At 67.0% G+C, this 50528-nt stretch carries 25 protein-coding genes and 1 pseudogene; 17 read left to right on the forward strand and 9 right to left on the reverse strand.

The features are described 5' to 3' along the window. Positions 1 to 142: 142 nt before the first annotated feature. A complete protein-coding gene (locus AB0N81_RS34345; RefSeq protein WP_365365399.1) occupies positions 143 to 1981 on the forward strand; it encodes a GIY-YIG nuclease family protein in 1839 nt (612 codons plus the stop codon). 745 nt (positions 1982 to 2726) lie between these two features. On the opposite strand, the gene AB0N81_RS34350 is transcribed toward AB0N81_RS34345, so the two are convergent. Further along, positions 2727 to 3215: a hypothetical protein gene (locus tag AB0N81_RS34350; protein ID WP_365365401.1), complete on the reverse strand. Its 489-nt coding sequence runs from the start codon at positions 3213 to 3215 to the stop codon at positions 2727 to 2729. 366 nt (positions 3216 to 3581) lie between these two features. Here AB0N81_RS34350 and AB0N81_RS34355 point away from each other — a divergent pair, with 366 nt between their 5' ends. The 11 genes and pseudogenes from AB0N81_RS34355 (at position 3582) to AB0N81_RS34405 (ending at position 31658) form a co-directional block, all read left to right on the forward strand. After that, the gene (locus tag AB0N81_RS34355) at positions 3582 to 4697 is read left to right on the forward strand and encodes a serine/threonine-protein kinase (RefSeq protein WP_365365403.1); all 1116 of its coding nucleotides are present in this window, start codon (positions 3582 to 3584) and stop codon (positions 4695 to 4697) included. A 63-nt stretch (positions 4698 to 4760) separates the two neighbouring features. After that, positions 4761 to 7700, forward strand: a complete 2940-nt coding sequence (locus AB0N81_RS34360) for a DEAD/DEAH box helicase (protein ID WP_365365405.1) — start codon at positions 4761 to 4763, stop codon at positions 7698 to 7700. A gap of 5 nt (positions 7701 to 7705) precedes the next feature. Further along, positions 7706 to 12610, forward strand: coding sequence for a type II restriction endonuclease subunit M (locus AB0N81_RS34365; protein WP_365365407.1), 4905 nt, complete (start codon positions 7706 to 7708; stop codon positions 12608 to 12610). A 9-nt stretch (positions 12611 to 12619) separates the two neighbouring features. Continuing rightward, positions 12620 to 19219, forward strand: coding sequence for a DEAD/DEAH box helicase (locus tag AB0N81_RS34370; protein ID WP_365365409.1), 6600 nt, complete (start codon positions 12620 to 12622; stop codon positions 19217 to 19219). Next, the gene (locus tag AB0N81_RS34375) at positions 19219 to 21387 is read left to right on the forward strand and encodes a UvrD-helicase domain-containing protein (RefSeq protein ID WP_365365411.1); all 2169 of its coding nucleotides are present in this window, start codon (positions 19219 to 19221) and stop codon (positions 21385 to 21387) included. Before AB0N81_RS34370 ends, AB0N81_RS34375 begins: the two co-directional genes overlap by 1 nt. Positions 21388 to 22502: 1115 nt before the next feature. Further along, a complete protein-coding gene (locus tag AB0N81_RS34380) occupies positions 22503 to 23282 on the forward strand; it encodes an endonuclease NucS domain-containing protein (RefSeq protein WP_365365413.1) in 780 nt (259 codons plus the stop codon). A 219-nt stretch (positions 23283 to 23501) separates the two neighbouring features. After that, positions 23502 to 24311: pseudogene (locus AB0N81_RS34385) on the forward strand (IS5 family transposase). A gap of 186 nt (positions 24312 to 24497) precedes the next feature. Continuing rightward, the gene (locus AB0N81_RS34390) at positions 24498 to 25052 is read left to right on the forward strand and encodes a Pycsar system effector family protein (protein ID WP_365365415.1); all 555 of its coding nucleotides are present in this window, start codon (positions 24498 to 24500) and stop codon (positions 25050 to 25052) included. Between the two features lie 203 nt (positions 25053 to 25255). Further along, positions 25256 to 29428, forward strand: coding sequence for a CHAT domain-containing tetratricopeptide repeat protein (locus AB0N81_RS34395; RefSeq protein WP_365365417.1), 4173 nt, complete (start codon positions 25256 to 25258; stop codon positions 29426 to 29428). Positions 29429 to 29563: 135 nt separating this feature from the next. Beyond that, on the forward strand, positions 29564 to 29947 hold the full coding sequence (locus AB0N81_RS34400; RefSeq protein ID WP_365365419.1) for a CATRA system-associated protein: 384 nt from the start codon (positions 29564 to 29566) through the stop codon (positions 29945 to 29947). Then, positions 29919 to 31658, forward strand: coding sequence for a CATRA conflict system CASPASE/TPR repeat-associated protein (locus AB0N81_RS34405; RefSeq protein WP_365365421.1), 1740 nt, complete (start codon positions 29919 to 29921; stop codon positions 31656 to 31658). The genes AB0N81_RS34400 and AB0N81_RS34405 overlap by 29 nt, the downstream gene beginning before the upstream one ends. A 21-nt stretch (positions 31659 to 31679) precedes the next feature. Here AB0N81_RS34405 and AB0N81_RS34410 read toward each other — a convergent pair whose 3' ends face one another. The 3 genes from AB0N81_RS34410 to AB0N81_RS34420 form a co-directional block, all read right to left on the reverse strand. Then, positions 31680 to 34646 (reverse strand): CHAT domain-containing protein, encoded by a 2967-nt coding sequence (locus tag AB0N81_RS34410; RefSeq protein ID WP_365365423.1) that lies wholly within the window; start codon positions 34644 to 34646, stop codon positions 31680 to 31682. A gap of 145 nt (positions 34647 to 34791) precedes the next feature. Then, on the reverse strand, positions 34792 to 38550 hold the full coding sequence (locus AB0N81_RS34415) for a CHAT domain-containing protein (RefSeq protein ID WP_365365425.1): 3759 nt from the start codon (positions 38548 to 38550) through the stop codon (positions 34792 to 34794). Positions 38551 to 38716: 166 nt separating this feature from the next. Continuing rightward, positions 38717 to 39169, reverse strand: coding sequence for an RDD family protein (locus AB0N81_RS34420; protein ID WP_365365427.1), 453 nt, complete (start codon positions 39167 to 39169; stop codon positions 38717 to 38719). A gap of 781 nt (positions 39170 to 39950) precedes the next feature. On the opposite strand from AB0N81_RS34420, the gene AB0N81_RS34425 reads away from it, so the two are divergent. Beyond that, a complete protein-coding gene (locus AB0N81_RS34425) occupies positions 39951 to 40721 on the forward strand; it encodes a transposase family protein (protein WP_365365429.1) in 771 nt (256 codons plus the stop codon). 162 nt (positions 40722 to 40883) lie between these two features. Continuing rightward, complete coding sequence (locus tag AB0N81_RS34430) at positions 40884 to 41327, forward strand: hypothetical protein (protein ID WP_365365431.1); 444 nt, start codon at positions 40884 to 40886, stop codon at positions 41325 to 41327. A 42-nt stretch (positions 41328 to 41369) separates the two neighbouring features. Here the strand turns inward: AB0N81_RS34430 and AB0N81_RS34435 are convergent, their stop codons facing one another. From AB0N81_RS34435 to AB0N81_RS34445, 3 genes are all read right to left on the reverse strand, one after another. Then, a complete protein-coding gene (locus AB0N81_RS34435; RefSeq protein ID WP_365365433.1) occupies positions 41370 to 42410 on the reverse strand; it encodes a hypothetical protein in 1041 nt (346 codons plus the stop codon). A gap of 1118 nt (positions 42411 to 43528) precedes the next feature. Beyond that, a complete protein-coding gene (locus tag AB0N81_RS34440) occupies positions 43529 to 43660 on the reverse strand; it encodes a hypothetical protein (RefSeq protein WP_365365435.1) in 132 nt (43 codons plus the stop codon). Between the two features lie 158 nt (positions 43661 to 43818). Further along, positions 43819 to 44283 (reverse strand): hypothetical protein, encoded by a 465-nt coding sequence (locus AB0N81_RS34445; RefSeq protein WP_365365437.1) that lies wholly within the window; start codon positions 44281 to 44283, stop codon positions 43819 to 43821. A 420-nt stretch (positions 44284 to 44703) separates the two neighbouring features. Here AB0N81_RS34445 and AB0N81_RS34450 point away from each other — a divergent pair, with 420 nt between their 5' ends. After that, positions 44704 to 45333 (forward strand): hypothetical protein, encoded by a 630-nt coding sequence (locus tag AB0N81_RS34450; RefSeq protein WP_365365439.1) that lies wholly within the window; start codon positions 44704 to 44706, stop codon positions 45331 to 45333. A gap of 987 nt (positions 45334 to 46320) precedes the next feature. Here AB0N81_RS34450 and AB0N81_RS34455 read toward each other — a convergent pair. Both AB0N81_RS34455 and AB0N81_RS34460 read right to left on the reverse strand, forming a co-directional pair. Next, a complete protein-coding gene (locus tag AB0N81_RS34455; RefSeq protein ID WP_365365441.1) occupies positions 46321 to 46854 on the reverse strand; it encodes a hypothetical protein in 534 nt (177 codons plus the stop codon). 81 nt (positions 46855 to 46935) lie between these two features. Continuing rightward, on the reverse strand, positions 46936 to 47739 hold the full coding sequence (locus tag AB0N81_RS34460; protein WP_365365577.1) for a transposase: 804 nt from the start codon (positions 47737 to 47739) through the stop codon (positions 46936 to 46938). 297 nt (positions 47740 to 48036) lie between these two features. Here AB0N81_RS34460 and AB0N81_RS34465 point away from each other — a divergent pair, with 297 nt between their 5' ends. Both AB0N81_RS34465 and AB0N81_RS34470 read left to right on the forward strand, forming a co-directional pair. After that, the gene (locus AB0N81_RS34465; RefSeq protein WP_365365443.1) at positions 48037 to 48489 is read left to right on the forward strand and encodes a hypothetical protein; all 453 of its coding nucleotides are present in this window, start codon (positions 48037 to 48039) and stop codon (positions 48487 to 48489) included. Further along, on the forward strand, positions 48476 to 50528 hold a 2053-nt coding region (locus AB0N81_RS34470; RefSeq protein ID WP_365365445.1), incomplete at its 3' end, for a tetratricopeptide repeat protein. The genes AB0N81_RS34465 and AB0N81_RS34470, both read left to right, overlap by 14 nt.

Here is a 50528-nt window from a genome sequence, read left to right on the forward strand (position 1 = left end):
CCTCAGGCGAGCGGCCCGCGACTACCGTCGGCCCCTAACCCTCCTCGGCCTCACCGGATGAAACCGGACAAAATCACTTCACGCAAAGACCCTGGGGGCAGATGCGGCCGACTACACCGCGGCCAAGGGGTGTCTTCGGGAGATGGGCCGGCAGCTCCGGAAGACTCACCCGCTGCGGCCGGCGGTCGCCCGCGCCTTGGAGCTGGTCAATGAGCAGGTCGAGACGCTCGAGAAGGCGGTTGGCTGCCTCAGTGGATCTGAGCGCGACATGCTGCGGGTGCGTACACGGCAAGAGCGTGTTGAGGCCGCCTGCGTACAGACCTTCCTGGGGCAGGCCCTTGACTTCCGTCGGTCTCACCCCGGCAGTTCCTTCGTCCCCGGTGCCGCGGCGGTGCACGGCACCTTCGGCCCTCTGCCCTGGTGGAACATCGTTGCCCGGACCGCAGCAGAGGCAGAGGCCGCCCACGCCGCATGCGCCGAGGGAGTGCTACCCCTCGGTTTCGAACGGGATCCCGAGCAGCAGAACCGGCTCCTGCTCATTTGCCGCAAGCCCCGAACAGAGATGCCCGGCCTGCAGGCCCACTTCGTCTTCGACCTGGACAACCCCGGCCATGCCTGCGAGCTGCTCCTCATCGCGAAGCGCTCTGGAGTGCCTATCGATCTCTACGCCCAATCAGACAACGAGCACGACGAAATCGAGTCCACCCACCTGGGCACGGTCTACGCACCCATCGGCCCGGAGCTCGCCAGGCTGATCACCGAAGCCGCCACCAAGGCACTGGCCCGATACGCGCCGCACTCCTGTGACCGCGACGGGTACGAGGGGATCGAACCACTCGAAGAGGCACTGCGTTGCCTGAGCCGTGCGCAGGCCGAGCACTTCGCACACGGACGCTGTATCACCGTCGCATCCCATCATCACGTCGATGGTGGGGTCGAAGTGTTGTCGACCGACCCGCCAGTCACGCTCTCCGGACTCTTCAGCGGCATCAAGAAGCACCAGAAATCTGGCAGCCTGCGACAGACCAGGAGCGGCACTCCCCGGACGACCGGATTTGTATATGTCCAACGGAACCCCGCCTTCCCGAGCATGCTCAAGATCGGCTACACGGACCTCCTCGCGGAGGACCGGGCCAAGGATCTGTCGGGAACATCGGTTCCCTTCCCTTTCGAGGTGCTCTTCAGGACCCACACCTCCCAGCCCAAAGACGTTGAGCAGGCGGTCCACCGACTCCTCACCGCCCAGCGGGTCAATGCAGGCCGAGAGTTCTTTCGAGTCTCCCTGGAGACTGCCGTCGAGGCGATCCGCCGTTGCCAGAATGAGGTCACCGGCATCGCTACCTGGAAGCCCATCCCCGAAATTCATCGACTGCGCGCGGATGATCGGGTCGTCCTGCCCCTGAGAGCGGGACAGCTGTTTGCACTCACCGCGTACCCTCACCTGCTCGATACGTCCGCTGAGGTCCTCGATATCTGGATGGCCCACGGGGACGGCGATCTCCTGGAGATCCACTCCACGCTCAGCCCTGGGCATGTGGCCGGAATCAGCGACCACGATACTGACGCATACGAGGACCCCGTGCCCTTCCTCGACAGAGACGGCACCGTGCGGAACGGCATGATCCATGGCAGGGAGCGCCTGGTGGCAGGTGACCGGCTGATTTGGTTCTCGGACGAGGAGGGGCCGGCCGATGCCCGCGGAGCCGTCTTCGAAGCGGACGCTTTCTGCCAGATCACCTACCGGACATCAGCCCCTCAGCGAGGCCCGCACAGCCTTCCGCTCCTGTTGAACGACCTCGATCGGGACCTTCCTGATGCGATGGGAGCACATGTCAGGGACGTCCTCGGGCTAGGACGGCCGAGGACCTGGGCTCCCCGAAACGTTCAAGAGGCGGACGGGTGGGCGGTAGCCGCCGCGAGCCCCCAGCCGCCCGAGTACTGGCTCCCCCAGCTCCAGCGACGTCGCAGGAGCAGCCCCTGAGCGCTGTGCGTTGGACGCCTCGAACCGGCCTTATCTGCGCCCGGTTCCTCACCCCTTCTAAGTCAAGGCGGATTAAAAAATGTGAGGGGCCGTAGGCGCTGCGTAGGCTCTTCGGTTGGCGCCGTGTTGCCCTGCGCTGTCGGGGCCTGGAGGGCGAAACGCTGCCTGCATGATGGAGCGGCAGCGGTCCCAGGAAGCGGGGACGAGGTGCCCGTAGATGTGCACGGTGGTCTTGATCGACCGATGTCCCAGCCAACGGGAGACCTCGTGAACGGGAACGCCGCTGCCAGGGCTGTGGAGGCAAAGAAGTGGCGTAGGCAGTGCGGCGTGTACAGCGGCGTACCGTCAGGGTGGACGAGTCCTGCGTCCCTGAGGGCCTTCCGGAAGTGGTAGGCGTACGTCGTGGCTGTAGGCATGATGCCCTTGCCGCGAAGGCGGGGCGCGAAGAGCACCTGATGGCCGGACACCGTCGATGTCTCCCACATACGCAGGTGCGCTTCGATCTCCTGGGCAAGAAAGGGCGCCAGCGGAACATCCCGGTACTCCTTGGCCGTGCGGTGCTTTAGCGGCACGAACCGCGTTGCGCAGTCCACTCGGTGCGCCTTGGAGCTGACCTGCCGACGTACCCGCAAGAACTCCGCGCGGCAGCAGTCGGCAGTGAACGCGAGGGTCTCGCTGATGCGTAGTCCCGCTCCTGCTTGCAGGTACACGGTCAGTCGGTAGTGCGGCGAGATATGCGCGGCGATCAGATCGACTTCCGGCAACGTAGGCAGCAGGTCCTCGTCGAGCGCAGGGGATGCACTGCGGGGGAGTCTGACGCCCTCGGTGGGTCATCGGGGCGCCGCTTGTCCCTGACGGCGCTTCCAAAGAGGCTCGAGACCATCTTCATGCGGTCGCGGACCGTGCTGGCGGCGAGGATTTGGCGCAGGGCAGCAACGAAGACTTCGGTGTCGCCACGCTGGATCCCTGCCAAGGGCCGCTCTCCAAGCTGCGGAAGCAGATAGATGCGGAGAAAACTCTCGTAGTTGCGGTAGGTGGACTCGCTCACCGCCTGGCGCTCCAGCCACTGCTCGGCGAAGGCGCGCAAGGGGATCTGCCCGCGTCGTGGATCGAGGAAGAGACCCTCGTATTTGTCCCGCTGGATACGAGCGGCGTAGGCATCTGCCTGCCACTTCTTCTCGAAACTCCACTCGCGTTGGCGCCCTCCGACACCGCTTGGCTCGCGATAGCGCACGGTCCACGAGTGCCCGCACCGGGTCTGCCGGCAGGGGTAGTGCAAGCTGCGCTTGTCACTCCTGCAGCGCTGGTAGACGGGCATTCAACCTCGCTGAACATCGGCCTGGCAGACGCCACTGAGATGGTTCAAGATCAGTATCGTCGGCCATGCGTGTCACGGCGCGGCGCGCGGCGCCTGATGGGGTGGTGGGGGATGCGGTAGGCGCCGAGTCATCGGAGGCCGATACCAAGTTCCCCGTCGCTCCTCTGAATGGTCTTCGAGGAGGGCGGGTGCAAGAGCCGAGCGGACCCCTAGCGTCACCGAAGATGATCTTGATGAGCGCCGGTTCTGCCGTGATCCCGCTGATAACCTCAAGTTGTCGGCATGTGGTTGTTCGTGGGCCGTGCGCTACTTGTGGCGCCCCCGCGCGGGACGGGGGCGAGGGTGGTCGATCCGCTGCGGGGCAGGGATCCCCGCGAGATCTCGGGATTCCGGCTAGTCGGGCGCCTCGGGCAGGGTTCCATGGGGGTCGTTTACCTCGGGTATCGCAGCCCCCGCCCGGTGGCAATCAAGGTCGTGCAACCTGCGCTGGCGGACGATCCGGCATTCCGTCGGCGCTTCGCTCAGGAGCTGGAGGCGATCCGCCGTGTCGGCGGGTTTCATACAGCCGCGCTCGTTGATGCCGATGCTGATGCTGAGCAGCCGTGGATCGCGACGGAGTACATCCCCGCGCCTTCGCTCGATCGCCTGCTCGACCGGCACGGCCCGGTGCGTGAGCTGGGGGGCTGGTGGCTGGCTGCGAGTATCGCTGACGCATTGATGCACATCCACTCGGTGCGTCTGCTCCATCGCGATCTCAAGCCCAGCAACGTGATGGTGACGAGGCTTGGTGTGCGCGTCATCGACTTCGGGGTTTCGCATGTCAGTGGCGCAACGGGACTGACTTCGGGGGAGTACCCCGTGGGCACGCTCGCTTATATGGCGCCCGAGCAGGCGAGGGATTCCCGCAGAGCTAGCGAGCCAGCTGATGTGTACAGCCTGGGTGCGACCATTGTGCATGCTGTGACTGGGCACCCACCGTTTTATGCTCAGCAGCATCTCCAGCGGACGCTGGACACGGCTCCTGACCTCTCCGGCCTTCCGGAGGGGTTGCGGGAGATGATTGTCGGTGCCTTGTCCTACGCTCCTGAAGACCGGCCCACGGCACAGATGGTGCTTGCCGCAGCCATGGACCGGTTGCTGGAAGATGCCGTGACGTTAAGCAGCCCGCCGTTGCCGGACGGGTTCCTCGCCGACGTGTTGCTGGCGGACAGCTCTCCGCCGGCGGAGGCAGCGCCGCCTGCGGCGCCGGAGGCGGACATGGCGGAGTCGGCGCCTCTCCCGCCCCCGGCGGGGTCTGCGGAACCCGCAGCCGCGGCAGCATCAGGTGGCGGTGCAGAGCCGTGGGCCGACCGGTGGCGGGGCAAGATCCGCGACCGGCGTTCCGACTTCGGCGGCTGATGCCGCCGACCGCGCGCGAGCGCACGACGAAGCAGTGTGAGCATGAGTGAAGGAGAGAGCCTGGTGACCAGCGTCACGGGCACGGCAAAGTTCGCCCCGGGCATGCAGGTGCGCGCCCGAGATGAGGACTGGCTGGTCGTCGAGGCCGCTGATACGGACGCGGACGGGACGCGGCTGGACGTGCGGGGCATTTCTCCGTTGGTGCGTGATCAGCGGGCTGTCTTCTTCGCACACGAGTCGTTGGATAAGGTCACTCCGCTGCGTCCCGAGGACACCGACTTGGTGGTCGACGGATCCCCGGAGTGCCGACGCTCACGCCTGTTCATCGATGCCCTGATCCGCAAGACTCCGCTGCCGCTGTCCGAGCAGCGGCTGGCGACTGTGGGCACCCACCTTGTCGACGACCTCGCCTACCAGCGAGAACCTGCCAGGGCAGCGCTGCGCGGTTTGCGTCCGCGGCTCCTCATCGCGGACGCGGTCGGGCTGGGTAAAACGCTGGAAGTCGGGCTCCTCCTGTCGGAACTCATCCGGCGCGGCCGGGGCGAGCGCATCCTGGTAGTGACGCCCAAGGCCATCTTGGAACAGTTCCAGCACGAACTGTGGACGCGCTTCGCAATTCCCCTGGTGCGTCTGGACTCCACCGGCATCGAGCGCATCCGAAACAACATTCCGGCTGGCCGGAACCCGTTCTCCTATTACAAGCGCGCGATCATCTCCATCGACACCCTGCGCTCCGATCGTTGGCGCAGCCACCTCATGCAGGTGACCTGGGACGCTGTGGTGATCGACGAGTCCCACAAGCTGATCAACAAGGGCACGAAGAACAATCGGCTCGCGGGACTGCTGGCCCCGAGGACCGACGCGATGATCCTGGCCAGTGCCACCCCGCACAACGGTGAGCGGGAGTCGTTCGGTGAGCTGCTGAGCCTTCTGGACCCGACCGCCATCCCCGACACCAGCAACTACGACGAGTCCCAGCTCGGGCACCTGTATGTGCGCCGGCACAAGATGTCGCCAGACGTGTCGGCGGAGATCGGCCACAAGTGGAAGACCCGGAAGCAGCCCGAGGCGATCGACTGCCCCGCGAGTGACCCCGAGCAGAGAATCTTCGAGGAGCTCTACGACGTCTGGATCAACCCCAGCGACGGCCGGACGGCTCCCGTGACCGGCAAGGGCGCCCGCCTCTTCCCCTACACCCTCCTCAAAGCATTCCTGTCCTCACCCCACGCCTTGGGAGAGACCGTGGGCAACCGCATCGCGTCCATCGACAAGGACGTCGAGGAGAACCCGGACAAGAAGGAAGTACGGACCCCGGAACGAGCGGCGTTGGTGAAACTCGGCGACCTGGCAGCTGACGCCATGGGTTCGCCTGCCGCCAAGTTCAGCCGACTGGTGACCGAGCTGAAGGCTCTGGAAGTAGGCCCGGGCTCCGAGACTCGAGTCGTCATCTTCTCCGAGCGGCGCGCGACCCTGCAGATGCTCCACGAGACCCTTCCCGCAGAACTCGGCTTCGAGGCAAGCGCGGACCAGATGACAGGAGCCGTCCGTCAGCTGCACGGCGGCCTGTCCGACGATGAGCAGCAGCGCACCGTCAAGGACTTCGGCCTGGCCGACACAGACCTTCGAATCCTGCTCACCGGGGACATCGCCTCCGAGGGCGTCAACCTTCACCGCCAATGCCACCAGATGATCCACTACGACCTGCCCTGGTCGCTCATCACCATCGAGCAGCGCAACGGCCGTATCGACCGCTACGGGCAAGAACAGCACCCGCAGATGCGCGCCCTGCTGCTGGTGCGCCAGGACGAGGACCCCGACGTCCCCTCCGCGGACCGGCTCGTCTCCCGCCGACTGCTCGAGCGTGAGGACGAGGTGCACCGCACCCTGGGCGATGCCGCCTCCATCCTTGGCCTGCGGGACGAGGATGCTGAGGAGAACGCCATCAAGACCGGACTTGCCGAAGGCCGAAACCTCGACGACATCGTGCCCGCCCAGCCGGAAGACCCCTTCGACCTCTTCATGGCCCACAACACGGTCGACGGGTCGGGAGCGCACTACCGAGTCCCCCAGCTGTTCGCCTCGACCCGCGCCTTCGTGGAGGAGGCGCTCGATGAGGTCTACGACGAAAATCCCCAGACCAAGGTGGGCAAAGCGTGGGGTGAGGATCATCCCGCGATGCTCTCCCTGCGCCCCGACCATGAACTGCAGCGACGCCTGCTGGTGCTTCCACAGACCTATCTCGACGAGCGCGGCGTACTTGAAGAGCTCCGCGTGACCTTCGACTTGGCCTTCGCGCAGGATCGTCTCGACCGTGCCCGCGAACGCAGCAGTGAACGGCCCAAGGGCGCCACCACCAAGCAGACCCGGCGGGAGGCGTCCGGATGGCCCGACGTCAGCTTCGTCACCGACCAGCACCCGCTGGTGGAGTGGCTGACCGACAAGGTCCTGGTCCGCCTCACCCGTAACACCGCGCCCGTCATTACAGCCAAAGTCGACGAACCCGTGTTCCTGATGCAGGGCATGTACTCCAACGCCAAGGGCCACCCCACGGTCCTCGCCTGGTCGTGCGTAAGCGGCCTGGAGCACGGGACCCCGGAGTTCAACGACGACCTGGTCAGGGTCCTCAACGACGCCGGCGTGGAACCCGGAATGGTCAATCGCCCCTACAGCGGTGACCTGGAGGGACTGCGGGGCCTGGTGCCGGCGGCTGTCGCCGCCACCCGCCGTCATCTGTCCGAGCTGCGTGCCACGCAAGAAGAGCCGCTCATCGAGCGACTGGTGGAGTACGAGACGCGCCTCAAGGAGTGGCGCAAGGCAACCAAGACCGCCTTCGAACAGCTCACACTCGGCTTTCGCCGTGACGATGCGGAACAGCGAGTGGAGAAGACGGCCATAGAGGTCGAGCAGCTCATCGAGGACCTGGCCACCCAGGGCGAGTCCATGGTCCGCGTGATCGGAGTCCTGGTGTCGGCCGCCGGGACAAGCAAGAAGCAGGGAGCCTGACCGCCGTGGCATTCGAAGCAATCGTCAACCGCGGCGAGTACATCTCCGCCCACTACCTCGCCGAGGTCTTCTCCAAGGACCTCATCGACCTGCGTAAGCGGTGGACCGCTGCCAACCGGGCCGGACAGCCCACCTCCCGCTTCGGGATGCGAAACCTGAGCCGCGACTACTTCAAGGCCAAGGTCCGCATCACCGAAAAGGGCGACTCCGACCGCTCCGCACTGCGCAGCCTCAACGACACTCTGCTCGCTGCCCTCGCCTACACACGCCGCGAAGATCAGCCACCACAGCGAGGGGACGACACACACCTCCGCGTCCCGCGCGGCACCATCGAGGTTTTGCACGCCGACAAGGCCCGAGAGGTGCCCGTCGCCTTCGCCGTCAAGGGACCAGGCGGCACCGAACTCATTGCCCTGGACGTCACCTGGAGCACGAACGCCGAGCTCATCGTCGCCGACCTCGACGACGACGGTGCCGAACTCCTCAGCCCCATCGCGCTGGACGGCCGACAGCGGATCACCAGCGCCGCCGACGCCGTCACCTTCCTCTTCGGCAGCGACGACGCCTACGCACCCCGCTTCGTCCTGCTGCTCGCCGGCGGCGCCGCGCTGCTCGCCGACCGCACCGCCTGGCACGAAGGCCGCTTCCTCGGCGTCAGCGTAGACGCGGCCCTCGACCGCAACTTGGCCGCTGACGGCGGCGAACTCGAGGCCATCTCCGCCCTGTTCGGCGCCGAGTCGCTCCTCACTGAGGGCGGCGCCGCCGGATTCCTCGACAGCCTGGTCGACAACGGCCGCAAGCACGCAGTCGGCGTCTCCAAAGAACTACGCGCGGGCCTGCGCGAGTCCGTCGAACTCATCGCCAAAGAGATCCTGAACCGGATCCATGCGCACCCCGCAGATCCGGCCGCACTCGGCGACAGCAACGAACTCGCCACCCGGCTCACCCGCGAGTCACTGCGCTACCTCTACCGGATTCTGTTCCTCCTGTACGCAGAAGCCCGACCAGAACTCGGCATCCTGCCAACCAAGGCTGATGACTACCAGGACGGCTACGGTCTCAGCCGACTTGGTGAGCTCGTCTCCTACGACCTGCCCGAGGAATCCCGGGACGGCTTTCACTTCTACGAATCCCTGGACCTGCTCTTCCGACTCGTCGACCAAGGACACCGCTCTGCGGAAACCCGCGACACAGCCGAACGCGAGGCGCTGGACGCGAACGGGATCCGCTTCGAATCGCTGCGCAGTGACCTGTTCAAAGCCGACGCCACCCCTCTCATCGGTACCGTGCGCATCGACGGCGAGAAGGTCGACACCCGCCTGCGCAACGAAGTCTTGTGGCAGGTACTGAATCTGCTCATGCTCAGCCGCGGCAAGAACGGCAAGGGCTTCATCTCCTACGCCCAGCTCGGCATCAACCAGCTCGGTGCGGTGTACGAGGGACTCATGTCTTACACCGGATTCTTCGCGGCAGAGGACCTGTTCGAGGTCGTCAAGCCAGACTCCGACGGTACGGCCGGCACGTGGGTTCTCCCTCAGAGTGAAGCCGAAAGCTACGACGATGGGGTCTTCGTTAAGCGACCAGACTCGATCACCGGCAGATTGAAGCGTGTCGAGCACAAGAAGGGTTCGTTCGTCTACCGCCTATCCGGCCGCGAACGACAGCGCTCTGCCTCGTACTACACCCCAGAAGTCCTTACCCGCAGCACGGTAAAGCATGCCCTGGCCGAGCTTCTCGACCAGGATGGTGAGATCACTTCTGCTAGGGACATCCTCGATCTGACCATTTGTGAGCCGGCGCTTGGCTCAGGAGCCTTCCTCAACGAGGCAATCAATCAGCTCGCGGCCGAGTACCTCAAGCGCCGCATGGCTGAGCTGACCGTCGAGCGCGATCAGGAGGTGCAGCTTTCTCCAGACCGCTACGAGGCGGAGCTACAGAAGGTCAAAGCGTACCTGGCCCTGCACAACTCGTACGGCGTAGATCTCAACCAGACCGCCGTAGAGCTGGCCGAAGTGTCCCTGTGGCTCAACGCGATGCACGAAGGGTTGAAGGCCCCATGGTTCGGTCTACACCTGCGACGCGGCAACTCGCTCACCGGTACCCGGCGCGCGGTGTACGCGAAGGAAGCACTTAAGAGGAAGGCGTGGCTTTCGGCTGCACCGACTGAGCGTCCCCTCCAAGAAGGGGCGCAGGAGGGTACTTTCCGTACCGGTGAGGAGATCCACCACTTCCTGCTTCCTGCGAAGGGTTGGGGTGCGGTTGCTGGTGCCAAGCAGGCGAAGGAACTGGTAGAGGGTGAGTGTGACCAACTTGCGGAATGGCGCGGGAAGGTCTCGGCTACGCCTTCGGTCACGGCGACGAAGCGGCTATTGGCGCTGGCCACTCGCGTCGAGCGGCTGTGGGAACTGGCTAAGCGCCGACTAGTCGTTTCGGAGGCTGAGGTCCGACGGGACGTCGACGTCTGGGAGATCGATCCGGAACGTCCCTTGCCGCGGTCGTCCGGCGCGGTCTCGCGCGAGCAGGTTGAGCAAGCTCTGCAGCAGCCTGGCGCTCCGCGCGGACGCTTGAAGCTGGTCATGGATGCTTGGTGCGCGTTCTGGTTCTGGCCCGTAGGGCAGCCGAACACGCCTGAGCCACCTAACTTCGAGGAGTGGCTCGAATTTTGCGAGGCCGTTCTGGGCGTACCGCCAGCAAAGGCGAAAGCCAAAGAAGTAAAAAGTGGTGCTGCTCGCAAGCGTGGAGTAGCGGCTGGCTTGGACGACAAGCTCGGTCTGTTTGCCGACATCGGCGACTTCGAGCAACTTGCCCTCGACGACGACTTCGATCGTGTCATGTCTCAGTGTGCCGACATGCTCACGGTGACCGTTCGCTTCCCTTGGCTGAGCGAGGTCGATGTGATTTCGCGTCGTGAGGGGTTCTTTCACTGGGAGCTCGAATTCGCGCATATTTTTGAAAGGGGAGGTTACGATCTGCAAGTCGGCAACCCTCCGTGGCACCAGCCAAAGTGGGATGATCCGCTTGCTCTGGCGGAATATGACCCTTGGTTTATCCTGGAGGGGACGGCTGGCCTATTCGCGCAACGCCGAAGCGAAACTCTGGGAGTCGCGAGAAACCGTGAGCGATACCTTGCAGATCTGAACTCGTGGGCAGGGATGAATGCTCATATTGGATCCTCGGTTGAGCATCCAATCCTGGACGGGTACCAGAATAACCTGTACCTCAATTTTATCGACCAAGTCTGGCGGAATGCGCACCCTCGTGGGGTATCCGGACTGATTCATCCGGATACTCATTTCAAGAATCCGAAGGGAGGAGCGCTTCGTGCTTCGTCCTATCGGCGATTGCGTCGGCATTTCCAGTTCAGGAATGAACTGGAACTCTTCGAAATCATGCACACGAGGGATTATGGAATCTACGTGTATGTCGCTCCTTCCTCTGTTGACTTCATCAGCATGGCCGGACTTTTCCATCCGGCGACTGCCGAAAATTCGCTCGAGCATGACGGTAGCGGTGAGGTGCCCGCGCGTAAGTTTGAGTCCGGGGGCTGGGACTTGCGGGCTCACTCCAAAAGGGCCGTTCGCGTCCGTGCTTCTATGTTGAAGTCGTGGTCGGATCTAATTGAGGATGAAGGGGCGCCCGAGCTGCATACTCGCATGATTCGCCCCCTTACGATTGACGAGAATGATGCAATTCGGCAGTTGTCGCTCTTCCCGGAGCGGTTGCGGGGCAGGTTTTGGTGGACGTCATCTGTCCGAGAGGACGGCCCCGTGGTTCGGCGCACCTCCGTTCCTGAGTCGTGGGGCGAGGTAATCCTTCAAGCTCCTCAACTTGCAGTTGGGAACCCCTATGCGAGGCAACCCAACGAGAACTGCAGGAGTAAGGGAGACTATTCCCCGTGGTCTCTTGAGGACCTTCCTGAGAGTGTAATTCCGCGTACGAACTACCTGCGCGATTGTGATCGCGATACGTTCGATTTGTATACCGGAATCTGGGATGAGAGAAGCTCGAGAGAGTATTTCCGCCTTGCATGGCGGCGAATGGTCGACCCTGCAACAGAGCGCACCCTCAATGCTGCCATTATTCCTCCGGGGCCAACGCACACCGATGGCACCTGCACTATGGCGCTTCCTTCTGAAAGGGACACGGCCACCACTGCTGGCCTTTGGGCGAGTCTCGTCTATGATTATCTTGTGAAGGTGGTCGGCAAGAGAAACTTGTCTGACGACCTGATCGGCCTATTCCCTGCGCCGCACGAGCACCCCCTCTCGACCCCCCTCCTCCTCCGTGCCCTGCGACTCAACTGCCTCACGAAGGAGTACGGGCCGCTTTGGGAAAGGCTATTTGATGCGCGATGGATGCAAGACAGGTGGACGAATCCTGTCGAGCGAGGGGTTCGGATTCAGGACGTTGAGCCTTATTGGTCCATGAATACGCCCCTGCGGACTGAGTTTGACCGCCGGCGGGCGCTAGTTGAGATAGATGCTCTTGCTGCGATTATGATCGGCTTGAGTGCGGAGCAGCTAAACGCTATGTACCGTTCGCAATTCGATACTGTCCGCATGTACGAATGGGAAAGCTTCTTCGCTTCGGACGGGCATAAAATTTCCGATACCGCACATTCCTACAACGTAGGCATCCGTCAAACTCGGGGGGAAAGTGAAATTGTGAAAACCTGGGTGCAGGCTGCACGTGCGGGAGACCTGCTCCCCAGCATCCCTGAAGGTTGGGTGAAGCCCAATCGTGAAGCTGAAATGGCCCGTGCGCACGCGGATTTTAAGGCGCGGCTGCTTGCTGGCGAGTACGGGGACTATGCCGCGTACGCCGCTGAGCACGGTGACCATGGAAACCTTCTTGGCGGACCTCAGATTGATGACCAGGCCGCCTCTGATGCGCTGGTAGAGAGCAGGTAAGTCGCCGTCATGTTGCCTTCTCTGGTTGCCGAGGATTTGCGGCGTGCCCTTGCCACCTACCTGACGACGAGCTTCGCGCTGGCCGACGACGATGTGCGTGAGGAACTGGATGCGTTCCTGGAGCGGCCGGAATCCCGGCTGTTCCGCGGCCCATACTTGCGCGTTCGTACCCCGTTCCGTGAGGCGCCGAAGGGTTGGGAGAAGGTACTCGACTGGAGCCCGCGTGCCCTTACGCCGTACACCCATCAGGCTGCTGCGTGGCGGCGGTTGTCATCCAAGGCAGGGCACCAGCCGGAACCGACAATCGTCACCACGGGCACCGGCTCGGGCAAGACCGAGTCGTTCCTCGTGCCGATCCTCGACCATTGCGCGCGGGCGAAGGCGGCTGGGCAGCAGGGTGTGAAGGCCCTGCTGCTGTATCCGATGAATGCCCTGGCCGATGACCAGGCCCGGCGTATCGACGAATACCTCGCTTCCGAGGAGGCGTTGAAGGATGTCACGGCTGGCATCTACATCGGTGGGGCGTCAGGTCCTCGGCCAGCTGGGGAGGATGACGAGCCGGGTTCGTACGGCCGTGACGCCGGATCGACGCCGCTTGGGCAAGACCCGGGCATCAAGAGGCTGATGACCGATCGGGATGCGATCCGGGCGAATCCGCCGGACATCCTGCTCACGAACTACAAGATGCTGGACTTGCTGCTGCAGCGGATCCCGGACGTGCCGCTGTGGAAGTCCGGCACCTTGGCTTATGTGGTCCTTGACGAGTTCCACACCTACGACGGTGCGCAGGGCACCGATGTGGCGATGCTGCTGCGCCGCTTGGGTGCTGCGACCGGTTCTGCACGCGAGGGCTGCCCGCTGGGGGACATCACGCCGGTGGCGACGTCGGCGACGCTGGGCGGGGGAGCGCCCGGTGGTCAGGTACTGGAGGGGCCTGAGCGGTCTGACCGTGAGTTGCTGCTGGAGTTCGCGGAGAAGGTTTTCGGTACTGAGTTCCCGGAGGCGGCGCTGGTTGGCGAGGACCGGTTGCTTCCGGGCCAAGTCGTGGACGAGCCGGACTTCTTGCTGCCGACGCCGGCACCGGCCGCTCTGGCCGAGGTCGCCGACCCGCTGGATGACGAGGCGGCCTTGGCTGAGCTGTCGCGCGTGATGCTGGGGGAGGCGATCACTGACCCGCTGGCGCTCGGAGCCAAGCTCAAGCAGCACATCCTGATCAAGGCCATTCTTGATGTCGCCGGTGATGCCCCGGTCGCTGTACCCGACATTGCACGGGAATTCGCCCAGCGCGGCGGCGGGCCGGCGTGGGACCAGACGGCCCGCAGTGATCCCCGAGAGCTGGAACTCGCCTTCGCGCGCATCCTCGCGCTGATCTCCCATGCCCGCGCTCCGCATCCGGTCACTGGAAAGCCGGTCCCGTTCTTGCGGGTTGAGGCGCAGTTGTGGGTGCGTGAGGTACGGCGCGTCATCCGGGCGGCCACGGCTGAACCGCACTTCCGCTGGTACGACGACGACGGCCCGACCGGGGACTCCCGGCCGAACCCGGCCAACCTGGCCATCTACCAGCCGACCGAGGTCGACAGTGCCGGCGAGATCGGCGAGGGAGCCGACACGTCGCGCCGTCCGGTGGGCCCTCCCTACCGGCGTCATCTACCGGCGGTTTACTGCCGTCACTGCGGCCGTTCCGGCTGGGCAGCTTTGTCCAACGAGCTGGAGTGGCAGCAGCTCAAGACGAATACGTTGGAGATCTACAAGGCATCCGTGCAGAAGCGACGGCCGGTGCGCTGGATGCTGCGGGCCCGCCCGGATGAGTACCCGGTGCTGCACCTGCACGCGGAGAACGAACAGCTGCTGGCCAACCCGGCGCAGGATTCCGTCGCTGTGATCACACCGCACGGGCCGTTGCCGGCTGGCGCCGACGAACGGTGCCCGTCCTGCGAACTTGATGACGGCATGCGCTTCCTCGGTGCAGGCACAGCGACCCTCGCATCGGTCACCACGACACAACTGTTCTCCGAGCGAGGACTGGCCACTAGCGAGCGCAAGCTGCTGGTGTTCACGGACGCGGTGCAGGATGCCACGCACCGGGCCGCGTTCATCGCCAACCGCAGCTTCGGGTTCACCCTGCGCGGTCTGCTGACCAAGCACCTCACTGTGGGACAGCCGATCGCCGTGCACGATCTCGCGGCCGATGCAGCGGAGGCCGTGGTCCTGGCCGCCGGTGGAGGAAAGCGAGAAGAACTCGCTTCGATCGTGCCCCCTGACCTGCGCGAGAACCCAGACATCCGGACGCTTCTGGAAGAGTCGGAGGACTTCAGTGACGCCGGCGCCGACATGCTTCACAGCCGCCTGGTCTTCCAGACGCTGCTGGAGTTCGGTCTGCGCTCCCGGCTGGGCCGCACCCTGGAGTTGACCCGCACGGCAGCTGCCGAGGTGAACCTGGAGGGACTTGCGGGCCTGTGTGCCGAGTTGAGGGAGCGGCATCAGCGGTTGCCCGGACAGATCTCGCTACCGGCTGACGACTCCGCCTACGAGGTGTTCCTGCGGGGCCTGGCAGAGAGGCTGCGGCTGCGCGGCGCGCTGTTCCACCCCTGGCTGCAGGAGTACATCCGCCAGGCGGGTTCGAGGCGCTGGCCCATCTGGGGCGGTCGACCCACCGGTATGTCGGCCTTCCCCCGCGGGATCGCCGCGCCGTCCTTCCCCGTTTCCGGCGGTCCGCGCACGCACGGTTTCGACTCGCTGACCCGGGACAACACGTGGTTTGCCGATTGGGGGCACCGCACCCTCGGCTGTGACCGCCGCGAGGCACGCGCCGTCACCGAGCTGGCCATGAAGCTGCTCGCCCAGCGGGAGATCCTGGCCACCTACCACGCCGAAAGCGGCGGGCTGGTCTATGCGCTCAAGCCCCGACATGTTCTCGTGCACCGCATCGACGATTCCTCCTCGGACGGTGAGAACGGGGTCAACGGCTGCGGTGTGCGGTGTGATACGTGCACCTGGCGCCAGACGGTCCCGCCGGGGCGGCGCGAGCAGTGGCTGGGCACCCCGTGCCTGCGCTTCCGCTGCGCAGGACAGTTCATCGAGGACGACCGCGACTACCGCTCCGACTACTACCGCAGGCTCTACACCGTGGACCGCCCGGGCGACGTGCTCACCGCCGAGCACACTGGTGCCCTGAGCCGGGAGAGGCGTGAGCAGGTGGAGGCCGCGTTCAAGAACCGGCCCTCGGCCTTCGACCCGAACGTGCTCACCTGCACGCCCACCCTCGAACTGGGCATCGACATCGGCGACTTGTCCGCCGTGCTGCTTGCCTCCATGCCGCCCGGCCCGGCCAACTACGCCCAGCGCATCGGCCGGGCGGGACGCAGTACGGGCAATTCGATGGCGGTCACATTCGTCCCACGGGGGCCCCGTAACCACTACTACCTGCACACCCCGGAGCAGATGCTGGCGGGCAGGATCATCCCGCCGGACTGCTATCTGGATGCCTCGGAGATTCTGCGTCGCCAATACCTGGCGTTCCTCTTCGACCGCGCCGCCGACCGGAGCCTGTGGGAAGGCACCTCGATCCCCGAACGACCCATGCCGCCACGGATCGGTGAGCTGTTCGGGCAGGGCCTGGCCGCGGATGGATGGTTCCGGCGCTTCCTCGATGTCGCCACCACCCGCCACGCCGACTTGTCCCAGGCGTTCATCAGCCTCTTCCCCACGATGAGCGGGCAGGCCCGCCAGGGCGTGGAGCACTTCGCGCAGCAGGGACTTGAGGAGGCCGTGGGCGCGGCCGCCAATGCGTGGAACAGGCGGGTGGCCGCCTTGCGCGCGCGGATGCGGCAGATCGGGCGGGCCTTCGACGCTCTTGCTTCATTGTCCGGCGATCCGGAACGTGACCAGCAGCGACGGCAGCTGTTTGCCGAACAGCGCACTGTGCGCAAGCGCCGGGACGACCTCGTCGCCGAGAACTCGATCAACGCGCTGGTGCGGCTGGGGTTGCTGCCCAACTACACCCTCCACGACGACGCGACCGTGCTGGATGCCACCTTGTGGTGGCGCGACAGCGACGGTGAGTTCGACGAGACCTCTACCGACTACGGCCGCGGATCCCGCATGGCGCTGACCGAGCTGGCCCCCGGCAACTTCTTCCACAGCGACGGCTACAAGTTCATCGTCAACGGGCTCGACCTCGGCACTGCCCGCGGGACCGGTGAGAACACCTACGCACACTGGCGGTTCTGTCCCGAATGCGGGTTCGTCGCCACCGAGGAGACTGGCCTCGACCTCACCGCCTGCCCGCGGTGCACGACGCCCCGCATTGCCGACCCGGGGGCGCTGCACCAGGTGCTGGTGCCCGAGCGGGTCGTTGCCCGGGAGCGGCGCGAGGACGCGCGTTTGACCGACGAACGAGACGAGCGGGAGCGCAGGCCCTTCGACACGATCACCTTGGTCGACATCGACAAGAAGCAGGACCAAGGGTTGAGGGCGTGGCGCCGGGTCAGCAAGAGCGGCGAGAAGGCTCCGCCCTTCGGCGTGGAATTCGCCCGCGTGGCCACGATCCGCACTATCAATCTGGGACCGTCGGCAGCACCCGGATCCGCCCACCTTTTCTACGGCGACGAGCGGCCAGTGCCTGGCTTTGACACCTGTCCCGAATGCGGGGCCGTTCGGGGTGTCCATCCGCAGGCATGGGATCCGTCGGCACAACGTGTCGGCACCCGTCACTCCTTTTGGTGCTCGCACCGCGACGACGGCGTGGGGCACGAGCCGACCGAGAAGCTCTTGCTGGCCCACGAACTGACCACACAGGCGCTGCGTATCCTGCTGCCCGTCTCCACTCTGGAGCTGCCCGAGCGGTACATCTCGTTCAAGGCAGCCCTGCTGCTCGGCATCACCAAGCACTTCGGCGGTGCCCCCGACCACATCCGAGTGACCCCCGACAGCATGCCCGGGGACAGTCCGGAACTGCGCCGGCGCTTCCTCGTCCTGCACGACTCGATGCCCGGCGGCACTGGTTACCTCGAGCACCTCGCCGACTCCACGGTGCTGCACCGGGTGCTTAGCCTGGCGCAGGCGGCGTTGCGCGACTGTCCCTGCCATAAGGAAGACCAGCGCACCCCCTGCCACCGGTGCCTGCTGCCGTTCGTCTCCAGCAGTGAACACCCGCACGTCTCCTTGCGCATCGCCAAGGAGTTGCTGGACGAGATCCTCAAGGACTGGGCCGTCGAGCGGGTCGACACCCTGTCCGGGGTACGCATCGACCAGCTCGTCGACAGCGAACTGGAAGACCGCTTCGTACGCACCCTCATCGCCTGGGGACGCCGAAAGGAGGAGAACGGCTCGGTCGCGGCCAAGGCCGGCCAGCGCGGCATCGAACACGAACTACGCTTCACGTCCGAGGACAACACCACGCGCTGGCGCATGCGCGACCACGTCCGCATGGACACGACCCCGCCGTGCGAGCCCGACTTCCTCTTGGAACGCACCGATGGCCCGGCCGAACGCGTCGCCGTCTTCCTCGACGGGTTTGCCTTCCATGCCAGCGAGCGGGTCAACCGCATCGCCGACGACGCAGCCAAACGCGCGGCGCTGCGCAGCCAGGGGATCCTCGTCTGGCAGTTGACCTGGGACGACGTCACGGCCTGGGCCAATGCCATCGAGCACGCCGCCCAGGGGCAGCCGGTGCGCACCCCTGCCCCGCCGCTGCATGCGGAGGAGGCTCTTTCCAAGGCTCGCCAGATTCACCAGGTCCTGGTCGGCGAGGCCCGCTCTGACGACACGCTCGACCCGGTGCTGCGCAACCCTGCCGAGACGCTGCTGGAATTCCTCACGGACCCCGACCGCGCCAAGTGGAGCCGGCGCGCGGCCGGTCTGTTGGGAGGCTTCGGCGCCGTGACACAGCCACAGCCGGTGGACCGCGGCGAGCTCGGCCGAGCGCTCCCTGACATCCTGCGCGGCACTGGGCTGCCGCCCGCGTCCGGAACCGGGGAAACGATCGGGATCGATGCCCGCACCATCGGGCACGCACGCATCATCGGCCTCCTGGACCGCCGACCCGAACCACGCTGGCGGCGCCCGGACATGCGCGCCTGGTCCGTCCTGGCCCTGCTCGATGACCGAAGCGAAGCCATTACCGGAGACGGCCACAAGAGCCGATGGGCGGACTGGCTACGCTGGTCCAACCTCCTGCAGTTCCTCCAGCCCGCACCTAGCGACGAACTACCGCGCTCCTTCCACCAAGTCGCGCTCTCCACCAGCGACCAGGTGGACCCGCACACGGTGGCCCTGTTGACCAGCGCCCTGCCGACCAAGACCGGAGCCCCCACGGCTCTCGCGCCCGGCTGGGCGGAAGCCCTCGAATGGGCCTCGCCCCAGGTGCGCGACCTTCTCACCGTCGTGGCAGAGCGAGCGCGTGAGGGAGGCATCGCCGTGCCCGAAGTCGGCTATGAGTACGGCGATCAGGCACTGCTGGCGGAGCTGGCCTGGCCGGACGCGAAGGTCGCCATCTTCATCGATGCCGACGCGGCACGCGATACCGCATTCACGAGTGCGGGCTGGCACGTGGCCCAGGCCGGGGCCGTGGACGTGCCAGAGCTCATCAAGAAGCTGGAGGGGAACTGATGTCCGGTGCCAAGGTGATCATGGCGGACGTATTCGGGAAGTCCTACGACGCCCTGGACGGCTCCGTTCAACCGCTCGTCCTGCAGTTCATCATGAAGATGCAGCGCAACCCGGACTCCAACGGCCTCAACCTCAAGCCCCCCAAGGGAGCCGAGGACAAGCGTGTCCGCACTGCACGGGTCAACGACAACTACCGTGCCGTCCTGATGCACTACGCCGACCGCATCTACTACCTGGTCGCGGTCCTTCCCCACGATGACGCCTACGACTTCGCCGCGAACATCCTCTTCGACATCAACAAGGTCACCGGCGGCATCGAACTGATCAACCTCGGCAGCCTCTACGGCACCCTCAGCGGCCAGGCGAAGAAGACAGACAGCACCTCCACCGAGCCCGGGCCGGCGCTCTTCAAGAACGTCTCCGACGCCGACTTCGAACGACTCGGCGTCCACGCCTCCATCATCCCGGCCCTGCGCGAAATTCACAGCGAAGACGCCGTCCTGGGCATCGCAGAGACACTGCCGAAACTGGCCCGCGACGTCATCCTGTGCCTGGCCGACGGCATGTCTGTCGAGGACGTCTGGGACCAAGTCAGCTCGCTGGCCGCCACCGAGGACGACGTGGACCCCCACGACTACGAGGCCGCCGTGGAACGCCCGGCCACCAAGGAAGCCTTCGTCGTCACCGGCGACATCGCCGAGTTCGGCCGCATCCTGAGCGAACCGCTCTCCGCTTGGCGCATCTTCCTCCACCCTGCTCAGCGGAACCTGGCCGAACGCAAAACACCGTTCAAGGGACCCGCACGGGTAACAGGAGGCCCTGGCACGGGCAAGACGGTGGTGGCCCTGCACCGCGTCAAGGCGCTCGCCGACCGGCTGCCCCCGGGCCAGGCCATCTTGATGACCACGTTCACCACCAACCTCGCCAGCCTCCTCAAGTCCCAGCTCAAGGACCTCGGAGGAACGGCACTGCTGGCCAAGGTCGACGTCCGCAACATCGACAAGGTGGCGTACGGCACCGTCAAAGAGACCTTCGGCCCGGAAGCACCCTCACGGCTCAAGGACAGCGACATCCGTAACCGCTGGATCGAACTGGCTCAGGAGAGTTCCGCACCGCACTTCGACGGCCGCTTCCTCGACGCCGAGTGGAAGCAAGTAGTCCTCGCCCAAGACATTCGCAGCCGGGACGAGTACTTCGCCGCCAGGAGAGCCGGTCGAGGCCGCAGGCTCAACCGACCCGAACGCGCCCAAGTGTGGTCCCTCATCGAGGAATTCGAGCGCCGCCTCGACCGCGACAAGGCCGCAGGCGTCATCCAGCTCGCCGCTCAGGCCGCCAGGATCGCCTCCGGCTGGTCCGACGATGAACGGCCCTACCGGCACATCGTCGTTGACGAAGCGCAGGACCTACATGCGGCCCACTGGAAGCTGCTACGTGCCCTCGTTCCAGAAGGCAATGACGACCTGTTCATCGTCGGTGACGCGCACCAGCGCATCTACGACAACCGAACCGCCCTCAGCGCCCACGGGATCAACATCCGGGGACGCTCCCGACGGCTGACCCTGAACTACCGCACCACCCGCCAGATCCTCACGGCCTCCCTCAACCTGCTGGAGAACGCCGACTTCGACGACCTGGACGGAAACCCCGAACAGCTGCGCGGGTACCGGTCCGTCCTGTCCGGGGCCCGCCCTGAAACGCGGCACTACCCCACCCCGGCGGCGGAGATGAAGGCCCTCGCACAGCGCATCGGCGGATGGCAGCAGGAAGGGATCAAACCGCATGAGATCGCCGTTGTGGCTCGAACCCACGCTGTCGCCGATAGCGCACTCCAGGCTATGCATGTTGCTGGCCTGACAGCTGTGAAAGTCGAGGACTCCCGGGTCCCCGATCCGGACGAGGGCGTGCACGTAATGACCATGCACCGCATCAAGGGGCTTGAGTATCGCGCGGTGGCGGTTGTTGGAGTTGGCGCCCAACACATGCCGCTTCCGACAGCGCTCGCTTCGGAGAGTGAGGACAAGCTGCAGCATGGCGCTGATCTGCGCCGCGAGCAGTCGCTGCTATTCGTAGCGGCAACTCGCGCCCGGGAGCAGCTATCCATCACGTGGTCCGGCAGCCGTAGCGTCTTCCTGGCCTCGGGCAGCCAACAGAATGCGACGTCCGCTTGAACAGTCGAACCCGTTGACGAAGAGGTGAACGAGCCGTCCATGGCCGCGGACCCACCCCGGGTAGGCCGGCCGCCGGATACTGCGCGAGGTGTTTCGTAGACTGCACCATTGTTTAGCTGACGTCGTGTCATGCGTCAGCTACGCGCCCGCAACGCCCGCTTCGCCCGTAACGCACACGGGCGAGATGCCGGGTTTATCGCCAACGCGGCGCTGACCTGGCACTACATTCACGTGTTTTTGATTTACCTGTTTCGCGATGACGCATCATGTGGAGTGCGTGGCGATCCTTGAGCCTGCCGAGAAGGGCCGCTGACCTGCGGTTTCGCCTGGTGTGCATTATGGGCGTTGTGTGCGTTACGGGCGATATCTTGACGCACGGGCGACGCACGTGACGCACGTGTGACGCACGTTCGCTGTAGTTTCTGATGAGGCGTCAGGCGTATGGAAGCCGCCCCTGCTACCCAGTTCATCTGGGAGGCAGGGGCGGCTTTCATGTGTTCAGCGTGAGCTTCGGCGCGGACCGTTGTGGCGGTCAGGGTGTCGGCCGACCCGCACGTCGTGGGTGCCGTGCCGAGGGGTACTCGGTACCTGAGGTGGGCTGGCCCCGCGGCTCACCCGCTGGGTTGAGGGCATGGCGAACACGGGGCCTTGCTCACGGTCACCGACGGCCTCTCGCAGGAGCCAGAGCGTCTGCTCGCTGACAGGAATTTCACGCCTGGTGGGGATGACGTCTCCCACCGTCAACGCGAGAGCGCCGTCCAGCTTTACGTTGCCCTCGCAGAGCAGCCCGACAAGGGAGCGCACGTGTGCCGGGACGGCCTCGTTGGTGAGAAGGGCCTCGATATCTCGGGCTGAGAGCCCGTCATGCGGCGCCCAGTCGTCTGCTTGATGTGCTTGTTCTGGAAGGTTGTTGCGGGCAGCTCCGGCTTCGTCGTGCAAAGGGGCTCCTATCTCCAGCTTCCGGCCCGAAGGCGCAGCAGGGTTGCGTGACAACGGATCTGCGTTTTGGAGGCGACCTCTCATGCTAGGCGGGCGCGGACGAAGGGATCCGTGGCTGTGGAAATATCCCTGCGCTCAGCGCTGTTCTCGTGTGGCACCGAGATCATGGAGGGGGAGTGGCGGTCCTGAAGCTGTTCAAGACAGCAGGTGGTGTCAAGGAAGTCAGCGCGCATCTTGCTGAGGTTGAGGCGGATGTGCAGGACCTCGTCGAGGCGCACATGGAGACGATGCTGGGCGTCACCTTCCTGGCGAGCGAGTACGTCATCGACTGCGTCGACGGCGGGCGGATCGATTCGCTGGGTCTCGACGAGAACGGGTCGCCGGTGATCGTCGAGTACAAGCGCGGCACCGACGCAGGCGTGATCAACCAGGGCCTCTATTACATGGCCTGGCTGACGAACCACAAGGACGCCTTCCGGAACCTGGTCCGCGACCGGCTCGGAGCCACGGCCTCGTCCCAGATCCTGTGGAGCGCACCCCGGCTGATCTGCGTGGCCGGCGACTTCACCCGCTACGACGCGCACGCCGTACGCGAGCACCGGCGCTCGATCGACCTGGTCCGCTACCGCTACTTCGGCAGCGACCACTTCGGCCTTGAGACCGTAGCCTCCGTCACCGGGCACCCGGCTCCGGCCAAGCGGGTGCGCCGACGAGCGGCCGGGGTGCCGGTCCGGGAGCGGGACAGTGCGATGGCCGAGCTGGCCCAGGCGGTCGACGAGGTCCTGGTCGGACTCGGGGACGGTGTGACCCGGGTACAGCGCAAGCAGTACCGCGCCTACCGACGGCTGCGGAACTTCGCCAGCGTCGGCACGGGTGACTTGGAGCTGCAGCTGCGTACGGAGCGCGACCTGGAGCGCGCCGGTGACCTTCTCCGCCTCAGCTACGCCGCGGCATAGAGATCCCCCGCTACGGCATCGGCCCAAGCGGAATGTGGAGTTGTGGGCTGTCGTCGTGATGCTGCCTTTCGACGTGATGGGCGGGGAATGGCGGTGTACCACTAATGGTGCGGAGGATCCCCGGTTTCGCTAACCGGGGATCCTGTGCTAGGTGCCGAGGGGCCTCCGCTCCCGCGGCCTTTTAGAGGTCATCTCGTTTGGCTGGGTGAGCTGTCGGTCGTGGTGGGGATCGTTGAGCGGCTGGTGCCGGATGAGTTGTGGGAGCTGTTTCAGTGGGTGGTGCCGGAGGCGCCGTCGCGGCCTCAGGGAGGTGGCCGGCGTCGGCGCGGCGACCGTGAAGTGCTAGCCGCGATCGTGTTCGTGGCCACGTCGGGCTGCACGTGGCAGCAGTTGCCGTCCGCCTCGTTCGGTCCGTCAGGAGCGACGGCTCACCGGCGCTTTGCCAAGTGGACGAAAGCACGCGTGTGGGCCAAGCTCCACCGCCTGGTCCTCGACGAGTTGGGGCTCCCGCGGCGAGTTGGACTGGTCCCGGTGCGCGATCGACTCGGTGAACATGCGGGCGCTGAAAAGGGGGACCTGACAGGTCCGAATGCTGTCGATCGGGGCAAGTACGGCTCGAAGATCCACCTGATCACCGAGCGGACCGGTCTGCCCCTGTCCGTCGGAATCTCGGGGGCGAACCTGCACGACAGCCAGGCGCTGATCCTGCTGGTACAAGGGATATGCCGATCCGTTGACGGCGCGGACGCCGACGGCGCAGGCCGGCCAAACTCCACGCCGACAAGGGGTACGACTATGACCACCTGCGGCGATGGTTACGCCGACGCGGCATCAAGCACCGCATCGCCCGCAAAGGCATCGAGTCCTCGACCCGGCTGGGCCGCCACCGCTGGACCATAGAACGCACCATGTCCTGGCTCGCCGGATGCCGCAGACTGCACCGACGCTACGAGTGCAAAGCCGAGCACTTCCTGGGCCTTCCCCAGCATCGCCTGCACCCTCATCTGCTACCGCAGACTCGCCAAATGAGATGACGTCTTAACGCCCTCGCATCACAGTGCGCAACAGGCCATCTGATCACAATACCCCCACACTGCGCCAAGGGCATGAATCCGCTATCTATTGGAAACGATAGGTGGGGCGTGGATCTGCCCCGGCGTGGTGGCGGGCTCACCGCCGCCTGTCCGGAGCCGATGCGTGGAAGGAAGCCAAGCGATGGCAGGAGAACCCGCGGCGGCGACGGACGTCGGGCATCAGCAGGCGAGATCGGACAACGCCTGGCGAATCCTGGACACCATCCGGGATTGGACCAAACACGCGGAGACCAAGGCCGCCACGACCCTGGCAGCGGCCGGAGTGGTCGCCGGCGTCCTGTACAGCCTGGTCACCGGTAGTGGCGGTCGCTCGGCCTGGTTCGCCTCCGCCGCGGCGGTGTCCGCTGTCTGTACCGTGGCGGCAGGACTCACCGCGGGCCTGGTTCTGTGGCCCAGACAGCGGATCGCCGTCGGCACCATGCCCACCAGCCTGCTCTTCTACGACCACATAGGCCGGGAATACTCCGCGAGTCATTCCGAATACAGAGACCGGTTGAACGAGTTGCTGCGGGACGAGGACGCGTTGTTGGCCGCCGTCGTGGACCAGATCTGGGCCAACGCTCTCGTGGCCCGCCGCAAGTTCGGCTGGGTCAGCCGCAGCATCGGCCTGCTGCTGTTCGCGCTGCTGGGCTTGGCGGTGGCGGCGGTTCTCAGCGCGGCCGAGACGGCGGGGTGACCGAGACGTCGGCGCGAGAGAGCTCGGAGTGGGGAGCGCGTGTGAACGACATGCCCGAACACAGGGCCGGAGCCGCGGCACTGGACACTTTGCCGCGGATGTTCGCCGCATTGACCCAACCGACCTGCCCCGACGAGGAACGACGGGCGGCACTGACATGGTTTGGCTCGGCATGGCCGGTGCTGTCGGCGAGGCTGAGGGCGTTGACCGACGGCGCGAAAGTCGAAGGTCTGCCGGACGACGAAGGTCTGCTGGACTTCGTCCGACAACTCATGCCGTTCCTGGTGGCCGTGCACGACTGGCAGGCCGCGGCGGACGCGAGCCGTTCCGGGCTCGACGCCGCCGCCCGCCTGGGTTCCACGACCGACCTGGTGGATCTGTCCCAGAGCCTGGGCGCCGCACTCCAGCGGATGGAATGCGACGACGAGGCGGAAGAGGCGTTCCGGCAGGCCGCCGACACGGGCGACGAGCGGGCCCGCGCCGCGGCACTGGCCCACCTGGGACAGTTGCGCCATCACCAGGGCGATCTGCCCGAGGCCACCGCGTTGCTGCAACAGGCCGCGCTCGCCTACCGAAGCCTGGGGCACAAGACCGGGGAGGCCCGCACGCTGGGCGATCTGGCGCCCCTATTGCATCAGCTCGGCGCACCCGCCGAGGCCGAGCACTATGCCCGCCGGGCGCGGCAGCTGTTCCACGACCTCGGGGACCAGGTACAGGAGGCCCGCGCGCTGCGGTTGGTCGCGGCGGCCGAGGCGGAGCGTCAGGCGGACGAAGACGCACTGCGCTCGCTCGACGACGCCGTACGGCTCTTCGACGCGGCGGGGGCCGTCCATGAGGCCGTGGAGGCTCTGCACACCGCCGCCCTGGTGCATCGTCGTGGCGGGAATCCGGCGTCTGCGAGAGCGGCCGCGGAGCAGGCCCTGGACAGGGCGCAGGCGTTCGGCGACGCGCAGGTGCCGGAGATCGAACGGCTGCACACGATAGTGGCGGCGGAGGAAGCAGTGTCGGCACTGCTGGCCGCGCGGACCGAGGAGGAACGCGAGGCGGTGGTCACCCGGTATCCCGCACTGCTCGAAGGTCTCGCGCTCCAGCTGCTGATCCGCCAACGCGACACCGTCGACGTTCTGATCGGCGGCCATGCCCGCCCGACACCCGAGGCCGGGTCCGGAAGCGCCCAGGCCATGGCCGCCGCGCTGCGGGACCGGATCGACGACGCAGCACGGGAAAGGAGTCCGGAAGCCGTCGACGCCGTACGAGACCACCTGGCGAAGGCGGAGGGGCAAGCCAGGGCCATGGACGCCGCGCTCGACCATCTCGCGCGGAGGCCGGACGGGGCGCTGACGGAGTGGCGCCGGATCGACTGGGCTGAGACCCTCCGGATGGCCGGGGACGCCGCCGACCGGCTGCCCCCCGAACTTCCCGACCTGCTGCTGCGGCTGCTGGTCACCGACCGGACGGAGCGGCGCCGGTCCCTCCTGGAGCGACTCCTCGCCGTTGTGCCGGCCGACCATTTCCCCGGTGTGCACGGCCTGCACCTGGCCGAACTGGCCAGGCTGTACGTGGGCGGCACCGGCGTACCCGACTACGAGCGGGCCATTCGGCTCGCCGAGGAGGCGCTGCGGCTGCTGGACCGACCCGACACGCGCGACAAGTGGGCGGCGACCCAGACGTTCGTCGGCTCGGCCTGGCGGGCCCGTCGGCAAGGAGACAAGGGCGACAACATCGCCTTCGCCCAGCGTGCCTTCCGGGCGGCTCTCACCTATTACCGGCGGCGCACGGACCCCATGGAGTGGGCGGCGACCCTGGTCAACCTGGCCAACGCCTACTGGGAGTGCCCGCATGACCGGGCACGCAATCTGCGTCGCGCCCTGACCCGCCACACCGCCGCCCTGGCGGTGTTCACCAGGCGCGACCAGCCCGACCGGTGGGCCGCAGTCCAGAGCAACCTGGGTCTCGTCCTGTCCGACCCGGTCCTGGCCGCCGACCCCGACTCCCTCGAACTGGGCCGACGTCAGCTGGAGAAGGCCCTGAGCGTGCCCGAACTGGGCCCGCACCAGCGAGCCGCGGCTCTCATCAACCTCAGCCGCTGCTACCGCATGCGGGTGCGCGGCGACCATGACGGGAACCACAGCACCGCGCTGCGGCACGCTCGAACCGCCTTCGACCTGTCCGAGCGACTCGGGGAATGCCACGACATGGCGAACGCCGCCACGGCCGTCGCTGATGCCCTGGCCAATGCCGCCCTCCGTGAGGACAGGGCGTCCCTCGACGAAGCGGTGACGTGGTACCGGCGAGCACTCGACCTCGCCCCCACCGACGAGGACCCGCTGATGCACGCCGCCATCGCCGACAACCTCGCCAACTCCCTCGTGCAGCGCGCCGAACTGTCCCCCGGGGACCTCCGCGCCGCCATCGCGCTCCACGAGTCGGCCCTGCGCGCGTACGAGACACACGGGGACGTGCTGGAGGCGGCACGAGCCCGCTACAATCTGGCCGCCACCCTGCGCCGCGGAGACCGGCCCGACCCGGAGCGCGCGATCGGCCTGCTGAAGCGCAGCCTCGACGTGCGCACCCCGGGCACCGTCCCCTTGGAGTGGGCCGAGTCCGCCACGGAACTGGCCAGGGCCTGGGTGAACTGGCAGGACGCCCCGGGCGGACCCGAACGGTTCCGTCACGCGGCCGGGATCCTGCGACAGGTCGTCCCGGTCGTCACCGCGCTCGGCGCGAGCGGTCACGCCCGCCGCGCCTGGAACCTGCTCGGTGACGCGGAAGCGGAGTGCGGTCGTTGGGACGCCGCCGCCGAGGCCTACGAACAAGCTCTGGCCGCGGCCGAACGGCTGTACCAGGTGGCGATCTTGCCGGGCGGGAAGGAGGCGGAGCTCGCGGAGACCGCCGACCTGCCCCGGGAGGCTGCGCACGCCCTGGCCGGGGCCGGCCGGCCGGAGCGCGCGGTCGCCGTCCTGGAACAGAACCGGGCCCGGGCACTCGGCGACCGGCTCCAGCGGGACCGGGCGGCGTTGGCCGCGTTGTCCACCGATCACGAGATCGCCGTGACCGCGTACCAGGAGGCGGTCCGGCGCATCCGCGTCATCGAGGCACGGCAGCGGGAACCACGCGCCACCACCCCGTCGCCCGAGGAGCGGCACCGGCTGCGTGCCTCGATGACCGACGCTCAGGCCCAACTGACCGCTGCCATCGGGGCCATTCGGACGCTGCCGTCCTACGATGACTTCATGCGGGCGGCTCCGCGGACGGCGGTGAACGAGGCCGTCGCGTCCGGGCCTCCCCTGATTTACCTCACCACCACACGGCACGGCAGTGTCTGCCTCATCGTTCGCCGTCCGCCGGGACACTCGGAGACGGCCACGGAAGCGGTGCTGTGCCCGCTGAGCGAACCGGAAGTCCTGCTCGCCCTGGCCCTTCACCCGTCGCAGACAGAAGACGAGGACCTGACCGTGCTCCTCGACCTGCTCGGCGCACGGCTCGTCGGACCGCTGGCCGCACGACTGCTCGCCCTGGACGTCACCCGTGCTGTGCTGGTGCCCTCGGGGATCCTCGGCGTGCTGCCGGTCCACGCGGCCCGCTACCTCCGGGACGGCGGACGACGCCACCTGTTCGACGACGTCGCCGTCTCCCACACCCCGTCCGCGAGGGTGCTCGTGGCCGCCCGTACGGCGGCCTCCGCACCGGCCCGGAAGAAGCCGTCACGGCTGCTCGGCGTTGCGCAACCCCATCCCTGCGACCCGCCCCTTCCCTGGGCTGAGCCGGAACTGGCCGCCGTGCGACAGCTGTTCGCCTCACCCGTCGACTGCCTCATCGGTGCCGCCGCGACCAAGAAGGCACTGCTGCGGGCCCTGCCGACCGCCACCCATCTGCACTTCGCCGGGCACGGCTACTACGATCCCGAGGAACCGCTCGCCTCGCACCTGGCCCTGGCTGACGGCGAACTCCTCACGCTGCGGGACCTGTTCGACGGGCAGGTGCTGCACGGGGTACGCCTGGTCGTCGCGTCCGCCTGCCAGACGGCGGTGACGGACATGACCCGGCTGCCCGACGAGGCGGTGGGCCTGCCGGCGGGGCTGGTCCAGGCGGGGGCCACCGCGGTCATCGGCAGCTTGTGGGAGGTCAACGACCGGTCGACTGCGTTGTTGGTCGCCAGGATCTACGACTTCCACCTGCGCGGCGTGCCCGAGCGGGACGAACCACCGATGCCGGCCTCGGTCGCCCTGGCCCGGGCACAGGCGTGGATGCGCGACGCGACCCCACAAGAACTCGACACGTTCGCCGCCCAAGTCGGTCTGCGCCGTCGCACCAACGCCCGCTACGCCGAACACCCGTCCCACTGGGCCCCCTTCGTCCTCGTTGGCGACGGCTGACCGGGCACGCGGCAGGGCGACTCGACCTGGGAAACCGTGGGGCGTGGGAGAGAATCGCGACCGAGCGGACACAGCGTCACGCGAAAGCTACAGTGAGCGAACGTCGACGCGAGCGGCGGAAAGAGGGGGGCGCACATGTCCGGGGGGATTCCGATAGACAATGAGGCGCGTGAAGACGCCGTCAACGTCCTGCAGGATCTGGTCGAATGGCACCTCGCGCCGCAGCGCTGGGAGCGGGTCGACTCGATCGTCGACTCGATCGCCGACGCCCTCGCCCGGAGAGACGACGAGGCACTGCGCGAGGCCACCGCCGAACTGGAACTGACCGGACCGGTGCGGATCACCAGGATCGGCACCCGGTCAGTGATCCCGGTACCGGAACGGACCCGCGACCGGGCCAATCACCTGGTGCACACGCTGGGCCGGCAACCGGAGCGGCCACGCCAGGAGGAGCGGGCCGACACCTCCACGGACAGTCTGGGAGGCGACGGTGACGGAACCGGTACGCCCGCTCACTGACCAGGAACTCGTGGTCCACGTTTTCGGACCGACCGACGGTCCGGACGCCGAGGCCGCCTACCGGCAGATCCGCGATCTGTGGGCCCGATGCCGGGACGGCCTCGGCATGGTCGACGAGGTCCCGAACACCGGTCTGGCCACCAGCCTGCCACTCGATGCCGGCACGCTGACACCGGGACGACCCGCGGCTGCGATCCAGGACCGCGCGGCCGACTACCAGGCCGTCGTGCGCCGTGAACACGACGTCGTGAACCTCTCGATGGTGTTCGCCGCCCCGCTGGACACCCCGTCCCGCCGTCTGCGCATCGGCTCCGCGTCGCCGCCCGGCTGGGTCGAGTTCGACCGATGGTGGGACGAGCTGGCGGCGGGCGGTACCGACGCCCAGCTCGGTGTCGTACGCGTCTGCCAGGCGCAGGTTGTCGGCCCTGCTGTCCCACCGCTCGACGTGATAGCCCACGAGGTGCGTGCGGTGCTGCCCGGCGCGGACCATGCCCCGTACTGGTGGCAGCGCGGCTGGAGCACCGAGGGCGCGATAGCCGCATGGGAGGTTTCATCGGACGAGGACCAGGCGGGACGGCGTCTAGTCGTCCTCGCCCCCGAGGCCCGGGAAGCCGAGCTGAGCGCCTGGACCTTCAGCCAGGGCGATCCGGCCATGCCGCCGCTGGCCCGCTATCTGATGCACGCGGCGAAACTCCGCTACCAGGCCCGCGTTCGAGGTGACGGCGAGCAACTCAAGCGTCTCGTCGACGGGGTGAACGACCACGTCGCCCACGTGCGGACCGCGCTGGAGGGGGACTCGACCGACGTCACGGCCCTGGCCCGGCTGAGGCGGGGCGAGGCCGACCTGACGTCGACCCTGAGGGACATACGCGCCATGAGGCGCACCGTGGACATAGCCGTCGGAAACATGACCGCCGCGCTCGCGCAACCGTTCCCGAGCGATCGACGGCTCGCCGAGTGGTTCGGCACGCAACTGGGCGACGACGAGGAGTACTTGGAAGCGACGCGCGAGGTGGCGCGGGAGTTCGGCCGACTGGCTCAGCACGACCTCACCGTCGTGGAGCGACCACGGCCGGAGCCTCCCGCCCCACCCGGAGCGGACCGTGCCCGCCGACCTGAGTCCGCGCCTTCCGCACGGCGGGACACACCCGATCGCATCAGCGTGCGCATGGGCTTCGCCGTGGACATCGAGCGCTACAGCAGCCGTACCTCCCCCGAGAAGTCGCGTGTGCAGGAGAGGCTCGCCGCGCTGGTGCGGGAGGTACTCGACGACATGGGATATCGCCTGGACGAGACCGACCACCAGGACACCGGGGACGGAATGAACGTCTTCCTCCCGGCGGACGCCGAACTGCACCGCGCGCTTCCCAAGCTGCTCCTGTCCTGGCAGACACGTCTCGTGGCCGACAACGACCGCTACCGCGACCGTATGCGGCTGCGCATGTCCACGGCCTTCGGGCCGGTCGGGATCGCCGCGCTCGGCTTCGCCGGGTCCACGATCGTGGACGTCAGCCGACTGCTGAACAGCACGGTACTGCGCGGTGCCCTGACCGAGCATCCCGACATCGACCTCGCCGTACTGGTCTCCGAGCAGTTGTACGCCTACGTCGTCGGCGAGGGGTATCCGGGACTGGACGCGCGACGGTTCGAACAGCGCCTGGTCGAGGTGAAGGAGTTCCGTCAGCATGCCTGGCTGTGGATTCCGGAATGACGTCCGGGGCGCCACCGTGGGTCAGGCGCCGACATGGACGTGTGCCGCCCAGACGCTCGGGTATCCGTGCATGCGCCGCCGAGCATCGTGTACCGCCGAGTGCAGTGCGAGTGCGGCCGACTCGGCGGAGAGCCCTTCGTCGGTGCCGACTCCGCGGTAGAAGTCGCGAGTGATCCGGCCGACCGGGTGGTCGTCGACAGGCCATAGCGTGCCGACCACGTGCCGGTATCCCGCCAGATGGAACGCCGAGGTGATGTGGATGCCCTCGTCCGGGAGCAGCGCCGCACCCTGCGCGGTCGAACAAGCGGACAGATAGGCGACCTTGGCATCGGCGGGCCGAGCGGTGACGATGTCCGACACCCGCAGCGGCGCACTGTCGTGGTCATGCAGGACCAAGGCGCTGCGCGACGGATAGGCGGTGTCGGTCGTGGCGTGGCACGCGAAGTGCGCCCAACTGTGGTCCGCCAGAGCGGTGAGGACCCGGGTGCGAGTGGCAGCCTCCCGGATCAGCAGTGTCTTGGCCACCGGCAGGGCACCGAGGCGTGCGGTCTCCCGACGAGTGGCGGGGAGGACGGCATGCCCCGGCACGGCCGCCGTGGAGACGACGAGCAGCCGGTCGTGTCCCGGTGGTTGTGGGCGGCGGGAGTACGACAGGCTGCGCAGGGTGGGGCTGTAGGAGGACACCACACGGTCGAGTGCTCCGCCCGCGCCCGGGTGGCCGTGTGTGTCCTGCCGCTCCGCGGCGTGCAGCGGCAGGAAGGACAGCAGGCCGGTGGGGATCCACCACACCCGGGGGCGCCGGCCGGGATCGGGCATCGCGGGTATGTCTAGGTGACGCAGGACCGGCCCCGTCACCGCGTGCCACAGCCAGTCGAGTACACCCCGGATGTGCCGCTCCTCCCGTTTCCGTGCGTCACGGTCGGGGGTGTCCTCACCCTGGACGAACTCCAGCGCGGCGAGGAGGACAGACACCTGGGCGCGCACCGCCGCTGGCGTCGCGAGCGGCAGAGGGACGTGGGACGGGTGGTTGCCGTGGACGATCAGGGCGTCCGATCCCAGTTCGCTCAGGTTGACCAGGATCGCTGGCCCGGTGTCCGATGGCGGCACCAACTCGCTGAAGGAGGGCGGGTCGAGGAAGGTCTCGAAACCCGGCAGTGTGCGAATCGCCCCGAGGACCGTGCCGAACTCGCCAGCGAGATCCCTGCATTCCCGAACCGCAGTGCTGTCACCGCCGGTATGGCTCGAGTCGGGTACCGGGCTGTCCAGGCGGTGGCACACCTCGTGGAAACGGTCGGCCAGGGCGGTGTCGCGGCGGCGCAGGTCGGTGAGGTCGGTGCGGGCGTCCAGCGCCTGCCCGAGCAGGATGCCGCGTCCTTGCTCCAGCAGTCTCACCGCCTGTGGAAGGTCACAGAGACGAATGGCGCAGGCGGCGGCGTCCGAGGCGAGTGCGGTGTGTTCGGCCAGTTCCCGTTCCTGATCCTCCCTGGCCAGCTCCCTTGGGGCACGCAGGCCGAGCAGTCCGACGGCCAGTCGGAGGCCCGCGACCGCGGTTTCCCAGTCGCCGAGTTCGGCCGCGACACGCCCCCAGGCGGCACCCGCCGCCACCCGCACCCTGGTCTGCGCGGTCGGTATCCCAGCAGCCTCCCGGAAGGCGCTCACCGCAAGGGCCCCGTGGTGGGTCGGCGCCACCGGGTCGCCGAGCGTGGCCCGCTCGTACAGGACCCCGCCGAGATTGGACAGAAAGGCCGCACGCCGCGGGTGATCGACGGGGCCCATGTCCAGGGCCTGACGGAAGACCGCCGCGGACTCCTCGGCGTCGCCTGGATCCCGGCTCGACCGAAAGCGCGCCCGCAGCGCCGCACCGAGGTTGGACAGGTGCCCGGCCAGGCCCTGGCGGCCGGAACGGCACTCCCGAACGGCCCGCCGTCCGGCGGTGACGGACAGGTCGAGATCGGATACGTCCCCGGACTCGTCGAAACGCAGCCGGGCCGCCACGCTCAGATTGGCGAGCCGACCCGTCAGGGCGGGATCACCGACCTCGGTCTCCTCGATCGCCCCCTCCAACAACCGGACCGCGTCGTCGAGATCCTGGGGATCGCCGCTGATGCCGAACCGGGTCACATGTGCCGTACCGAGGTTGGCGAGCCTGGCCGGCAACGCCGGATCGTGAGGGTGCGTGGCCCGCACGGCGGCACCGCCCGTCTCGATGGCCGCACGCAGATCGGCGCTGTCACCGGTGGCCTCGCAGCGGATTTGCAACGCCGTTCCGAGGTTCGACAGGATGCTCGCCCGGGACGGATGCTCGTCGGGCGCGGCCTTCGACGCTCGACGGCCCAGGTCCACGGCCCGGTCCAGGGCGGAGGGTTCGTGGGTGCGCTCGAACCACGTCTGATGGGTGCCCGCGAGGTTCGACAGCACGGACGCGGCATCAGCGTACTGGTCCGGCATCGCGTCCACAGCCCGCTGCCCGAAGGCGGCGGCGCGCCGGACGTCCGCGAGGTCGCCGCTGGCCTCGAACCGCACCCGCAGACACAACCCGAGGTTGTTGAGTGTCACGACGCGCAGCACCGGATCGGTGTGCCCCTGCGCGTCCACGGCCTCACCCAGCCGTATCGCCTCGTCCAACGCGTCGCCGTCCCCCGTCCGTTCGGCCAGCACGCGCAATGAGTCGGCGAGGTTCATCATGGCCGCCGCCCGGTCCGGACGGCTCCCGCCACGGGCGTCGAGCGCCGCTCGTCCTGCCTCCGTCGCGCCCCGCAGGTCGGCGAGCGCCCCGGTCCAGGAGTAACGGGTCTTCAACGCCACGTCCAGCGCCGACAGCGCGGCCACACGCGTGTCCCTGGTGTCCGCGCAGCACCGCAGCAGTCCTACGGCGCGCGACAACAGAGGCTCATCACGCAGCCGACGGGCCTCCTCCAGAACGGCGACGCCCTCCTCATACAGCACGTGGGCCGTGTCCTCCGACCCTTCGCCCTTGTCAGACGCCATCCGACGCCCCTCTGGCTTTCCGCACCGGCTGTGCCGACCGGGAAGCGGTGCGTGTGTCCTGTGTGGTATCCAACTCGGCACATATGCATGCTCCTCATGGCTCCCGGCGCATGACCGGGCCCGAGCGACCACTGCCGACCGGCGCTCAGCATCCCGTGTGCATGTACGGCGCCCATACGGCGGGAGACTTGGCATAACGGGTGCGCAGGCCGTGCACGATGACGTGCAGGGCGCGGCTCGCATGGCGTACGTCGACGCCGGATCCGTAGCCGCGGATGGCGCTGTAGAACTGCTCCGTCAGCTTGACCGATGCCAGGTCGGCGGCTTCCCACAAGGCGCCGATCACCTGGGGGAAGCCAGCCACCTGAAAAGCCGACGCCAAGTGGATCGCTTCGTCGGGTAGCCGGTTGGTTCGGGCGGTGTGACAGGCGAGGAGCAGCGCGAGCCGCGCGTGTGGCAGTCGCTGCCGGGAGATCTCGGCGACGTTGAGCGGGCCGCCCGCGAGGGACAGCCGACTCGCGGCTGGATTCTCCGCATCGCTCACGCCATGACAGGCGAAATGCACCACAGCGGCCGCGGGCAGTTCGGCGAGTACCCGAGCCGGAGTCGCATCGGGGCCGTCCAGGATGCGCAGTGCCGTCAACGCCCTTGCCACCGAGGCCACTTCCCTGGCGGACGCCCCTGGGGCACCGCCGGCCCCGGTCGGTTGAGCCACAGCCAGGTAAGAGCCCCGCACTCCCTCGGGCACAGCGGCCTGACGGGCGTGGCGCAGCGCCCTGATGCTGGGGGTGTAGGAGGAGGCGACCCGGTCCAGAACCGATCGCTGCTGGGCGAGCTGGGCCTTGCGCTGGTACCCGGCGGCGTGCAGCGGGAGGTGGGCCAAGGGGCCGGAAGCGGACCACCACAGCCGGGGGATCGCCTGCCGGGGTGTGTCGTGGGGGAGCGGCGTGGTGAAACCCGCCGCGTCGAGGACCGGTTCGGCCACGGCGTCCCACAGCCACTCCAACGTGCGGAAGGTGACCTCGCGCGCCTGCTCCTGCTCGCGCGGTGAGTCCCGGTCCATGCCGACCGCGGCCAGGAACTCCTGCACCCTGTCGGCCACATTGCCTTCGGTCACATCGAGAGGCACGTGTCTGATGTCCCTCGACCTCACCACGAGCGCGTCGCAGCGCAGCGGGTCGACGTTGATCATGACGATCGGCCCCTCCGCCGCCTCGTCCCGCAACTGCCGTAGGGTCGGCGGCAGGAGGAACCGCTCGAACCCGGGATGTCCCCGGATGTCCGTCAACAGCTGCCGCCACTCCTCGGCCACGATGTGCTGTTCGCGCACCCGCGCGGACTCCTCACCCGCGCCGCCGCTCTCCGCGTGCAGCATCCGCTCGCTGGCAGCCGTGAATCGGGCGGCCGCCTCGGGGAAGGCCTCGGCCAGGTCCGAGACGTCGGTACGGGCTTCCAGGTCCTGAGCCATCAGTACGGCCCGGCCCTGTTCCAGTATCGTCAGCGCCTGCTCGGCCCGGCCCGCCGCGATGGCTACGGCGCATCCGGTACGGCCGAGGCTGGTCCCCGTGATCTGGTCAGGCAGACCCGCGGCACCCTGGCGAGGTGTGGCCGTGATGTAGGGACGGCCCTGCATCGCGGCGCGCAAGGCGTTTTGGCGATCGTTCCGGTCCAGAGCGCGGGACGTCAGCAGAGGAAGTACGTCCAGTGCGGTGGCGGCGGCGTCGGCGGCCTGTTCCCAGATGCGGTTCTCCACGGCGCGGACGAGTGCCAAACGGGCGTTCTCGAACCTCACGGTCGGTGGCAGCAGCTGCTCCGCTGCCGGATCCCACTGTGCCTGGGCCGACTCGAACGCGTCATTGTCCGCCCGTACATAGGCATCGGTGGCGAGCACGGCGCGGTGGACTTGGTCGAACGCCGGGCGCAGACGGCCCTGGAACGGCTCTGTGCCGAGGACGGCCGCCTGCTCCGGCAATGCCTGAAGGCACTGGTACGCGTCCTGCATGACATGTACCGCCTCCGCCGATCTGACCGGGTCGCGCAACAGTCCTGACAGGTCGGAGAGCGCGTGCGCGTAGGTAACCGAGCCGCTCAGCCAGGCGATCGAGCCCTCGGGCAGTCGCTCCCTGGCCCAGCGCAGGGCGCTCACGGCCCGTTCGACGGTCGCGCTGTGCTGGCACATCACGCCGTACATGTGTCTGTAGTTCTCCACCGTGCACACCAGGTCGATGTAGTGGGGGCTGCTCCGGGGCAGGTCCGCCAGCACTTCATCACCGCACCTGACGGCCCCCTCCAATTGCGTCGGATCATTGCTAAGGGTGTAGCCGATGGCCATGACATGGACCAGTACGGAAGCCATCCAGCCGCGTCCATCGTCCGGGCCGGGTTGCGCGAGCCGGGCGCGCAACTGCTCCTCGGCAAGTGCGAGCATGCGCGGATCCAGTGGAGTACCGTCGGCCGCCACCATGCTGCGCCACACGGCCGCCGCGTCTGGCGGTAGATCGGCGAGCGGCGGCGCCGAGGTCCCGTACGGCTGGGTGGCCGGTCCGGTAGCCGGATGCGGGCCCGGGGCGGGAACGGCGTCCGGACCGGGAGGCCACGCGGGCTCCGCGACCGGTGAAGTCATCGCGGAGAACGGGGAACCCTGGCTTTCGGCGTCCCACTCCGTCCCCGGCTGTGTGCCCGATCCGGGGGACGCGTAGCCGGGCGGCGCCAGCGGAGCGTCCAGCTGCAACGGGGGAAGTTCCGTCAGCACACCACCCACCAGGGGCTTCAGGTCGCCGATGAGCCCACTCGCGTTGAACGGGAAGGTGCGCATCAGCTGAACCAGCTTGGCCGCGCCTTTCCGCTTGAGCGCGATGTGCGGAAGCAGGGGGTGACCGGTGGGTAACTCGCCCTCCAGCGCGGCCCACAGCTCGTCCGACCGCATTACATCCTGCGGAGACCACGCCAGGAAGCCCCGGGCACTCAGCATGGACGCCATGTTGACGCTGTACATGCCGCGGTCGTCCGGAGGCCCTTCGGTCCGGAACGCCTCAAGGTGTTCGATTGCCTCCTCGACGGTCGCCAGGTCGGGATGGTCGGCCGCCGCCGACATCAGGGCGATCGCCAGGACGAAGTGCCCGGTGGCGGCTTCGTACCGGTCGTAGGGGGCGCCGTGGCCCCGGGTGCGATGCACGGCTTCCACGGCGAGGCGTCCCGCGCGGACCGCGGTCTCGACCGCCGAACGGTCCTGCAGGTGCAGGCGGAACCAGGAGACGCCGGCGTAGGCGGCCGTACGCCCGGCCGCCGCCGCCTCGATGTGGTCCGGCGTGACGGCGGAGAGCGCGGCACGCGCTCGTGCCCAGGCGTCCGTGAGCTGCGCGGTGTTCCCGGACTCGTAGCGCTGGTACGCGGCCTGCGCGAGCCGGACCAGCAGCGTGGCCCGACCGAGGTCGTCCTGTGGCAGTCCGGCGACGAGGCGCTCGGCCTCGCGTTCGATGGGCGAAGGCGCCTCGAAGTGGCGGGGCGGCGGCAGATCCGGGTACGTGGCCGCGACAGCCACCGGATCGCCCGCCGCGCGGTTCTGGGTCTGTGCGGCAAGACGGTGACGTACTTCCTGGGACAGCCGATAGTCCCCGTACAGGGCGGAGAGGGTGTGTTCCGCCAGCCACAGATGCAGCGTCCACCGGGCGCGCTCGGGATGGTCGTGGGCGCCCGTGTCCAATGCCAGCCCCATCAGCGCGGCCGCGGCCGCCGCCGCACCCTTGCCGTCCCCGTTCCACGAAGCACGCAGCAGCCCTGCGGTCGGCACCAGCCAACTGCGAGGGTCGTCAGTCGCGGATGCCAGCGCTCGGTTCACCTCCGACGAGCGGCTCACATCGAAACGGGCCAGCATCCGATTCACGACCACGTCCACGTCCGGCATGCACTCCAGTCTGCTCGTTCCGCCTACCGGAAGCACCCAGTTGACGGTATGTGACACAGATTGACTTCTACAGGAGATCCATCGGCTGTGACCGTTCGCTTGTGTCGACAGTGAGTACGGCAGCAACTCGGTGGAGGTATAGGTGGGTTTGCGGGTTGGTGCCGCGTTACCAGGCGACGACAACGATAGACCGAGAGATCCGATCTGCATAGGTTTGCCGCTTGCTGTTCCGTAGAGGTCGAAATATTCCGACTATGGAGCAGCCGTCGATTAATTGCGCCATCAGGCGCAGGAGTGATCGACTGAAACCTATTGGTTGAAAGGTGTCAGCGTCTACGACTCGGATGTGCACCATGCGCCTGCCGCGCGTCTGGCCAGTCCTGCCGATCTCATGGGCCATTTTGAAGATTCCGACAATATTTCCTACCAACCCCAACGATGCGATCACCCTGGTGATCGAGTGGCTCGCATTTTGGACGATGAAGGTCAAAATGAGAGTCGACGCGGGGGAGCCCACGATCGAAAACACTGAATCGGCTATCCGAGCCTTCAGTCGGGAACCCCAACTTGCGTATTGCAGGGCGGGGTAGGGTGCGTTGAATCCAGGATTCCGGCTCATTTTCAACCTGCCTGCTAGGCGAGGCGCTCTCGCATTTCCACTGTCGACGCCCACTGCTGTGGGGATCTCGCCACGCGTGGCGAAGCTATGCGGCGCGTCGATGGCGCCCGATCCGTATGAAAACCGAGGTCACTGACTGTGGACCCCTTTGTACGCGAGCGGGAGCAGTTGGAACCCGCTAGCCACGGCGCATGGCAGCAGAAGGGGGGCGTAGTCGGCGCATTCGGCGATGTCGTTACCCATCCGCATCACCCGTCTCGGTTCCGTGTCCGATCAGAGGCGGCCAGGATTTAGTCCTACGGATCTTGCAACCGTCGTGGTCTCGAGCCGTGGGCATGGCCATGTGGCGGGAGGATTCGACGAACGCGGAGTGGGTCCGGCTCAAGTCGCATCTGCCGAAACCCTGACAGCTCCTAACTGGGAGTTTCGCCCTGCCTGATGCAGTTGCGTGATGGTTTTTTGGGGGGCCTGAAGTGAGAGGCGGGCCACCAGTTCGCTGTGAGGCGCCGGAGGGCTGTTTGATCCCGATGCCTCCTGCCTGAGAACCCCGACCCGCTTGTTGGTCTTTGACCGCTGGTCGGGGTGGTCACCTCGCAGTGCACCTGAGAGGCGCATCCACGGCACCTTGCGAGGGGGGCTCACCAGACACGACGATGCCCGTCGAGCACATTGCCCCGGTGGCTACGGTGCCGGCGGCAGGCCCTGACCTCCCCGAACACGGCCTTGTGCAACACGCTTTAAAGGGTGTTGCACAAGGCTGGGAACTGGGCATCTCCCGTGTATGGCTGGGGTGTTGAGTGCTGAACGGGTGTGGGTGGAGACGTTCACCGGGCTGCGGGTGATGCAGTTTGCGCGGCTGCTGAAGGCGGTGCGGGAGCGCGGTGGCAACGGCACGATGCAGGGTCGGCCGTGGAGCCTGCCGCTGGCAGAACGGGTGCTGCTCGTCGCGGTGTACTACCGGACGAATCTGACCATGCGGCAGCTGGGGCCCCTGTTCGGAGTGTCCTCGTCCACTGTGTGTCGGGTCATTCAACGTCTTGGACCGCTGCTGGCGCTCGAGCCTGTGGGGCGTCCGGCAGATGCCGCGGACCGGTTGTGGATCGTGGACGGCACCCTGGTCCCGGTCCGTGACCGGCACCTCGGTTCCTCCAGCCGCAACTACCGGTTCTCCGCGAACGTGCAGGTCATCGTGGACGCCGACACCCGCCTCGTGATCGCAGCGGCCCGGCCGGTGCCGGGCACCACGGCGGATGCCCACGCCTGGCGGGCCTCCGGCCTGGCCGAGCGCTGCCAGGACGTGACTGTTCTGGGCGATGGCGCCTACCTCAACTGCGGCATGGTCGTGCCACACCGCAAACGCCCCCGACGCGAGCTGCTGCCGGGCGAGGAAGCAGACAACGCCGCGCACCGCACGGTCCGCGCGCGGGTGGAGCATGTGATCGGCCGCATGAAGAACTACAAGATCCTCCGCGATTGCCGGCAACACGGCGACGGCCTCCACCACGCCGTCCAAGCCGTCGCCCACATGCACAACCTCGCGCTCGCATCATGACCAGAAGACTGCGCTCACACACCTGACCTGCCCGAACACGGCCTTGTGCAACACCCTTTAAACGATGAGGACGGAGAGCAAATTGTCTTGGCATCGACTGCCACAGTGATCATGGCCCGGGTAGCGTCGTGGGGCAGTGACGCGAGTGAGGGGAGAGTCCACGTGGCGTTGGTTCATCGCGACGAGTTCACGGTCCTGGTTGAGCGGTTCTTGCTCTGGTTGCAGGATGCCGACGAGGACATCATCGACGACTGGCCTGAGGGTGAGGGAGGGCTGGTCGTGGGAGAGCACGGGCGGGTGGACATCAGAACAGGCGGTCACACCCATTGGGCCGCGTTCACGGTCGAAGTCTGGGACTCACCGCCTGCGCCGGATCAAAGTGCGCCGTGGGAGGCGACGGGGGAAGCGGAGCTGGACTCTTCCTCGGGGCAGCTGCAGTTCCACACGGCAGGCGGTCCGGACGAGCATGACATCAACCTTGGTGTGACGGGACGGCGGTGGCGGCTGAGGGCTCATGTAGTGGGGCAGGAAGCAGTCGCTCCTCTCGCCGAGCAGGGCGTACCGAAAGGCGTGGAGCGGTTCCTGCTGCAGTTCTGGCCAGTGTGATGCCGCTGTGGGCGGATGGCCTCCGTCCACAGCGGCATCACATCAGGACACCTTGATCATGAATCCGTCGTCGGGCCCGTCAATGATGCGGTTCTTGGAGTAGAAGCCGCTCATAATATTTCCGCCGGCTCCGTTGTCTTCCTTGGGGATGGGCCGGGCGGAGAAGTTCTTCTTGGGTGCTTTGCCTTGCGGATCGTACTTTTTGAGTGCTTGGGCAGCACCCTCGTAGGTGGTGGAGAAGGGGAACTCATCGCACTGCTTCTTCCCGCCCTCCGCGTAGCCGGCCCCCCACTCGGCCTTGCACACCTTGATCGCCTCCCTGCGGTTGGCGTCGCGGCGTTCTTTGTCGTGAAACAGGCGGGTGAGGGGGCGGCTGGCGGTGCGGCCAGGGATGTCCTTCTTGGTGTTTGCTGGCTCAGTTTTCGTCGGCTTGGTGTAGGCGTCCTTGATGTGCTGGGCCGCGAGTCGCTCCTTGGCTCCGGGCTTGGTGCTGAAGGGCATCGCTACCGCGTAACTGAACGAGGCTCCGCCGTCGGCCCTGGATCCGGCCAAGTAGCTTGCCTTGTCCCAGCGCGGAGCCAGGAAGAACGGTGTGGCGCGCGTCGGCCCTTTCACCTGCCAGCCGGCGGGGTACTTCACCGTGAGGTCGGGCTGGAAGATGGTGAACAGGGCGTCATCGCGCCCAGAGCCCGTACCGGTCTTGCCGGTGAGGTTGTGGGAGAACCCTGGTTCGGGCTGTGCGGCGAGAGTCGCCCAGCTCTGCGCGGAGGGGAAATCCCCGCCCTGACTGATCTGGGCGCTGGCCGGCCAGGTCTGGGGCAGCGATACCTTCGGTGTGATGATCATTGCGGGTGCCCCGGTTTGCCCGACGGCCTCGAACCGGTAGTAGTGGCGGAAGTTCACCGTCCGGCTTCCCTCGGCGATGGTGCCCACCGACAGGAAGGCTATCTGACTCTCGCCGGACGGCCGGTCGTTGATGGACCAGACCGAGTTGAGGGTGGAGCCCGAGCACACCGCGAACCGGGACTTGATGTAGAACTTCTCGTGCGTTTCCAGGCCCTTGAGGCATTCCTTCTTGGTCATGGTCCGCGGCGGGTCCGGGTAGGGGGGTGCCGCTGCCTGCCGGGCCGGGCCGCTGGACGTAGGCAGCGGTGCGGTCGAGGACGGAGTTTTCGACTTCGGTGCCCACCGCCCGGCGGGCCCGAGAGTTTCCAGGGCGGCGTGAGGCTGCGTCAGCTCCGCCGTGTTCGCCGAAGTGGCACGTGACGCGGCGGCACCCTCCCCGAGGCCCTCAAGGGTCGGCCGTGGAGCACCGGCCGGCCCGATAGTGGTGACGACCTCCATCTGAGGGGCAGGCTCGTCGAGCGCCTGGGAGGAAGCCGGAAGCGCCACCGATATCAGGACCGCAGCGATCGAAACCGCGGCCCAACGTCTACGGAACGGTAATGGGCGACTTGCTGTCTGCATCTGTTCTCACAAGGTCGTGGTCGGTCTGTCACCGAACGTGTTCGGAGGCGAACCCACATGATCATTAAGGCAAAAGCGATGTCAACACCCTTTCAGGACAGGAGCGTTGCAATCGGTGCACCCGGGGCAGTCAGCGGGAGAAGCATGTGCCGCGGCGTGTGAGATGAACCTGAAACTGTCCCCGGGACACCGGCCTCGTGCCGACGGTCGGGTCACTCTTCCTGACCCTGTTTCACCGGGCCACCGGGTCAAGCAGTAGTGGTTCTGCCTCAGGTTTTGTGGTGCCGCCACGCGCGGTTGACTAGATACTTTTCAACCAGCGGGACGAATACGGGTCTCTTGCCGCAGCCCACGACGGACGGCTGTACTGGTAGCTGGTGGTGGCGCTTGGGCCAAGACGGGGATGCCCGTGATCATCGGCCTTTCCGGCATAATCACACATCCTGGACGTAGTGCTGTTCGGTATCCCCGTTGCAGAAACGCGGATGAGGAACGGCTATTTCTGCCCCACGGGCACCACACTGGTCCTGACCTGCGGCGTTGAGGAAGAAGAACACCTACTGATACCGGGATCCGTCGGGCGCCGAGGGCGGTTCGGGTGGAGTGTCACCCGGGCGAGGGCAAAGGTCGTACCGGCGGACCGTGCCAGGCGATGCCGGACACGACCAGCGCGAGATCTACTGGCGCCTTGTCAGCATTAACACCCCGAACCCGGCAGGCTCGGCAGAGCCGGATCATGACGCCGGCCGGTCACCCTCCGAGGCGCCGGAATCGAGCGACGTGGCCGCAACCAGACGCTCGACGAACGTCTTGAAGTCCGCGGCCAGCGGGAGCTCCGTGTCGTCGTCCACGTCGAACCACGTCACCGACGGCTCCCCGTGCTTTCCGCACCTGCGGTAGTCGAGAGCGATCCAGCAGTGACCATCACCGGACAACAGAACCAGCGGGGACGGAAGACCGCATTCCTCGACCAGATATGCCGTGTCCAGCAAAGACAACTGGCCCTTGTGACGGCCGATGCCCATCATGTCGTCGCGAGCCGAGCGGCTCCGCGGCGAGGAGACGCGGCCGCCGGCCTTTGGACCGGCTCATCGAGCAGGGCATCGGCGTCGAGAAACGCCCGGTGCACGTGGGCGACTGCGGCATGGATCCGGCCCCGCCGAGGAGTCGCAGCGCCACGCACGAGCAGGCGGAAGCCACGGTGGATAACAACCGGCCTGCACTGCTGTTCACGGATGACGCCGGGGTCCGCTGGCAACGGGATTCCTGTATGAAGCTTGAGGAAGTCATCGAGGGCGGTCCTGATCACGGAGGCGCCGTCCGGAGCTATCGCGCGCAGCGCGGTGTGAGCGTCCCGGCTCCGCTCCCGCCCGGCGGCGACCGCGGCCTCCACATCGTCGTTGAACCGTTCGCCGACGACCGCGCCGAGTTCGATGGCCGACCATGAGGCTTCGACCGCAGTGTCGGTCAGCTCGGAGTCGGTCGTCACGGCCATCGTCTTGTGAGCAGCACAATGTAACCGCTCCGATAGTGGCTCGCACGGCTCCGGCCGGCTCTTCGAAGGGGTCTCATCGGACCTGGTCTCGAGCTGATCGGCGCCCTTCACCAAGTTCCTTCACCTCCAGTTTGCGTCACCGTGGATTTCCTGCCGCAGTAGATTCCCGACCTCGTCCACCACATTTGTGCCTTTCTCTGCGCCCAGCAGGCTGCCCAGGACTCGTGGCAGGCCGGTCAATTGGACGGCACGGGAAGCATGAAAAGGAATCCCTATCGCTATACAGGAATTTCCTAATCGACTGGAGCTGAAGATGTAAGTAATGTCTGATCGCGGTAGAGGCGCCCTGTGGCGATTGCGGACTGTACTGACGCGTTGCCAAGTCGCGCCTGAATTCAGACTAAAAGGAGTGTCGTGCCGGAGAATATGCCTTACCGTCGCCGCTTTGCTGCAGGAGTTGCCACTCTTGTCGCCGCAGCCATGATTGGTACCGCCGCCTCCGGGTCGGCCGCTGCCGCCGATCGAACGCGAGAGAATACGCCGCAGGCGGCAGCAACTGTTGATGCGCTGCAGAGTCTGCAGGATGCCGTAATCCGTATCGAGACGCGGAAGTCAACCGGAGATGCACCCTCTGCCCTCATTCGCTCCGGTCGCCTTGATGGCGTCAGCGACGAGGAGGGAATGGCTGCACTCCAGCAAGCGTTCGACATTATTGGTTCAATTCCTGAGTCACTCATTCAGCGCGTCGAGGCCGGTGACCATGGGGCGCAGCAGGAGTTGGCGGATTTTCTTAACCAGGCCGCTAGTGCGGAACCCGCAGCGCGGGGATGGTTCCAGTGCGCGGCTGGGGTGGCAAAGTTTGCTGCTGAGAACGCGATCGGAGTCGCCAAGGTCTACAAGATCGTCAAGGGGGGTAAAAAGGTACTCAAAGCTGTTTGGGCTTGGATAAAGCACAAGAAGCGCCCCACCGGCATCGACGAGGACATTGTTAACCTCATAGTCAACTCCACGGGACTCCCCGCACTGGCAGAGGCGTGCTTGTAGGTAACGAAGGGAAGTGGGCGCCGTGAAAAGCGATGAAGAACGTCGCGTTGCTGACTCAGATGATGAGCTCGGGGCCATAGGGGGAGGCGCTCTTTATACTGCCATGTTCCTTCTGGTGGCCTATATACCCGGCACCCTTATTGGTGAATGCGTCGGAAATCGCGGTTTGCCCACCTCCCCTTGGATAATCGCGCCGGCCGTGGCGCTGATTATCAGCGTCATGCTTCGGTTCGAGACGTACCTTGAAGGGCTGTCTTGGTGGTCTCGAGTGGAGTATGTGTGGGGAGGTCTCCTGCTCGGCCAAAGCTTCGTACTCCCCATCGTCCTCTCCGTGGTGTGGCCTAACTCCGTCTGGCCGTGGCTGCCGCCAGCGGTCCCAACATTCTTGTCCCTCGTGCCGATCTCATTCGCTATCTGGTGTATCAAGCGTTGGCACCGGCATCTCTGGAAAACCCAGCGGCCACAGTTGGGGCCGTATCGGCCTGTTCCGCGGATCAGTGATCCAGATTCCAAGGATATTTAGAAGCCGTTATCGGAACCGCTATTCCGGCTCGCCTGGTGAACAGCGGCCCCGCCGCGACAGGGGTGTGGCGGGGCCAGCTAGCGTTCAGCCCTCCCAGGACATTTCGGAGGCCGCTGCCAGTCCGGCGAGAACTCTGTATCACTCATGATGTCCCCCCCTGCTCTCTCGGACTGGTCATACGCAGGGGGTTCGGCGACTACGCAGCCTGCCGTGCCCGCCGGGTGACCGGCGAGCGCGCCGAGGCCGCCCTCGCCTACTGGCGCGACCTGCTCGCCGACACCCCCGACCCTGGTGTGCCGTGGGGAAGTCACCCGAGCCCAGCCAACGGCCCCGCCGGGCAAGGGTGCTACGTGATCGTCGACGCCAATGACGGTTTCAGCGCCGCGCCAGTATGTCCTCACCGTGGTGGTAACGGGCCAGGCTCTAAGGGCGCAGGCTGGCCGCTGCCGCATGGTTGCGGGGCTTCAGCGACCCGCTTCGTTTCCGTCGACTGGGTCCGGCTCGCGAAGGTGGGCGAGGTCGAGGACGTAGTGCTCGCCCGCTGGGCACTGCGCGAAGTAGTCACGGGTCTGTTCGAGGGTCCAGTCCTCGGTGTCCAGGTCGAAATAGCTGTCGTAGTAGTCGCCTGCGGCTTGTCGGCCGCGCCACCAGGCGTGGCCCTCATACACGCCGGGGCGGGGCAGGTTCGTCTCGCCGGCGGGGCCGAACTCGAGCTCGTTGACGACGAGGGTGCCAGTGCCTGACTCGATGGTGATCGGTACGTGGCCTTCGGCGTCGGCGGGCAGTTGGGGGACGGTGTCCCAGATGCCGATGCTGACCTGGGCTTTGATGGCGGGCTGGAGGCTGACCAAGTGGAGGTGGTGGCGCTCTCCGGCTACGACCTGTTCTTCGGCGGTGTGCAGGGTTGCTGTGCCGTCGAGGTAGGTGTCGGCGTCGTACACCTCCAGGACGCGGCGGCCTGGTGTGGCCGTGCAGGTGTACTCGTGAAGGAGCGGCATGGCATTTCCCGGCTAAGACTTGTCCCGCAAATGATCTCTGGGGTGTCCGGAGTGCGGCCGGCCGCCATCGGAACGTGCCATCTACCCGGCGAGGGTGAGGTTGTGCAGTCGGGCGATGCCGAGCATGGCGTGGTGAACTCCGTCGCCTTTGAGGCGGCAGTCGCGGAGGATCTTCCAGCTCTTCATGCGGGCGAAGGCGTGTTCGACGCGGGCGCGGACTCGCCGGTGTGAGTGGTTGTGTTCTTCTTTCCAGTCCGGGAGTTCGGGCTGGCCTTGTTCGCGGCGATGCGGGATGACCAGGCCGGTGCCGCGGTAGCCGCCGTCGGCGATCACTATGGCATTACCGACGGCGGCTTTTGCCCCGGAGATCTCCCATGCCTTGCAGTCATTGCGGTTGCCGGGCACGGGTCGGCCGACGGTGACGATGAGGCGGGAGTCGGCGTCGATGACGACCTGGTGGTTGGTGGAGTAGCGGTAGTTTTTCGACTGCTCGGCGACCGTGTGGTCTCGGGTGGGCACCAAGGTGCCGTCCACGATCAGCACGGTGTCCTTGGGGAACCGCTGGCGTGGTGGGAGGGCAAGCTGAGGGCCGATGTGGTTGATGATGCGGGCGGCCGCAGACTTTGAGATTCCGAAGAGCGGGGCCAGTTGGCGCATGGTCAGGTTGGTGCGCCAGTACGCGGCCACCAGCAGCACACGGCCTTCCAGTGGAAGACTCCACGGCCGTCCGCGCCGGATCACGTCGGCCCCTTCCCTGCGGAGGGCGGCCACGAGCTGATGGAAACTGCGCGGGCTGAGCCCGGTGAACGGGGTTATCCAGGACGGCTCACACGGCGCGATCACAGCAGTCACAGCGCGATCATGCCGCTGTTTCGTGCGGCTCATGCTGCCGTTGACGTCATGGAGCATCCGGGCGCTGAGGGCGTCCTGGCTTGAGCTTGGCCGCGTCAGTGGCCGGTGTGCGGGGTGCGCGTGGTTCCTCCTCAACGCCGCAGTTCAGTCCGGTACAGCTTGCTGGCCTGGCGCCCGGCAAGGCACCTGAGAGACCGACAGCCGGGGAAGGGAAACACTCGCTTTGGGCAAGGGTGCTGTGTACGGGTCGCCACGGCGCTACGGTCTGAGACAGCACGGCTTTCGACGTCAGGCCGTCGGTCTGCAACGGGCGAGTGTTGGGGGGATGAGATGCTGCCTGAGGCGTTGATGGCACTGGCCGCGGCGGGTGGCGCCGCGGTGGTACAGGCGGCGGGAAGCGATGCGTGGGAGGGGCTGCGCAATCGGCTGGCGCGGTGGTTCGGCCGTGGTGATGCGGAGCGTGAACGCGGGGAGCTGGAGCGGCTGGAGCGCAGCGCGGAGGAACTCGCCGCCGCCGACGCCGAGAGCGCCGGGCGGATCAGGGCGCGGCAGGAAGCCGTATGGCAGACCCGTATCGAGACCCTGCTGGAAGACCTGGCCGACGATGAGCAGCGCGCCCAGGCCGCCGGGCAGCTGCGGCAGTTGCTGGAGCAGACCGTGCCCCAGGCCGGGGGTGGGGGCGGGACGGTGTCGGGGAACACCTTCGAAGGCCCGACCGCCGTCCAGACCGGCAGCCACAACCGGCAGGATGTCCGTTTCGGCTCCCGGCATGACCCCTCCTGAACCGGGGACACCGGGCAGCGGCGTGCACCACAGCGCCTTCCACGCTCCCGCCGCCATCCAGACCGGGCCCTTTGGCACCCAGAACGTCCAGTTCGTCTACCAGTGGAAGCCCGCCTACCGGATCGAGGACTTCCCCGCCGCGCCCCGCCCGGTGCGCGCCCGGGTACTGGCGGAGCAGCCCTCCAGGCTGCTGCGGGCCGCACATCAGGTGGTGCCCTTCACCGGCCGCGACGCCGACCTGGAGGCGCTGGCGACCTGGCGCGACGACGTGGTGGAGAAGTTCGCCATCCTGCTGGTGCACGGTTCCGGTGGGCAGGGCAAGTCCCGCCTGGCCGCTCACTTCGCCGAGTTGAGCCGCACAGCCGGGTGGACGGTGTGGCAGGCCATCGTCAACGAAACCGGCGCCGATCCCATCAGCACCAGCCCGCCCCCCGAAGCAGGGACCGGATGCCTGCTGGTCGTCGACTACGCCGAACGCTGGCCCACACCGGACCTGTACCGGCTCCTGCAGGAGCCTTTGTGGCACCACGTGGGTGTTCCGGTACGCATCCTGCTGCTGGCCCGGCCCGCAGGAACCTGGTGGGAGAGCCTGGAAACCTGGATCGGCGATCACCTCGACGTCACCGCCCAGACCCGCCTCCTGCCACCGCTGGCCGATGCCCCGCAGGCCCGCGCCGACCTGTTCCACCAGGCCCGGGACCGCTTCGCCGACCACCTCGGCCTACCCGCCGAGCAAGCCAGTCATATCGGCCCGCCGCCGGATCTGGACACGGACGAGGACTACGCCCAGGTCCTGACCATCCACATCGCCGCCCTGGCCGCTGTCGACGCCGCACTCCACCACGCCCCCGCCCCCACCGAGCCCGCCCGCGCCTCGGCCTACCTCCTCAAACGCGAACGCGCCCACTGGAATGCCCTGCACCAGCGCCCCGTCCGCCGGCTGGCCACCCCACCCGAGGCGATGGGCCGCACCGTGCTGACCGCCCTCCTCACCCGTCCGCTGGCCCGGAGCCACGGCTGGCGGGCCCTGCAGCAGATCGGTCTCGCCGATTCCACCGCCGACGCCAACACCCTCCTGGACGACCACCAGTACTGCTATCCCCCAGCCCGCGCGGCCACAGTGCTGGAACCGCTCTACCCCGACCGCCTCGCCGAGGACTTCCTCGGCCTGACCACCCCGGCCAGCCCCGACGATCCCGGCACACCCCACCCGGCCCCCGGGACCGCCGTCGACGACTGGGCCCACCAGGCCACCCAACGCCTCCTCACCACCACAACAGCCACAGAAGCCGCGGAAACCGATGCGCCCGCGCCGTGGACCCGCGACACCCTGACCATGCTGATCGAAACCGCCCGCCGCTGGCCTCACATCGCCACAGGCCAGCTCTACCCCCTCCTCACAGCCCACCCCGCACTCGCCCTGCACGCCGGCGGCACCGCCCTCGCCACCCTGGCCGGCCTCAAGGAGCTCGACCTCACCGTCCTGGAAGCCATCGAAGCCCGCCTCCCCACCACCCGGCACACCGACCTCGACGTGGGCATCGCCGCCATCACCCTGCGCCTGGCCCAGCACCGCCTGGCCACCACCCAGGACCCGCTCACCCACGCCCGCACCAACGACCAGCTCTCGGTACGCCAGTCCTACGCCGGACTCCGCCACGAAGCCCTGGCTACCGCCCAAGACGCGCTACGAGCCTGGCGCCACCTCACCCCGACCAACCCCGCCTACGAACCCGACCTCGCCACCTCGCTGTCCAACCTCGGTATGTACCTGTCGGGGGTGGGGCGGCGGGAGGAGGCACTGACCGCCGCCCAGGAGGCGGTGGACATCCGGCGTCGGCTGGCCCGGGGTAACCCCGCCGCCTACGAACCCGACCTCGCCACCTCGCTGTCCAACCTCGGCACCTTGCTGTCGGGGGTGGGGCGGCGGGAGGAGGCACTGACCGCCGCCCAGGAGGCGGTGGACATCTTCCGTCGGCTGGCCCGGGGCAACTCGGCCGCCCATGAACCCGACCTCGCCACCTCGCTGTCCAACCTCG

Source organism: Streptomyces sp. NPDC093510 (assembly GCF_040683555.1).
Classification (GTDB): Bacteria; Actinomycetota; Actinomycetes; order Streptomycetales; family Streptomycetaceae; genus Streptomyces.

Coding starts and splice junctions, on each gene's coding strand:
- AB0N81_RS34345 (WP_365365399.1), top strand. CDS start 143: ATGGGCCGGCAGCTCCGGAAGACTCACCCGCTGCGGCCGGCGGTCGCC.
- AB0N81_RS34355 (WP_365365403.1), top strand. CDS start 3,582: ATGTGGTTGTTCGTGGGCCGTGCGCTACTTGTGGCGCCCCCGCGCGGG.
- AB0N81_RS34370 (WP_365365409.1), top strand. CDS start 12,620: ATGTTGCCTTCTCTGGTTGCCGAGGATTTGCGGCGTGCCCTTGCCACC.
- AB0N81_RS34375 (WP_365365411.1), top strand. CDS start 19,219: ATGTCCGGTGCCAAGGTGATCATGGCGGACGTATTCGGGAAGTCCTAC.
- AB0N81_RS34390 (WP_365365415.1), top strand. CDS start 24,498: ATGGCAGGAGAACCCGCGGCGGCGACGGACGTCGGGCATCAGCAGGCG.
- AB0N81_RS34400 (WP_365365419.1), top strand. CDS start 29,564: ATGTCCGGGGGGATTCCGATAGACAATGAGGCGCGTGAAGACGCCGTC.
- AB0N81_RS34410 (WP_365365423.1), bottom strand. CDS start 34,646: ATGGCGTCTGACAAGGGCGAAGGGTCGGAGGACACGGCCCACGTGCTG.
- AB0N81_RS34415 (WP_365365425.1), bottom strand. CDS start 38,550: ATGCCGGACGTGGACGTGGTCGTGAATCGGATGCTGGCCCGTTTCGAT.
- AB0N81_RS34420 (WP_365365427.1), bottom strand. CDS start 39,169: ATGAGCCGGAATCCTGGATTCAACGCACCCTACCCCGCCCTGCAATAC.
- AB0N81_RS34425 (WP_365365429.1), top strand. CDS start 39,951: ATGGCTGGGGTGTTGAGTGCTGAACGGGTGTGGGTGGAGACGTTCACC.
- AB0N81_RS34435 (WP_365365433.1), bottom strand. CDS start 42,410: ATGACCAAGAAGGAATGCCTCAAGGGCCTGGAAACGCACGAGAAGTTC.
- AB0N81_RS34455 (WP_365365441.1), bottom strand. CDS start 46,854: ATGCCGCTCCTTCACGAGTACACCTGCACGGCCACACCAGGCCGCCGC.
- AB0N81_RS34460 (WP_365365577.1), bottom strand. CDS start 47,739: ATGAGCCGCACGAAACAGCGGCATGATCGCGCTGTGACTGCTGTGATC.
- AB0N81_RS34465 (WP_365365443.1), top strand. CDS start 48,037: ATGCTGCCTGAGGCGTTGATGGCACTGGCCGCGGCGGGTGGCGCCGCG.